Genomic DNA, 56,454 nt, shown 5'->3' on the forward strand with positions numbered 1-56,454 from the left:
GGGTCGCTCCCGTGTGCCGGCTTCACGCCGGTGATGCCCTGGAGCACCGCCCACCGGTTGTAGGCGTACCAGACCACGCCGGGCGGGTGGGTCAGCCCCTTGTGCATGCCCCGCACGTGCGCCCGAATCAGGCCGTCGACGGTGAAGCAGGCGAGTTGGCCCGCGCTCGTCGCCCGCAGTGGCCCGCTCGCCGGTATCGTGCCACCCGTCGCCCCGATGGCGTCACCCAGCATCAGCCCCAGAACGCAGCCCCGAGCGGTCGCCAGTTGCGGCGCAGTCCTGATCATGCCGCCGAGCATAGGGCGAGGCACGGTGGGAGCGCGCGGAGCGGCGGGCCATGGTGTCAGGAGCGCGAGCCGGACGGAGGCCGGCGAGTTGGACGTAGACCTCGCGCTTCGCGGTCGCCTCGCCGCGACGGTTAAGGACGTAGCCGGTCAGCCAGATCCAGCCGTGGTACGTCGGCTGGGCGGAGACCGAGACGACGCGGAAGGTCAGGGCGCGGCTCCCGGCGAACTGCACCGAGGCCCGGCCGTCGATGGTGAGCAGGTCGCCGGGGGATGGCCGCGCGGTCACCAGTGACCGGAGTTGTGGGGGTGGTCCTGCGGCGGCCGGCACTCCCGCGCGTGCACGGTCTGCCAGTTGCGCAACGCCCGCTTGATCCGGTCGTTCTCCTGGCTGAGCAGCCGTACCGCCTCGTTGAGCATGGTCAGCTCGTCGGCCACCCGGGCCTGGAACTCGCGTACCTCATCGGGGTCGACGCCGCGCTGCCGCGCGGCAAACTCGCGGGTCCGCACCTCGTGCGGCGTCAACCGGCCCGGGTGACCGGCCGGGTAGGGCTGGCCACCTCGATACACCTGTGCCACGACGATCCTCTCTGCGGGCAGGCGGGAGCGCGGAAGCTCCCGGCAGGGGGTGTGGAAGGGCGGGCCGTCCGCGCGGGGGCCGCGGGCGACCCGCCCGCTCGGCCGCCGCAGCTCGATTCAGCGGTACGACAGCAGAGCAGTCCGACGGGTCGGGACGGGCACGCACACCCGCCCCGACCGGGGGATGAGCCGAACTCGTTGCCACGCGAGGAGCGGCTCCGACCCAACATAGCTAGATATGTCAGATGAGTCAACGTCGCTTGTTAGGCGCGTCGCGGTGTGATCGAATCGGATCGCCACGCGAGGAGTGCCATGCGAGAAGTGCCGGATTACTGGCGCATCGCCGATGATGTGATCGCCGACGTCAGGTCGAAGAAGTTGAAGCCGGGGGACAAGCTGCCCTCGATCGTTGAGCTGCGCGCTCGTTACGACGTCAGTCACGGAACCGTGCAGATGGCCTACGCCCGGCTAGAGGCGCTGCGGGTGATCCGGCGGCAGCAGGGCAAGGGCGTCTTCGTCACCGACCCGAAGACCTGGATGCGCGAACCGTGACCGAAGTTGCTGTGGCTTAATCCGTCGCAGTAGTTCAAAGTCTCAATCCGTGTGCGATAACGCATCATGGCGGAAGGCCTCAACTGGCAGCATGTCGGTGAGTCGGTCATTGGGCACTGGTCACCGACCTGCCGGGCGACGGGGCGTCGCCCGTGATGGAGGCCTGGCGGGCGAACCGGCTCGCCCAGGCCCGGGCGCTGGAGCTGATGCACGGCCAGGTCGTCGCGGACCTGCCGGTGAACGACGACTTGGAGATGGAGCCGTGTCGGTCGGGTTCGCCGGTGCCGGTGCCGGTCCTGGTCCTGGTCCTGGACACGATGGTGCTCAGCCACTTCACCCTCGCCGACCGGTTGGATGTCCTCCAGAATTTGCTGATCGAGGCGGACTGCTGAACGACGTAGGTCGTCATCAAGGAATTGAGGGCGGGGGGCGATCACCGTCCCCACGGGATGGGGATGGTTGCAAGTGGAGTCATGACCGTTCGGGTGGTGGCGACGAGATCAACTTCGGTGCACTCTGGCCGTTGTGAAGGCCTTCGTGGGAGTGACGGACGAGAAGTGGTACCGCTTTCTGGCGGCCCGCCCCGGCCTGAACGAGGTCAACTTCTGGCGCCCTTCAGGAGGCGGATTTCGTGCACTCACCCCTGGCGAGCCCTTCTTCTTCAAGGCTCACTATCCCCTCAACCGGGTCATCGGTGGCGGCTTCTTCAGTGGCTTCACGCAGTTGCGGATTTCGGAAGCCTGGGAGCTGTTCGGCGAAGCCAACGGCGTCGCCAGCCTCGATGAGATGCGTCGTAGCGTCGGCCGGTACCGCAAGCAGGCGATCGGCCTTGACGAAGATCCGGTCATCGGGTGCATCTTTGTCCGCGATACCACTTTCTTCCCGAACGAGTCCACCGTTGCGGCGCCGCCCGGATTCGCGTCGAACGTCGTACAGGGAAAGACCTATGATCTTGCCGACGGGCTCTCGGCCGATTACTTCAACCTGTTGATCCACCGCCTGATCGGTACGACGGTCGAGCTTGATCTGAGCGAGCCCTGGCACCGTCCGGGGCCGGTGTACGGGGATCCCAGGCTGGTGCCGCAGCGCCTCGGTCAGCAGTCGTTCAAGGCTGTGGTGCTCGGAGCCTATGGTCGGCGCTGCGCCATCACCGGTAACAAGGTCCAGCCGGTGTTGCAGGCTGCCCACATCCGGTCGCTTCCAATGGGCGGCGAGCACCGCCTGGACAACGGTCTGCTCCTCAAGTCGGACGTCCACATCCTCTTCGACAGGGGCTATCTGGGGGTGGATCCGAAGCACCGGCTGATGGTCAGCCCACGGCTGCGCAGCGAGTTCGGCAACGGCGACCAGTTTTACTCCAAGGCCGGAACGCAGATAGCCCTTCCAGAGCGGCGTGGCGACCGGCCGAATGGTGAGTTCCTGGAGTGGCATCTCGATACGGTGTTCAAGGCCGCCTGAGAACCTTCACGGCTCTCGTACCCGGTGACCGCAGCTGCCGGCTCGGGAACCCGTCAGGCTCGCGCTGCTCGACGAGGAGTTGACGGCTGACCGTTGGAGTGCCGGAAACCCGCGGCGTGTACGAGTCCGGCGAGGAGGTGCGGCTGTGGGTGGCGCAAGCACCCATCGACACCCATCGTCCTGGCGATGGACGCGGGCGCGGTGGACCTGGAGGAGTGGGGACGGCGCGGTATCGACGGGCCGGAAGGCCGGACCAACACCCTCGCCGAGGAGAAGCTGTTCCTCACCTGCCTGGACATCGACACGGCGCTGTGGTTGCTCCTTTCGAGGCATGGCCCGGCAAGGGTGCGGGTAGGCGGCAGCCATGACTGGATTGGTTGCGCACCTGCACGGTGGGCCACTCGACGGGGTGGACCGGCAACTGGCTGGCGCCACCGACGAACTCGTGGAGTTCACCCATGAATCCCGTGAAGGCACCTGGTACGTGGAGTACCGCAGGGTTCGCCGCGACGATGACGGATGGCATTACGAGGCGACCGGTGGGATGGAAAAACAGGACGAAGAGTAAGCAGTAGCTGCAGAAGAGCCGCACCCTTCGCCCGGTGATTGTCGGGCGTCGGCGCGGGTAGACGTCAGCGCCAGCCCGGGCAGCGACCACCGCAATCGTGGCCGCGGCTGACCACTGTCTGCTGGCCGCCGCGCTTGGGGGTCGCTGACTGATGTACGACGTGACACCGTCATCCGTGCCACGGCGGTTGTCGGGGGAGATCGTGGAGCTGAGGGTCCACGGGGTGGCAGGCACCGGGGCCGGCCAAATGCTCGGTTGTCAGCACGTCCATCAGGTGGCCGGCGACCGGCGGGCCGGCTTCTACCGCCCCCGGGCGCAATCCCGGCATACCTCTGGTCCGGGCGGGACGGTGCTGGAGGCGTACCAGTGGAGCGAGCTGCCCTCGGGCACCGCGGGGCGGACGCTGTCCCTGGTCTTTCTCCTGCCGTTCATGCTGAGCAACATGACCTTCTGGATGCGTCCAGCAGGCGGGGGCCGGCAGTCCGGCGTCACGGCGCTGTGCCGGCTCCTCGCGCTCACCCTGACGCTGCTGTACGCGCTGACGGCAGCCGGGGTCGTCCTCGATCTCCTCGGGTGGACATGCCTGGGCTCGTCCCGTTGTCTCGCCGGGCGTGGCTGGTTGTCCTGGCTGGCAGGCCGACCGGTCGGCCTGCGCCTGGCGCTGCTGGCCCTGGTGCCGTTCGCCGCGGTGGCACTGGTGTGGTTGCTCAGCGCACGGCAGGTCCGCTCGTACGGATCCTCGCGGTTGCCGACGGCAAATCCGCAGGATGCCCACTTCACGGCGTTGGACCGGTGGGACGTTTCGCCGACGGCAAAGCGGCTTCGCGCGATCCACGTCGCCGCTGCTTTCCTCACGCTGGACCTCGTGCTGCTCGCCGCACGCGCCGCCGCCGGGGCGTCCGTGGCGGTGATCGTGCTGTCCGCGCTCACCGGAGCGCTGCTGGCCACGTGTGTCGTGCTGCTCTGCTTCTCGGGCGCGCTGGAGCCGACTTCGACCGACAGCACCACGGATCGGATGCCGGTGGTGCTGCACGTCGTAGCCGGCGGCCTGACGGTCGCGACGCTCGGGGCCGTCGCCATGGAACCGGTCCGCTGGCCGCGGTCGAACGGGCTGCCCAGGTACGACGCCATCGTCGCCATCGTCTTCGTCGCTCAGACGGCGCTGCTCGTCGCGCTCGCCGTACTGGTGCTGTGGCGTCCTGGCGGCCGGGACCGCCGGCCGGCGCTGCTGCACGGGTTGGGCGCCGTCATCGTCGCCACAGTCGCGGCGGGCCTGGCCGGAGCCCTTTCCGGCGAGTTGGTCTACCGGACGGCGTCCCTGCTCAGCGGGGCGACGTTCGTGCTGCGGCCCAGCGACCCGGCGGTGCCAGCGCCGGCGTACCGGTGGGCGATCCTGGCCTTCTTCCTGACCACGATCGCCGGCGCGGCGACGTGGGCCATCATCATCCTGTCGGCTCGCGCGGACCGTCGGCGGACCGCGGAGGCCATCGTGACCCGGGACTACCCAGCTCCTCCTCCGGAAGCGACCACTCAGGTGCAACGAGTGAGGAAAGTGGTGATCCGGGCTTCCCTCACCGAGCAGCTGGGCTCACTTGGCATCGCCTACGCGTGCCTGACCGTGATCGGGCTCGCGGCCGGCGTGTTGGCTCTTGCGGGCTTGGAGCCCGGCCCGCTGGTGCAGGACCGCCTCGGAGTGCCGAGTGGGGCGGTGAGCGTGGTGATGGCCATCGGCAGTTACATGATCCTCGCGGTCGTCGGCGGGCTTCTGGTGGTCGGGCTGTTCCCGCACGAGACGGCGGGGTTTCGCCGCTACGGCGGAGTGCTGTGGGACATCGGCACCTTCTGGCCCCACGCGGCCCACCCGTTCGCGCCGCCCTGCTATACCGACCGCGCGATCCCCGAGCTGACGGATCGGATCTGCCGGCTGGTGCGGCGCTACGACGGTGTGGTGCTCAGCGGACACAGCCACGGGTCGGTCATTCTGGCCGCAACCGTGCTGCGACTCCCCCCAGAGGTGCGGCGACGAGTCGCGCTGCTCACCTACGCCTCCCCCCTCAAGCGGCTCTACGCCCAGCTCCACCCCGCGTACTTCGGCGAGCCCGTGTTGCACGAGATCGGCGACCGGATCGGGTGGCGCTGGCTGAACCTGTGGAGCGACACCGACCCCATCGGTGGCTGGATCTTTTCCGGGCATCGGCCCGAGGACCCTCCCCTGCGCCCTTCGCCCGCCGCGTTGGTGGATCGCCGCCTACGCGACCCCGAAAACGTGCTGCCTCAGTCAGGGGAGAGCGCCCCGCCACGGGTGAAGGGGCACATGCCAAATGAATCGGACGATCGGTACGCCGCGGCCGTCCGTGAGTTGGCAGACCGGCTGCGAGCAGACCGGGGGCAGCGGGGTAGAGGGCCGGACCATCGGGCAGCGTGACGGCGGAGCGTCAGTGCGTCAACTGGAGTCCGACGGAGACTCCGCCTTTGACGCCGTCACGCCCGACGGCGAGGACGTCTCGTACGCCGGCTTGTCGGCCTCCGGCTCGGGCGTGCCGTTCGCCCGCCCTTGGTCGGGAGCGGCGACATTGTCGAACCAGAGGTGCGGATGGAGCAGGTCGGCATTGACGGGGCCCGCCGTCCGCAGTTTCCTGCTCCACTCCGCGGCGGCCTCGGCGTCCCGCTTGACCTGCTGGACGGCGCTGATCAGGTCGTCCTTGACGTCCTGCCCGAAGGTTTCGGCCGCCGGGCTGTCGACGAACAGCTCCATGACCGTGATCCACTGCCGGCAGATCCGCTCGGCAGACTCAGCCCGTCGCCGGTGTACGTCGTACTCGCGCTCCACCTTGATGAATTGTTCACCGTACGGTCGGAGGAGTTCCCGCACCTGCTCGTCAAGCTCCACCGAGATCTCGGGTTCGCAGGTGACCATGGCGTCCGCTCGCCCGTAAGTCCACCGGCCCTGCCTAGCCAGTTCGTGTTGCAGCGCCACCTCAAGCTTCCCGGCCTGCGTCGCTGGGAGGGTGCGCGAGAGCTTCGCCGCGGCGCGTCTTACCCGCTGGCTCGCCTGCTGTGTCCAGGTCTGGGCGTGCCAGCTGAGCTGGTCCGCGCCCAGCCGATCCGACGACCAGGTGAAGGTGGCGCGGACGATGAAGTGGAAGACGTAATCCCGAGCAGGCACCGTGAGCGGCCCCGACGCGGTTCGTCGTTCGACGAGTTGGCTGGGTCGGGCTGGTGGGACGGTCGGTGCCGCGGCGGGCTCGGCGTCCTGCAGCGCCGCAACAAGCCGCTCCCAGTGCGTCTTCATCCACTGTCCCGCCCGGATGATCGCCTTCCAGGTCAGGTCCAGCTCGTGCAGATCGGGTTGGCGCCGCCGGGCAGGCGGCTTCGTGCTAGAGGTGTCCGTCATGTCGTCCCCCTGTAGCCCGGGGGCGCGAAACCGCGCTCAACAGCGGAAACCCGTCGTCGTTGACGCGTCGGAAGGTGTTCACCGCACGCTACCAAGTAGGCCGTCACCTTCGCGGCGCTCGTGCAGGCTCGGAAGCGTGACACCCAGACAATCTGACAAATGCCGTGATACGAGGAGATATCCCGCTCGCCGCACGTTGACCTGCTCGATCACCAACTTCGTCGCCGGCTGCTCAAACCCCGCGACACCACGGCCCGCGAGGCGATCGGCAGGGCCTTCGACGCCACCACCAAGGTACGCCGAGAGGTCTTCGACGCACTGCTCGGGGAAGTCGTCCGGCAGTCAACTCATGAGGGCCGAGGCTGCAGCTGCTGAGCGCGGGGTCAGTGGGAGTGGGCGGGCCGGTCCAGGATCGCGCTGAACCGCTCTTCGGCCAGGTCGAGCTGACCGAAGATGTGCCGCTTCACGGCCGCCGACAGCGGGGTGTCCGGCCGGGCGATCAGGTCGCGGTACAGCGGGACCAGCGGCCGGTACTTGGTCGCCGAGGAGACCACCTTCGGCCCGACGGTGTGGATCACGCCGACCCCGTTGTCGGTGAAGTCGGACACCTTGATCACCCGGGCCCACGGTTCGTGCTCCAGGCTCACCGCCAGGTGCTCCCGGTACTGCGTGTGCCGATCCCGTCCCGGGTCGTACGCCGGGTTGGTGACCGCGGCGACCAGCCGGGCCACCCGCGACCCGAACCGTTCGGCCAGCGCGGCCAGTGCCGCCCCGGTCGGGTCGGCGCCCCCGTCGGTGCCGGCCAGCTCGGCCGGGTGGTCCTCCACCGCGTCGTGCAGCAGCCCGGCCACGATCACGTCCACGTCGCGGACCTGGTAGTGGTGCATCATCCGGATCGCCACGCGTAGCAGGTGGTTGAGGTAGGGCTCACGTACCCGCCGATCGTCGCGGTGCAGCTCGGCGGTCAGGTCGAGCGCGGCGTTCAGCCGCTCCCGGGCGGGTTCGTCGAATCCCTCGATCTCCAGCCGGAAGCGTTCCAGCAGGCCGGGTTCGCCGTGCATCTCGGTGATGGCGTGCATCGGCATGCTGCCCAGGTACGGCGGGAAGTCCATGCGTCACTTATAGCGGATCTTCACCACGCGGCCGGACCCGTGCGTCGGCGACCCGACCCTCGGTCACCGCCGACCGGTCACGCACTTGACCAGTCGCACGGTGGTGCCGTCGGTGGTGCCGTCGATGCTCGCCTGGTCCATCAACCGGGACATGATCAGTCGCCCCCGGCCCCGGTCGGTGTCGCCGGCGGGTGCCTCCCGCCACCCGCCGGTGTCGCTGACCACCACCTCCAGCCGGTCGGCGCGCAGCCGCCCGCGCACGGTGACGGTGGTGCCGGGGGCGAACCGGTAGCCGTGCTCGATGGCGTTGGCGCACGCCTCGCCGACGGCGATCAGCACCGCGTCCACGTCCGGCTCGCCGATGCCCAGCCCGGTCAGCCAGTCGGTTAGCGCCTCCCGGGCGGGGGCGAGCTGCGCCGGGTCGGCGGACAGCGCGGCGGCGAAGACCGCCGGCTCGCGGTGCCGGTAGACCAGCACCGCCACGTCGTCGTTGCGCGGGCCGGACAGCAGGTCGCGGACCACCCGGTCGGCCAGTTCGCCCTCGGGCAGCTCCCGGCCCTCGGTGAGCGCGGTGACCGCCCGCGAGATTCCCGCGTCGATCAGCTCCCGCCGCCGCTCCACCAGCCCGTCGGTGTAGAGCAGCAGCGTCGAGCCGGGAGCCAGCTGCGCCCCGGCCTCCGGCCGACTGGCCACGGCGATGCTGGCCAGCGGCACCGAACCGGCGTGGTCCAGCAGGTCGCAGCTGCCGTCGGGATGCACCAGGATGCCCGGCGGATGACCGGCCGAGGAGTAGCGCAGCACCCCCAGCGACCGGTCGATGATCGCGCAGAACACGGTGGTGCAGGCGCCGCGGGGGATCATCCGGGCGAAGTCGTCCAGCGCCGACAGCACCTCCGCCGGGCCCTTGGCCTGCAACAGCAGCGCCCGGCAGGCGCTGCGCAGCTGGCCCATCACGGTGGCCGCGGGCAGCCCGCGTCCCACGCAGTCGCCCACCACCACGCCCACCAGGTCGTCGGGGAGCGGCACCACGTCGTACCAGTCGCCGCCGACCTCCAGCGGACGCACCGCCGGCTCGTAGCGGACCGCGAACCCGGTGGGCAGGTCGGTCGGGCCGAGCATCGCCCGCTGCATGGCCAGCGCCACCGTGCGCTGAGTCTCGTAGGCGCGGGCCCGGACCAGCGCCTGGGCCAGCGCCACGCAGAGCTGGCGCAGCAGCGGCTGGTCGATCGCCGACAGCGGCCGCGGCGGGTCCAGCTCCAACCACACCCCGCTGGGTACGCCGCCCGGCTCGATCCGGGCCGCGAGCGCGCGGACCAGACCGGCGTCGTCGTGGACCAGGTGCGGCTGGCCGTCGGCGTCCAACCCGTCCAGCAGCCGCCGCGTCGGCCCGGTCAGCTGCGCTCCGCCGGTAACCACCAGCGGGTTGCCGGCGGCGTCTGCGCAAACCGCCACACCCCGCGCCCCGCCGAGCAGCTCGCGCAGCTCGGCGAGCCCGGCGTGCAGCACCTCGGCGATGTCGGTCGCCGCGGCCAGCCGGGAGGCGAGGGTCGCCAGCCGCGTCTGCCGCGCCGCGGCGTGTACGTCGGCGGTCACGTCGCGCAGCGTCGCCACGTACAGCCGGCGGTCGGTGCCCGGTTCGCGCAGCGTGCTGTACACCGCCTCGGCCCAGACCCGGTGCCCGTCGGCGTGCCGCAGGGGCAGCGTCACCCGGCCGCTGTCGGTGTCGCGGGCGGCCCGCAGCTCGTCGGCGAGGCGGCGCCGATCGGCGGGCTCGGTCCCGGCCTCCGGCCACCACGGGTGCGGGGCGGCCACCGGGGCGTCCAGCCGGGCGACCCCGATCAGCTGGCAGAACGCCTCGTTCGCCTCGACCAGCGTGCCGTCGGCGGCCAGGACCGCGAACGCGTCCTGCATCGAGTCGATCAGCGCGCCCCGCCACGTCGCCTCGGCGTTGCGCAGCCGGGCCATCTCCAGCTGGGCACCGACGCGGGCCAGCAGCTCCTGAGCGGAGAACGGCTTGACCAGGTAGTCGTCGGCGCCGGCGCGCAGCCCTTCGACGGCCGCCTCCTCGCCGGCACGGGCGGAGAGCAGGATGATCGGCAGGGCGGCCGTACGCTGGTCCGCGCGCAGTGCCCGGACCAGCCCGAAGCCGTCCAGCCGGGGCATCATCACGTCGGTCAGCACCAGATCCGGGCGCACCTCGGCGATCCGGTCCAGCGCCTCCCGCCCGTCGGCCGCGGTCACGACCCGGTGCTGCGGCGCCAGCAGCCCGCTGAGGAAGCTGCGCAGGTCGGCGTTGTCGTCGACCACCAGCACCGTCGCCGCGCCGTGCGGGTGGGGCCCGGGCGGCGGTACGTCGGGGCGGTCCGCGACGCTCGGCGCCAGCCACCGGGTCGCCTCGTCGAGGTACGGCCGCCGCCGTGGCTCCGGCCGGTCGGCTCCCGCAGTGGGCTGGCCGTACGGCAGTCGGACGGTGAAGGTCGAGCCCTCGCCCTCGACCGAGCGCACCCGCACCTCACCGTCGTGCAGCCGGACCAGCTCCTGCACCAGGGCGAGCCCGATGCCGGTGCCCTCCTGGGAGCGGCCGGCGTCGCCGCGTACCCGGTGGAAGCGGCGGAACACCAGCGGCAGCTGGTCGGCGGGAATGCCGACCCCGGTGTCGGTGACGGTGAGGGTGATCCGCTCGTCGTGGCCGGTCAGCCCGAGGCGGACGGCGCCGGCCAGGGTGTACTTCAGCGCGTTGGAGAGCAGGTTGACCACGACCTTCTCCCACATCTCGCGGTCCACGTTGGCGCTGCGGGGCAGCGGCTCAACCTCCACCCGGTAGTCCAGGCCGCCCTGGCGCATGGCGTGCGCGAAGGACTCGGCGATGCCTGCGGTGGCGGCGGCCAGGTCGGTGCCGACCCGTTCCGGTCGCAACCGGCCGCCCTCGATCCGAGCGAAGTCGAGCATGTCGTTGACCAGCTTGTGCAGCCGTCCGGTGTTGCGGTGCACCAGCTTTAGCCGCTCACGCTGCCCCGGCGGCAGCGGCTCCCGCCGGTCGTCCAGGCTCTCCCGCACCGGCCCGGCGATCAGCGTCAGCGGGGTGCGCAGCTCGTGGCTCACGTCGGTGAAGAACTCCGTCTTCGCCGCGTCGAGCTGGGCCAGCGTCGTGGCCCGGCGCCGCTGCGTCTCGTACGCCAGCACGTCGGTCAGCGCCGTCGAGACCCGGTTGGCCAGCAGGTGGAAGAAGTTGCGGTACCGCTCGTCGAGTCCGCGGTACGGGCTGACGCCGGCGACCAGGACGCCGACCGGCCGGTCCCGCCCGGTGGCCAGCAGCGGCAGCACCACCGCCTCGTCGACGGGCACCCTGCCGTCCGGTCCGCCGGCCGGCCAGTGCCGGGTCAGGCCGGTCAGCCGCCCGGGCCGGCCGGTGCGCAGCACCCCGGCGATCTCGGTCAGCTCCCCGGGTCGCGGCACCCACCCGTCGGTGGCACCCGGGCCGGCCGGGAGCGGCGCTCCGAAGGAGGCGGCCGGCACCAGGTCGGCGGCCGGCTGGTCACCGGGATCGTCCATGATCGTGGCCTGGTCCCGCAGGTAGATCATGCCCAGCGGCAGGTCGGCCGGGCTGCCGCCGAGGACCCGGGCCGCGGCCCGCGCGGCGTCGACGGGACTGTCGGCCTCGGCGATCGACAGCGAGCCCAACTCGCGCAGCGTCTCCAGCCGGCGGTCGCCCACCACCCGGGCGGTCACGTCGGTCGTCGCCACGAAGATGCCCGCCACCTCGTCCCGCTCGTCGCGCACCGGGCTGTAGGAGAACGTCCAGTACGTCTCCTCCCGGTAGCCGTGCCGGTTGAGGAAGAGCTGCTGGTTCTCCGAGTAGGTGGCGCCGCCTCCGCCGAGCACCTGCTCGGTGAGCGGACCCAGGGTGTCCCACACCTCTGCCCAGCAGTGGGCACCCGGCTCGCCGATCGCGGCCGGGTACTTGTCGCCGAGCACCGGGGTGTACGCGTCGTTGAAGATCTGGACCAGCTCCGGGCCCCACCAGAGCAGCATCGGGATCTTCGACGGCAGGACCGTGCGGACCGCGGCGCGCAACTCAGCGGACCAGCCGGAGATCGGCCCCAGGGGGGTGGCGGACCAGTCGGTCGCGCGGTGCGCCACGCTGGTCGGGTCGCTGCCGGGGAACATCGCCTCGACGGACGGGCGCGTCCCGACGGCACCCTCCCCACCTGCTGCACCCGACACGTCCGGCCTCCGTCCCCCGCGCGCCGCCGGACCCCGGGCCGGCTGTTCCGCGGCGCTGCGTCGCACCATCTTCCCCAACGGGGGTCGGGTTGAATCGTGGCCGGTCCGCAAGGCGACGGGAGTCACCTCGTCGGCACGCTGCGCGACGCCCACCACGACCGACGGGTCACCCGCCCTGGATCGCCTCGCGGTGGAGATGGACCGGCACGGCGCTCACTGGCGCTGATCATGAGGTCAAGTCGCTGTTACCCGGATCGCCTTGACGATCGCCGGGATCGAGCCGATCAGCAGCACCAGACCCCAGATGATGGCGATCACGGCGAAGACCAGCGCGGCCACGTCGTCGAGGATGCTCACCAGGATCACCGGCACCAGATGGTGCAGGCACTCCAGCACGACCGTGCACAGCAGCGTGGTGAGCGTCAGCAGCGCGAGGCCCTTGTTCTGCAGGAAGCGCGGCTGGGCCAGCACCAGCAGCCCGGCCCAGACCAGCTTGAGCAGCAGCACCAGGCCGAGCAACACCGACGCCTCGCCGACCGGGAAGAACCCCCACAGTGCCAGGTACGCCAGCGTGCCGAACGGCGCGGCCAGGAACAGCGACACCATGATGGACAGCTCCACGAACGCGATGACCAGCGCCACCAGCCCGACGATGATCAGGAGGATCGAGAAGATCAGCGTGGCCAGCCCCTGCACCCGACCCTGAATCCGCTCGGGCAGCAGCAGGCCCAGGCAGAACAGCCCGTGGTCCAGACGGCCACCGCGTCGATCAGCGCCAGGTAGCCGGTGCCCCGGCCGGAAGGCTCGCTGACCCCGGACACGTCGTCGAGTTGCACGTCCAGGACGCCGGCGCTGTCCGCCAGCGCCGCGCCGGTGGGCGCAGCACCGGCGGCGCGGTCGGGGTGGGGTGGTCCACCTGCGCCGGCACGTCGATCAGGAGCGCCGGCCGGGGACCGGTGCCGAACGCCGTCCACAGGGGAAATGAGCCCGCCTCCAGCATCACCTGGTACCGGCCGTCGGTGGTGGTGGCGGTGAGCACCCGGTCCAGGACGGGCAGCCCGGCCGGCCCGGTGACGCAGAGCAGGTAGCGGACGGTGAAGCGGTACGGCTCCCGGACCGCGCCGCTGGAACGGGTCTGCTGGGCCGGGCGCAGCTCCAGCGGCCAGAGGGTCAGCCCGGCGGCGTCGCCGTCGGTACGGGGCGGGCCGACCGGGACGGGCTCCCCGGCCGCGGTGGCCAGCCAGGCGGCCAGCTCGGCGGTGGCCGTCTCGATCGGTCCGCGCCCGTCGGTGCTCATCGCGGCGGCGTCCCCTGGATCCGGTACGCGATGGCCTCGTTCCAGACGTGCGGGTAGACGCCGATCTCGAAGTACCGGGTGAAGCGGTTGATCGGCGCGTTGGTGTGGTCGTGGTAGAGCAGCCACACCGGGGCGATGGTGAACAGCACGTAGTTGGCCAGCACCAGCGGGATGTAGAGCGGGCCGAGCAGCCGTGCCTGGAAGATGTGCACGTCCTCGTGCCGCTGGATGCCGGGGCTGGAGCCGGCGCAGACGGTGCCGATCGTGGTGGCGTAGCGGGGTGAGACTCCCTCCACCAGGCTGACCCGGCCGCTGCCCTGCGAGGTGGGCCGGTCCAGTGTGTGCCCGAAGAGCAGGTGTACGGCCAGGTAGATGGCCCCGACGAGCGTGTTGAGCAGGCTCCAGGTGTGGTCGACGACGAAGAGCGCGATGCCGCGGGCGTCGGCCGCGTACACCCCGGCGGAGGCCACCGCCCAGCCGAAGATCGCGCCGACCAGCAGGCCCACGACGGCGCCGATCAGCAGGCCGATCGGGCCACCGGCCCAGAGGCCGAACAGGGCGCCGAGGACGACGTGCACCGCCGCGCTGACGATTCCGAGGATCATGACGTCACCTCTCAGACCCAGGAGCGGAAGACACGGGGCTCGCGACCGTCCGCCACCCGGGTCGGCGTCGCCTGCCGGTTGCCGGGGGGGAACTGGTTGACGCCCAGCGCCGCCGAGAAGATGACCAGCGCGTTGAAGAACGCGATGATCCACTTCTCGGCGCCGACGTCGGTGGCGAACGCGGCGGTCAGGTAGGACAGCGCGAGCGCGATGCCAATGGCGATCCACTTGCGCAGCTTGTCGCCGTCCGGGCCGATCAGCCCGCCGATGACGTTGGTGGCCAGCAGGGTGGCGGCGCTCGCGCCGGCGAGGCTGCCCAGGGCGGCCCAGGTGAAGAGATCGTTCACGGCGATCCCCCTTCGGTTGTGCGTTGGTGCGACCGGGATGTGGTGGTGGTGAGGTTCGGCGCTCCCGGTGGGAGCACCGGTGCCGGTCGCCGTCGTCGTGGGGACGGCCCGGTGCCGGGAGTGGCCAGCGGGGCCGGCCACCGATGGGTCAGCCGGGCCCGGGTGCGCCGGCGGGCGGGCCCGGCGTGGTCGGTCCCGGCGTGGTCGCGGCCGGCGCCGTCGGACGGCGGCGACGTAGCAGGAGTACGCCGACCGCGGCGATCAGCAGCAGCAGGAGCAGCCCGCCGACGATCAGCAGCCAGGGGAACCCACCCTCGTCACCGGCGGCGACCGGCGAGGTGGACGGCCGGGGCGGCGCCTCGGCGACGGCTCGCAGTTCGGTCGGCTTGTCCTGGTTGGGGTCCACCTTCCAGCTGACCGACCGGCCGTTGACCGTGCCGTTGCTGTCGATCACCCGGCCGGGAAATGTCACCGAGATCTCGAATGACATCAACCGCAGGAACGCCTGCTGATTCTGTGGATTCTGTTCGGCCACCTTCCCGCCGTATTTCGTCGGGTCCAGTGGCAGTGTGAAGCGGTAGAAATCGCCGTCCCGGACCAGTTTGACGCTCTCGCTGTCGAACGTTTCCTGTGGCGCTCGGCCATAACTGATCTGGGTACCGAAGAGTTTGCTGTCCTCGTACCCCGTCTCCTCGCCCGGCGGAAGCGCCGGGATGTTCTGCCGCAGTTCCGCGAAGGCCGCCGGAACATTCTTGTTTCGCGAGGTCAGCAGGGACTTCTGGGCGGTCAGCAGCAGTTGGCCGTCGACCGTGTCATCGGCGTTGACGGTGAGTCCCATGTTGAGCTGCATGCAGCCGCTCAGCGCGGCGAGAAAGAGGAGACACACCGCGACGCGGAGTGCCTGACCGCGGTTGAATCTCCTGTTCATGGAGATAGTGTGTGTGATCCATTTCACACGGGAAGTCAGCGATCGGTCACAATGCAGTCGCCGATCTTACCGGCGTGCTGTTCCCGTTCGGCCGAGGCGCATTGTCAACGACGAACACGCAGGCCGGCGGCGATCGCGCCGCGGCCGTCGAGGTCGCTGGCGATGCGTTCCAGCGCCGCGGTGTAGGGGGCACGGCGGCGGTCGCCGGGTGGCAGTCCCCGCAGGGCGGAGGCCAGATCGACGGCGCGGATGTCCGGCTTCAGGGAGAGCCAGATGGGGATGGCCTCGGCGCGGGTGGCGACCCACCGCCCGCCGGGCTGCTCGGTGAAGGTGAACTCGGCCAGGACCCCCTCCCGGTTGTCGTCCCTGGGGAAGTCGTGCCGGGCGAGGGTGTTCCCGACGCCGTACGCGATCCACTTGTCGCCGACGCGCTCGAAGGGCTGGACGACGTGCGCGTGGTGCCCGATGATCAGGTCGATGTTCGGGTCGTCGATGAGTTGCCGGGCCCAGTACGACTGTAGGTCGTTGACCTCGTGACTCATCTCGGTGCCCCAGTGGGCGGAGAGCACGACGATCTGCGCGCCGGCCGCCCGGGTGCGGGCGGCGGCGGCGCGGATCGCGGCCACGTCGATGCGGTTGACGAGCCAGGTCCTGCCGGCCGGCAGTGCGATCTGGTTGAAGTGCGTCGTCCAGGACAGGTGACCGACCTTGACGCCGTTGACCTCGTAGATGGTCGGCGTGGCCTGATCGGCCGCGCTGCGGAAGGTGCCGGTGTGGCGCAGGCCGGCGGCGTCGAGGGCGTCGAGGTTGTCGTGCACGCCCTGCTCGCCCTGGTCGAGGGAGTGGTTGCTGGCGGTGGAGCAGGTGTCGTAGCCGGCGGTCCTGATCGCGGCGGCCAGGTCGGTGGGGGCTCTGAAGCGCGGAAAGTCCTGCGGTTCGCCGGGCCCCATCGGGGCCTCGAGGTGACAGATGGCCAGGTCGGCCGATTCGACGGCGGGGCGGATCGGCGCGAAGATCGGGTTGAAGTCGTAGCCGGTGCCGCCGGCCGCCTCCCGGTCCGCCCGCGCCTGCCGCCACGTCGGCGGGTGCACCAGGATGTCTCCGGAACCGAGGATGCTCACCCGGCGCGGCGGGTCCGGCGTCGGTTGCGCCTGAGCCGCGGGGGGCCGCGGCGACAGGCGCTGAGTGGTGATCCCACCGGGCGACGAGGACCCGCCGGCCGACGCGACGACCAGCGCGGTGACCAGCACGACGCGGACGGCGGATGGGCGCATGGTGAAGCGTCCTTCGGTAAGAGCCGCAGGCGGACCGGCTCATCGATGCCGAGCGGAGCTGACCCCGGTATCGTCGGTCGCGCCCAGGCGACCTCGCAGGTCAACCCGGGAAGTCGTGGCCCCGGGTACGCGAGTGTCGCCCGTGACCCGCGGCTGTCCGATGGCACGCCGCCCCGCTCAGAGTGGGGGCTTCCGGGTCGAGCCGACTTCAGCTCGCCGGGTCGGCGCCCGGCTGCGTCGGGGGTCGCCAGTCGGCGTACCGGGCCATGCCGCGCAACGCGGACCGGGCCGGGGTGAGCCGCAGCGCGGTGTCCCGTGCCGCCACCGCGAGGGGGTTGCGCAGCTGCTGACCGTATCGCCCAGCGCGGTAGGAGGCGCGGGCGATCGCCTGGCTGCGGGGGCGACGCAGCCGGTCGTACGCCGCCAGCGCGGCCGGCAGCCCGTCGGCCCCGCCGGCGCAGACCGCGCCGAGCACCACCGCGTCCTCGATCGCCTGGCCGGCGCCCTGCCCGAGGTTGGGGGTCATCGGGTGGGCCGCGTCGCCGAGCAGGGCCACCCGTCCCCGCACGTACGACGGCAGCCCGGTGGCCAGGTGGTGGATGTCGTTGCGCAGCACCACCCCGGGCGGGGTGGCCGCCAGCAGCGCTGGGATGGGCGCATGCCAGTCGCCGAAGCGCTCCCGGACGGCCGCCAGTTCGTCCCGGGCGTGGCCGCCGGGCGGGGCGGTGAGCGCGGCGAACCAGTAGACCTGGCCGCCGCCGAGCGGCACCATGCCAAACTCGGCCGCCGGGCCCCAGCTGATCGCCGCGGGAACCGGGTCGGGGAACGTGATGGCGGCCCGCCAGGCGGTCGAGCCCGCGTACACCGGGGCGGGATGCTCCGGCCAGAGCTGGGCGCGCAGCCGGCTGCGCAGGCCGTCGGCGCCGACCACCAGGTCGGCGGGGAGCGTCTGCGGGCCGTCCGGCCCGCGGTAGTGCACCTCGGCGCGGTCCGGACCGGACTCCACCCGTTCCACCTCCGCCCCGGTGCGCAGCGACGTGGCCGGCACCGCCGCGCGCAGGATGCGGTGCAGGGTGGCCCGGTGTACGCCGAGCGCCGTGGTGCCCAGTTGCCGGGTCATCTCCGCGCCGTCGATCCGGGACAACCACCGCCCGTGGCGGTCGCGGATCCCGCCGGGCGCCTCGGCGTGTTCGCCCCGCCGCACGTCCTCGCCGAGGCCGAGAGCGTCCAGTGCGCGCAGCGCGTTCGCCATCAGGGTCAGCCCGGCACCCACCTCGCGCAGCTCGGCGGCGCGCTCCAGCACGGTCACCCGCCACCCGTGCCGGTACAGGGCGAGCGCCGCACTCAGCCCGCCGATCCCGGCGCCGACCACCACCGCGTGCGAGTCGCCCATGTCGACCGCCCTTCCGCGTCTACAGAAATTCGCCGGATCAGTCGGTGCCGGCACCGATCCGGTGCTGGCTCGGGCTGATCCCGCGCACCCGACGAAACGCGGTGCTCAGCGCGTACGGGCTGGCGTAGCCGACCCGACGGGCCACCGCGCCCAGCGTGGCGTCCGGCTCGCGCAGCAGGTCCGCGGCCAGGGCCAGGCGCCACCCGGTCAGGTAGGCCATCGGTGGCTCGCCGACCAGGTCGGTGAAGCGCCGGGCGAGCACGGCCCGGGAGGCACCCACCTCGGCGGCGAGCGCGGCGACCGTCCACGGCCGGGCCGGGTCGTTCTGCACCAGCCGCAGGGCCGGGCCGACCACCGGGTCGCCGGCCGCCCGGTACCAGCCCGGCGCCGTGCCCGGGCGACCGAACCAGGTGCGCAGCGCGCCGATCAGCAGCAGGTCCAGCAGCCGGTCCAGCACCGCGGCCTGCCCGGGCGCGTCCCGGGTCACCTCCTCGGCCAGCAGCCCGACCAGTGGGCTGCGCCACTCGTCGGCGGGCACCACCAGCAGCGGCGGCAGCGCGCCCAGCAGTCGCCGGCTCACCTCGCCGGGCAGCTGGTACGTGCCGGTCAGCAGCACCGTCGACCCCCCGGTGCCCCAGGTGCGTACGCCCAGCGCCATCGACTCCGCCAGTGGCTCACCGCGCAGCGTGGTGCAGCGCTGCCCCGGGTGGATCACCACCTGAGGCGGGGTTCCCGGATCGTCCGCGACCAGGTAGCCGTCCGGCCCACGCAGCACCGCCACGTCACCGGGGCGCAGCATCGCCGGTGCGGCGGCGTCCGGGACCAGCCAGGCGGTGCCGCCGACCAGGGCCACCACGGTGAGCGGCGCGCGGTCCTCGATCCGCAGCGCGTACGGCGGCTCGAACACCGACCGCAGCAGAAAGGCACCCCGAGCCCGGGGGCCGTCGAGCAGCCCGGTGAGCGGGTCCATCGCGCGATGGTAGACGATCGCCGGGGAGGTGGGCGATGGTGCGGTTCAGCGGCCTGGCGGTGGCCGGCGGACGACTGCGGCGCGACTGGCGGCCGGTGGTCGAGGCGACCCTCGCGGCGACCGTCGCCTGGCTGCTGGCCACTCGGCTGGTGGGGCACCCGGAACCCTTCTTCGCCCCGGCCGCCGCGCTGATCGTCCTCGGTCAGGCCCGGGGTCAACGGGTACGCCGGGCCGTCGAGGTCGTGCTCGGGGTGGCCGCCGGGGTGCTGGTGGCCGACCTGGTGGTGCAGGCCCTCGGCCGGGGCAGCACCTGGACGGTCTTCACCGTCATCCTGCTGACCGTGCTGCTCGCGGTGGCCTTCGGCGCCACCGGCGTGACCCTGGTGCAGGCCGCGGTCTCCGCGCTCTACCTGGTCGTGGTCGCGCCGCCGGACGGCACGCTGGTGCCGTTCCGCTTCGTCGACGCGCTGATCGGCGGCGCGGTCGCCCTGCTGATCAGCCTGCTGGTCGACGCCCGGCACCCACTGGCCCCGCTGATCAGCGAGGTGCGGCACACCTTCGACGACCTGGCCGAGCTGCTGGGCGGGATCGCCGACGCGCTGGACCGCCGGGACGAGACCGCGGCGCTCGCCGCGCTCGCCCGGGCCCGGGGCATGGACGCCCGGGTCGACGGGCTGCGCGAGGGCGTGCTCGCCGCCGGTGAGGCGCTGCGGCTGCACGTCCGCCGGCGCCGCCACATCGGGCGGCTGCGGTCGGTGGACGGCTCGATCCGGCAGCTCGACTACGCGGTACGCAACGTGCGGGTGCTGGCCCGCGCCGGCGTGACGCTCGTGCGGCTGCCCACCCCGGCGCCGTCCGACCTCTGTGCCGCGCTGCGTTCACTGGCCGAGGCGGTCCGGGCGGCCGGCGCGGCGCTCGCCGCCGACCTGGACGGGCAGGAGGAGGCCGCCGACCGGCACGCGGCCCGGGCGGACGAAGCGGCCCTGGCCGCTGTGCACACCGCCGGAGCGCTGTTCGGACCGGCCCAGACCCTCCCGCTCGCCATGATCATCGGCCAGGTCCGCGCCACCGCCATCGACCTGTTGCGCGGCGTCAACCCCGACGACGACGTCGCCGTCCTCACCCGCGTGGACGAGGCCCTCGGTCTCCCGCCACTCTGACCCCCGGCCGCCTCAGGCGGTCGTGAGCCAGGTGGTGGCCTTGTCGCGGACCGGGATGGGGACCTCGTGGGCGCCGGGAAACTCCTCGTAGGTGACGTCGTAACCCAGGCTGTGCAGGCGGGGGACGAGTCGGCGGCTGCACACGTCGATCGGCAGCACCCGGTCGTCCACCCCGTGCGAGACGAAGACCCGCGGCTTGCCGTGGGTGACCAGCGGAGCGGCGAAGCCGGGGGAGAAGGCCAGCACCGTGTCGACCAGGTCGCCGTTGGTCAGGCCGAGCGACAGCGCGTACGAGGCGCCGTCGGAGAAGCCGCCGACCGTCACGTCGCGCACCGGGTAGCCGTCGAAGACGTTGGCCAGCAGCCCGTCGATGCGGCGCACGTCCACCCCGAACCCCTCGGCGATCAGGTCCCAGGTGCTCGCCGCCGCCTGCGGGGCGACCAGCAGCAGGTGGTGCGCGTCGGCGACCGGCAGCAGCAGGTCCAGGCCCTGCCGGGCGGAGCCGCCCGCGCCGTGCAGGAGCAGCACCAGCCGGTACGGCGCGCCGTCGGCGGCGGGCTCCGGGGCGTACACCATGGCCAGCGGGTCGCCGTCGGCGTCGGTCAGCGGTACGAGCCCGGCGGGCGCCGGCGCCACCGGGGTACGCGGGCGGGCGGTCAACCGGCCGTGCCGGGGGTTCTCCGCCGGCTGCCGGTGCGGGGGCGCGGGTTCGGACACGGTTCACCGCTCCTCGCTGTCGGCGGATTGTGCGGGGCGGTTACCCGGAACGCACCCGGTTAACCACCCGCCGCCGGTCGGTCAAGCGCTGTCCCGGGCCACCAGGGCGGACGGGAAGAGGGTCGCCGGCGGGGCCGGGCGCCGGTCCAGCACGGCGGTGGCCGCGGCGGCGGCGATCCGGCCCACCGGGTGGCTGGCGGTGGTCAGCGCGGGGGCGGTCATGCCGGCCAGCGGGATGTCGTCGAAGCCGGCAACCGCGACGTCGCCGGGCACCCGCACGCCCCCGTCGCGCAGCGCGGCGATCACACCGAGGGCGGTCTCGTCGCTGATCGCGTAGATCGCATCCAGGTCCGGCCACCGGCGCAGCGCCTCCCGGGCCGCCGCCCGGCCCCGCGCCGCGCTGAAGTCCCCCGGCACCAGGCGCACCGGCAGGCCGGTCTCCCGCATCAACCGCCCGTACGCCTGCACCGGACGCTGCGCGCACGGCAGCCACCGGGGGCCGGTCACCATGGCGATCCGGCGACGGCCGGTGTCGTACAGGTGCCGCAGCACCGCCGCCGCGCCGGCGCCGTTGTCGACGTCGAACGACGGCACGGTGGCCGAGCCGATCCCGATCGAGGCGACCCGGCCGTGCAGCGCGCGTGGCACCGCGTCGAGCAGGTCGCCCGTGGTGTTGACCAGCACCACGCCGCACACGCTGCGGTCCGTGGCCAGCCCGCGCAGCCCGGCCGGCTCGCCCAGCGGCAGCCAGTGCAGCGCCACCCCGACGCCGGCCGGCGCGCAGACCCGGGCCGCCGCGCCGACGACCCGGTCGACGTACGGGTCCTCCAGCACCTCGGCGCCGGTGCCGGCGACGGCCACCACCAGCCGTACGCCGCCTCCGCTGACCAGGGCCCGCGCGGCCGGATTGGGGACGTAGCCGAGCTCATCGACGGCCGCGGCGACGCGTTCCCGGGCGACCGGCGAGGCGAAGCCGGTCCCGGCGATCACCCGCGAGGCCGTAGACCGGGACACCCCGGCGGCCCGCGCGACGTCCTCCAGGGTGGCCGGCCGCTGTGCCGCTGTCGTCATCGTCCCCTCCCTCCGGCGCCGTCGCGTCCGACGGGAGCCGGCCCGAATCATGCCCCGGCGCGGCGGGCGGCGGTAAGGGGCGACCCCGCCTTGTGGTGGTAGCGCTCTCAGGTGTGCGATCGTGCCAGGAGACCAGCCGAGGAAGAGGAACCGCCCCCGTGAGCGCCGCCATCAGTCCGACCGTCCCACCGACCACCGTCCTGTCGCCACCGCGAGCCGTGCTGACCGCGCGCAACGGCGTCGCCGTGGTGTTCACCCTCAACGGGCTCGCCGTCGGCAGCTGGTTCTCCCGTGTGCCGGCGGTCCGCGAGGCGCTGAACCTCACCGCCGGCCGGCTCGGGCTGCTGCTGCTGGCGATGAGCATCGGCGCGCTGCTCGCGATGCCCACCTCCGGTCTGCTCGCCCAGCGCATCGGCGCGGCCCGCACCGTGGTGCTGTCCACCGCGCTGGTCGCCGTCGGCCTGACCGTGGCCGGGCTCGGCGCCACCGTGGCCGGCTCGATGATCGGCGTCGGGGTGGGGCTGGCCGCGCTCGGCTACGGCTCCGGCACCTGTGACGTGGCGATGAACGTCGAGGGCGCCGCGGTGGAACGGCGGCTCGGGCGTACCGTCATGCCCCGCTTCCACGCGGCATGGAGTCTCGGCTCGGTGGCCGGCGCGGCGCTCGGCGCCGGTGCGGCCCGGCTGGAGGTGTCGGTCGGCGCGCACCTGGCCGTCGTGGCGGCGGTGGTGCTGGCCGGTACCGTCCTCGGCGCGCGGGCGTTCCTGCCCCGACCGGTCGTCGACGCGACCGGCGAGGCGGGGGCAGACGCCGCCCCGGGCGCCCGCCGCCGGGCCCAGCTCGCCGCCTGGCGGGAGCCGCGCACGCTGCTGATCGGCCTGCTGGTGCTGGTGATGGCGTTCACCGAGGGCAGCGCCAACGACTGGCTGGCCGTCGCCTTCGTGGACGGGTACGACCTCAGTGAGGCAGCCGGCGCGGCGGTCTTCGGCGTCTTCGTCGTCGGCATGACCCTCGGGCGCACCGCCGGCACCATCGCCCTGGACCGGTGGGGTCGGGTGCGCGTGCTCACCGCCACCATCCTGCTCGCCGCGTTCGGCGCGGCCCTGGCCGTGCTCGCGGGCTCCGGCCCGGTGGCCGTGGTCGGCGTCGCCCTCTGGGGGATCGGCGCGTCGCTGGGCTTCCCGGTGGGGATGAGCGCGGCGGCCGACGAAGAGGCGCACGCACCGGTGCGGGTCAGCGTGGTCGCCGTGATCGGCTACACCGCGTTCCTGGGCGGGCCGCCGCTGCTGGGGATGCTCGGCGACCGGGTCGGCACCCTGCAGGCGCTGCTGGTGGTGCCGCTGCTGCTGGTGCCGACGCTGGCGCTGGTGCCGAAGCTGCGCCCGCCGCGCGCCGGCTGACCGGCTCCTCCAGCACGATAAAACTAACCCGGACCGGCTCCGGGCGGTATCGGGTGCGCGGCCGACTGCGCCGCGCGCCCGAGCTGGCTACGGTCGCCAAATGCCAACCGACGAGATCACCGCCGCCGCGGCGGGCAGCTGGACGCTGGGCGACCGCACCGTGCACCGGATGGGCTTCGGCTCCATGCGGATCACCGCCCACCCGGACCGGGACCGGGCGGTGGCGCTGCTGCGCCGGGCCGTGGAGCTGGGCGTCAACCACATCGACACCGCCGCCTTCTACGTCTCGCCCGGCGGCACCCTGGGCGTCGGCACCGGCCCCGCGCGCTACGCCACCGAGCTGATCCGGGCGGCGCTCGCCCCGTACCCCGAGGATCTGGTGATCGTCACCAAGGTCGGCTTCGGGTACGACCCGGTGTCCGGCTTCACCGAAGCGCTCACCCCGGCCCAGTTGCGGGCCCAGGTGGAGGAGAACCTGCGTCGGCTCGGCCTGGACTGTCTGGACGTGGTGAACCTGCGGCACGGCCGGGGGTCGGGCCCGGTCCCGCTCGCCGAGCGGTTCGGCGCCCTGGCCGAGCTGCGCGCCGCCGGGCTGATCCGGCACCTCGGGCTCTCCAACGTCCGGCCCGAACGGCTGGCGGAGGTGGCGGACATCGCCCCGGTGGTCTGCGTGCAGAACAACTACGGGGTGGACGCCTACCGGGAGCAGGACGAGTTCGTCCGGGTCTGCGGCGAGCGGGGCATCGCGTACGTGCCGTTCTTCGCGCTGGCCGGCACCGGCCGGGAGGCGGGCGCGAGCGCCGAGCAGAGCGAGGCCGTGGAGGCGGTCGCCCGGGCCCACGGCGTCACCGCGCACCAGGTACGCCTGGCGTGGACGCTGCACCAGGGCCCGCACGTGCTGGCCATCCCCGGCACCGGCGACCCCGCGCACCTGGAGGCGAACGTCGCCGCCGCCGCCCTCCACCTGACCCCCGAAGACCTGACCCGCCTGACCTGACCCGCGCCCCGCCCCCTCGCTGATCATGCGGTTGACCGCTTCGATGCCGACGTGTCGCGACGCCAACCTCGAGATCGACCGCCGGAGGGCGGGGCCGGCGGGTCAGTCGTGGAGCCAGACCCGCAGGGGGCCCAGTGGGGTGAAGCCCGCCGCCCGGGCGGTGTCGAGGTCGGGGCCGGACTCGTAGCCGACCAGTGGCACCCCGGGCAGCGACGCGCACACGCCGTGCCAGATGCCCAGGGGATCGGCGGTGCGGGCGAACACGTTGGAGACGCCGCGTGCGCCGTGACCGCTGACCACCGCCCCGCCAACCACCTCGCCGCGCTCGTCGTAGCGGGCCAGCACCCGCACCCGCGGGTCGGTCAGCAGGGCCGGGCGGAACAGCTCGCCACCGCCGTGCGCCGCCGCCCAGGTGCCCAGGGCGGTCGCCGTGGTCACCGGGCTCAGCGGTACGCCGCCCGGCTGATCCGCCGCCGCCCGGTGGATCCACTGGGCGTCGAAGAGGAGCCGGAAGCCGTACCGGGTGAGGTCCAGGTCGGCGAAGCTGTCCTTCACCGACGCCCCGGGGCCGGCGTCGATCCGGGCCAGCACGGCGGCCGGGTCGACGCCGGGGCGCAGGGTGACCGCGTCGGGGTACCAGGGCGGAGAGCGGCGCGGCACCCACCAGGCGTCCTCGTCGTTGCGGCCAACCAGCCCGTGGCTGGCGCAGACGATGTCGCACCACTCGGCGTTGTCCCGGGCCGCCACCACCTGAAGATCCGCCACCACCGCCCGAGCCTAACCACGCCCGCCCGCGCACCTACCGGGGCGAACGTCCGGAGACTGCAGATCTTGGTACGAAAACGCCCCCGGAGGGGCACTTTCCTTCCAAGATCTCGACACCGCCCTGCCGCGCTGGCCAACCTCAGTTCTCTCTCATCCGGCGTGCAGGGGATTCGCAGGAAACGGTGGTGCACTTCAGGGACGTCGAGGAGAGGAGCGGGCATGGGCTGGTTCAACCGGCGGCCACGGGCCGCCGACGCGACCCCGACGAAACTGGACCGGGAAGGGAACCGGGACGACCTCGCCGCGCTGGAGGCGTTCATCGCCAGCCGGCAGGGGGTGGAGTTCTACCTGGAACCGGAGACCACCGCGACCGACACCACGGTGGTGGCGATCGCCCACGACGGTGAGTGGATCCGCCGCCGGACCGGAACGCCACGGGCGGCGGGCGCCATCGCCCGCAAGCACGCGGTGCCGCTGTACGAGGCGGCCCGCACCGGCTACCCGGAGCGCATGCGCGCCTGGAACCGGGCCCACCCGGAACGCCACGCCCGCTGACCGCCGCGCGCTGACCGGGGCTTGCTGGCCCGCCGCGCGCTGACCGGGGCTCGCTGGCCGTCCGCGGGTGGCTCTGGTCGGCGTCGATCATCACACAGTCGCGCCCGCCGGCGACCACGGCGACCCCGCCCCGGACCGGCCTCCGGGTCGGGGCCGGCCGCGCGGGGCAGAACCGGCCGCAGCAGCGGGCACCGCACTGGCGACGCTGGCGCTCCACCTGCCCGCATTGATCGTGGACGCTGACCCGTTGCTCGCCAGCCGGGCCGCGACGAGTCGCCCCGGCTCGGTGTTCGTGCTGGTCGTAACCCCTGCGAGCCCTTTGCTCTGCTCACCCGGACGCAACAGGATGTGGCCGCCACCGGTGCGTCGGGTGAAGCAGAGCAAAGGACGCGCACGATTCACCCAGGGCAATGCGCCGACGGGCGGGATCACCCGCATCTGATCGCTGGGCGTCGATGACCGTGGCTCGGCCGCCAGCGGTGGAGGTGGCGTTGACCGGTGGCCGAGGGGTGTGGCAGCATTCGCGGCCTGACGGCAGTGAAGGAAGCCGGTGTGATTCCGGCGCGGTCCCGCCACTGTCACCGGGGAGCGATCCCCCCTCGTGAGTCACGGCCGTGTGTCTGCGGTTGGAAGGCCGGGGGTGAGCGTCGATCCGGGAGCCAGGATACTTCGGCCGTCGGGATGTGCCCCAGGGCGTGGACACCCGAGGAGGACCCGATGACGCACGGCGTCTCTTGCATCGACGATCATCGTCATGATCCGCGCGGCGGCCGCTTCGCCGCACCCACCGCCGGCCGCCCCGGCGGATCCACCGGCAGCGACCCCGGCGCATCCGTGCCCGGCCGCCCCGGCGCGCACCGGACCGGTCGAGCCGCCGGCCGCGCCAGCGCGCTCGCGACCGGTCGCGCCGGCAACGTCCTGCGCTGACCCGCGCCCCCGACGCTGACCGGTCCCCGACCTTCACGTCGGTGAGCCGCGCGCCGAGCCGTCGCACCCGCTGACGTCGCACCCACCCGCTTCGCCCCGGTCGCCTCCGCGCCGACCCGGGCGTCACTCTCCGGAGCCTCTCGTGCGCATCCTGCTGCTGTCCACCGCCGACACCGACCTGCTGGCCGCCCGGGCCAGTGGCGCCGACTACCGACTGGCGAACCCCGCCCGCGTCGCCGCCGACGCGGTACCCGCCCTGCTCGACGGGGTGGACCTCGCCGTCGTACGCCTGCTCGGTGGCCGGCAGGCGTGGCCGGACGGCCTGGCCGAGGTGCTCGCCAGCGGCGTACCCACGGTGGTGCTCGGTGGTGAGGCGGTGCCCGACGCGGAGTTGATGGCGGTCTCCACCGTGCCGTCCGGGGTGGTCACCGAGGCGCTGTCCTACCTGGTCGAGGGCGGGCCGGAGAACCTGGGGCAGCTCGCCCGGTTCCTCTCCGACACGGTGCTGCTCACCGGCGAGGGCTTCGCCCCGCCCGCACCCACTTCCGCGTACGGCGTGCACGGCGACCCGGCGGCCGATCCGGAGCGGCCCACCGTGGGGATCGTCTTCTACCGGGCGCACGCGCTTGCCGGAAACACCGGCTTCGTCGACGTGCTGGCCGACGCGGTACGCGCCGCCGGGGGCAACCCGCTGCCGATCTTCTGCGGCTCGCTGCGCGGGCTGACCGTCGGCGCGGGTCCGCTGGGACTCTTCGCGCGCTGCGACGCGCTGCTGGTCACGGTGCTCGCCGCCGGTGGCGCGGTGGCCGCGGACGCCTCCGGCGGTGGCGACGAGGACGCCTGGGACGTCGGCGCGCTGGCCGCGCTGGACGTGCCGGTCATCCAGGCGCTCTGCCTGACCAGCACCCGCGAGCAGTGGGCCGGCAGTGACGCGGGACTGTCCCCGTTGGACGCCGCCATGCAGGTGGCCATTCCCGAGTTCGACGGCCGGATCGTCACCGTGCCGTTCTCGTTCAAGCGGATCGACGCCGACGGGCTCTCGGTCTACGCCGCCGATGCGGAGCGCGCCGCCCGGGTGGCCGGCATCGCGGTGCGCCACGCGCGGCTGCGGCACGTGCCCAACGCCGACAAGCGCGTCGCCGTGGTGCTCAGCTCCTACCCGACCAAGCACTCCCGGGTCGGCAACGCGGTCGGCCTGGACACCCCGGCCTCGGCGGTCCGGCTGTTCGCCGCGCTGGCCGACGCCGGCTACCACCTGGGTGACGGCCCGGTCCCGGACGACGGCGACGCGCTGATCCACGCGCTGATCGCCGCGGGCGGGCACGACGTGGAGTGGCTCACCCCGGAGCAGCTCGCCGCCGCCGAGGCCCGGGTGCCGGGGGAGACGTACCGGCGCTGGTTCGACCAGGTGCCCGCCGAGCTGCGCGAGCGGATGCGGGAGCACTGGGGTGAGCCGCCCGGTGAGCTCTACACCGACGGCGGGGACATCGTGCTCGCCGGGCTGCGCTTCGGCAACGTGGTGCTGCTGATCCAGCCGCCGCGCGGCTTCGGGGAGAACCCGATCGCCATCTACCACGACCCGGACCTGCCGCCCAGCCACCACTACCTGGCCGCGTACCGCTGGCTGGCCGCGCCGGTCGCGGACGGCGGCTTCGGCGCCGACGCCGTGGTCCACCTGGGCAAGCACGGCACCCTGGAGTGGCTGCCCGGCAAGGGGCTCGGCCTGGCCGCCGACTGCGCCCCCGACGCGGTCCTCGGCGACCTCCCGCTGGTCTACCCGTTCATCGTCAACGACCCCGGCGAGGGCACCCAGGCCAAGCGGCGCGCGCACGCCGTCGTGGTCGACCACCTGGTGCCGCCCATGGCCCGCGCCGAAACCTACGGCGACCTGGCCAAACTGGAACAACTGCTCGACGAGTACGCCACCGTGCAGGCCCTCGACCCGGCAAAGGTGCCCACCGTGCGGGCGCAGATCTGGGACCTGGTACGCGCCGCCGAGCTGCACCACGACCTGCACGCCGAGGCGATGCCCGACGCCGACGACTTCGACGACTTCGTGCTGCACCTGGACGGCTACCTGTGCGAGATCAAGGACGTGCAGATCCGCGACGGCCTGCACATCCTCGCCGAGGCGCCCACCGGCGAACCGCGGATCAACCTGGTCCTCGCGGTGCTGCGCGCCCCGCAGGTCTGGGGCGGCACCCGCGCCCTGCCCGGCCTGCGGCAGGCGCTCGCCGGCGCGTACGGGCTCGACGAGCAGGAACTGCTCGCCTCGCCGGGACAGCGGCTGAGCCTGCCGGCGGCGCTGACCGACATCGTCGACGGGCCGTCCGGCACCGCCGCCGACGCCGTCGACCTGATCGAGGCGGTCGCCCGTCGGCTGGTCGTGGGCATGGAGACCCTGGACTGGGACGCCGAGGCGGTCGACGCCGTTGTCGCGGAGGTGACCGGGCGACCCATCCCGGACGCCGCCGCCGTTCTGCGCTTCGCCGCCACCGAACTGGTGCCCCGGCTGGCGCGGACCACCGACGAGATGGCCCACACCCTCGGCGCGCTGGACGGTCGGTTCGTGCCACCCGGCCCGTCCGGCTCACCGACCCGCGGCCTGGTCAACGTGCTGCCCACCGGCCGCAACTTCTACTCCGTCGACCCGAAGGCCATCCCCAGCCGCAACGCCTGGGACGTGGGCGTGGCCCTGGCCGACTCGCTGCTGGCCCGGCACCTCGCCGACACCGGCGCGTACCCCCGCTCGGTGGGGTTGACCGTGTGGGGCACCAGCGCCATGCGCACCCAGGGCGACGACATCGCCGAGGTGCTCGCCCTGCTCGGCTGCCGCCCGGTGTGGGACGACCGGTCCCGACGGGTCACCGGCGTCGAGGTGGTGCCGCTGGCGGAGCTGGGCCGGCCCCGCGTCGACGTCACCGTGCGCATCTCCGGGTTCTTCCGCGACGCGTTCCCGCACGTCGTGGCGCTGCTCGACGACGCCGTACGGCGGGTCGCCGCGCTGGACGAGCCGGACGCGGAGAACTACGTCCGGGCGCACGTCGCCGCCGACCTCGCCGAGCACGGCGACGAGCGGCGGGCCACCGCCCGGATCTTCGGCTCCAAGCCCGGGGCGTACGGCGCGGGTCTGCTGCCGCTGATCGACGCCCGCACCTGGCGCAGCGACGCCGACCTCGCCGAGGTGTACGCGGTGTGGGGCGGCTACGCCTACGGCCGGGGCCTGGACGGGCGTGAGGCGCGGGCCGACATGGAACGCTCGTTCGCCCGGATCGCGGTGGCCGTGAAGAACCAGGACACCCGCGAGCACGACATCGTCGACTCCGACGACTACTTCCAGTACCACGGCGGGATGGTGGCGATGGTCCGCCACCTCACCGGCGCCTCGCCCGAGGCGTACGTCGGTGACTCGGCGATGCCGCACGACGTGCGTACCCGCACGCTGGGCGAGGAGACCCGGAGGGTGTTCCGGGCCCGGGTGGTCAACCCGAAGTGGATCGCCGCGATGCGCCGGCACGGTTACAAGGGCGCCTTCGAGCTGGCCGCCACCGTGGACTACCTGTTCGGCTACGACGCCACCGCCGGCGTGGTCGACGACTGGATGTACGAGCACCTGACCGCCGCGTACGTCTTCGACGACACCACCCGCGAATTCCTGGAGCGGTCCAACCCGTGGGCACTGCGCGGCATCACCGAGCGGCTGCTGGAGGCCGCCGACCGGGGCCTGTGGGCCAAACCCGAGCCGGCGACCCTGGACCGGCTCCGCGACACGTACCTGGCCAGCGAGGGCGACCTGGAGGAGCACGCATGACCACCTACCCGTTCAGTGCCGTGCTCGGCATGGCCGACATGCGGCTGGCGCTGCTGCTCAACGCCGTCTCCCCGGCGATCGGCGGGGTCCTCGTCCGTGGTGAGAAGGGCACCGCCAAGTCCACCGCCGTGCGTGCGCTCGCCGCGCTGCTGCCGCCGGTGCGGCGGGTGGCGGGCTGCCGGTTCGGCTGCGACCCGGCCGACCCCGATCCGGCCTGCCCGGACGGCCCGCACCCGGCCGGCACCGCCGCCGAGACCGGGCCGGCCCGGCTGGTCGAGCTGCCGGTCGGCGCCGCCGAGGACCGGGTGGTCGGCTCGCTGGACCTGGAGAAGGCCCTCGGCGAGGGGGTACGCGCCTTCGAGCCGGGCCTGCTGGCCGCCGCGCACCGCGGCGTGCTCTACGTCGACGAGGTCAACCTGCTGCACGACCACCTGGTCGACCTGCTGCTCGACGCCGCGGCGATGGGCCGCAGCCACGTCGAGCGGGAGGGCGTATCGGTCAGCCACGCCGCCCGGTTCCTCCTGGTCGGCACCATGAACCCGGAGGAGGGGGAGCTGCGCCCGCAGCTGCTCGACCGGTTCGGGCTCACCGTCGAGGTCGGCGCCAGCCGAGACCCGGAGGTCCGGGTCGAGGTGGTCCGCCGCCGGCTCGCCGCCGACGCCGATCCGGCCGGCTTCGCCGCCCGTTGGGCCGACGCCGACGCGCGGATCGCCCGTCAGGTGGCCGCCGCCCGGCACCGGCTCGCCCGGGTACGGCTGCCGGACTCCTCGCTGCGCCAGATCGCCGAGGTATGCGCCGCGTTCGACGTGGACGGCATGCGCGCCGACATCGTCACCGCCCGTACCGCGATGGCGCACGCCGCCTGGCACGGCCGGGACCGGGTGACCATCGACGACGTCCGGGTGGCCGCCCGGCTGGCCCTGCCGCACCGCCGCCGCCGCGACCCGTTCGACACCCCCGGCCTGGACGACAAGCGCCTCGACGAGGCGTTGCAGCGCGCCCAGGACGAACACCCCGACGACGACCCGGACGACGGCGGCCCCGACGGCCACGACCCGGACGGCGGCAGCCCGCAGGACGGCGGCCCAGGTGGCCCAGGTGGCCCAGGTGGCCCTGGCGGTCCGGGTGGCCCTGGCGGTCCGGGTGGCCCTGGCGGTCCGGGTGGTCCCGGTGGCTCGGATGGGACCCCTGAGGACGGTCGTGGCTTCGGCGGGGGCGACCCGGACGGGCGTGGCACCGACGGCACCGACCGACGTGAACCCGGTGGGGGTCCGACCGCCGGGGACAGCGGGCCGCACAGCCCCGCCGGGTGGCCGGAGGACGGCTGGGACGGGCGAGCTGACGGTGGTCGGCCGGGCGACGGCGACGACCAGCGCAGTGGCCAACCCCGTCCGGGCGACGCCGGCGCCGGTGGTCAGTCGGTGGCCGTACCCCGGGGTGGGCTGAAGGCGCGGCTGCTCACCGCGCCCGGGGTCGGCGACGGGGTGCCCGGTCGGCGGTCCCGCGCCCGCACCGGGCGAGGGCGCACCACCGGCGCCCGGGTGCCGGTCGGTCGGGTGGCCGCGCTGCACCTGCCGGCCACGGTCCGCGCGGCCGCGCCGCATCAGGCGGCCCGGGGCCGGCGCACCGGCCCGCTGCGGCTGCGCCCGGACGACGTGCGCGAGGCGGTCCGGGAGGGGCGCGAGGGCAACCTGGTGCTGTTCGTGGTGGACGCCAGCGGGTCGATGGGGGCCCGCGAGCGGATGACGGCGGTCAAGGATGCGGTGCTCGCCCTGCTCACCGACGCGTACCAGCGGCGGGACAAGGTGGCGGTGATCGCCTTCCGGGGTAGCGGGGCACGCACCCTGCTGCCGGCCACCTCGTCGGTGCTGGCCGCCTCGATCCGGCTGGCCGAGCTGCCCACCGGCGGGCGTACCCCGCTGGCCGAGGGACTGCTCGCCGCGGCCGACCTGCTGCGGGTGGAGCGGCTGCGCGACCCGAAGCGCCGTCCCCTGGTCCTGGTCGTCACCGACGGCCGGGCCACGGCGGGCGAGCGCCCGCTGGACCGGGCAGCCGCGGCGGCGGCGGTCCTCGCCGCCACCGGCGCACCCTGCGTCGTCGTCGACTGCGAATCCGGCCCGGTCCGCCTGAACCTGGGCCGCCGCCTGGCCACCCAACTCAAGGCTCCCCACCACCCCCTGGACGCCGTCACCACCGCGCCGCTCGCCGAGATCGCGACCGGCGCCGCCACCACCGACAGGAGAGATCGCTGATGCCGCAGGGGAAGCCTTCCACCGTGCCCGCCGACGGGTTGACCACCCGGCAGCGGCGGCACCGACCGCTGCTCGTCGTCCACACCGGACAGATGAAGGGGAAGTCCACCGCCGCCTTCGGGCTGGCGCTGCGGGCCTGGACCGCCGGCCTGCCGATCGGGGTGTTCCAGTTCGTCAAGAGCGCCAAGTGGCGGGTGGGGGAGGAGAACGCCTTCCGCGCGCTGGGTGAGGTGCACGAGCGCACCGGTCAGGGCGCACCGGTGGCCTGGCACAAGATGGGCGAGGGCTGGTCCTGGATCCAGCGCGGCGGCGAGGCCGACCACGCGGCCGACGCCCTGGAGGGCTGGCGGCAGGTCCAGCGCGACCTGGCCGCCCAGCGGTACGGGCTGTACGTGCTGGACGAGTTCACCTACCCGATGAAATGGGGCTGGGTGGACGTCGACGAGGTGGTCGCCACCCTGGCCGACCGGCCCGGCTTCCAGCACGTGGTGATCACCGGTCGGGACGCCGATCCCCGCCTGGTCGACGCGGCCGACCTGGTCGCCGAGCTGACCAAGGTGAAGCACCCGATGGACGCGGGCCAGAAGGGCCAGAAGGGCATCGAATGGTGACCGGCCCGGCGACGCCGTCGGTGCTCACCGGGCTGCGGCCGACCGACCCGGCGACGCCCTGGGCGCTGCCCCGGGTGGTGGTGGCCGCACCGGCCAGCGGGCACGGCAAGACCACCGTGGCCACCGGGCTGCTCGCTGCGCTGCGCCGTCGCGGCCTGACCGTCAGCCCGCACAAGGTCGGCCCGGACTACATCGACCCCGGCTACCACGCGCTCGCCGCCGGCCGGTCCGGCCGCAACCTCGACCCCTTCCTGGTCGGCGCGGAGCGGATCGCCCCGCTGCTGCGGCACGGCGCGAGCGTCCCCACGCCCGCCGACGTCGCGGTGGTGGAGGGCGTGATGGGCCTGCACGACGGCGCGGTCGGCCGGCGGAGCTTCGCCTCCACGGCGCACGTCGCCCGGCTCATCGACGCACCGGTGCTGCTGGTGCTCGACACCACCGCACAGGGCCGCTCGGCCGCCGCGCTCACCCTCGGCATGGCCGCCTTCGACCCGGCGGTGCGCATCGGCGGGGTGATCCTCAACCGGGTCGGCTCGCCCCGGCACGAGATGCTGCTGCGCGACGCGCTGGCGGAGGTGGGCGTACCGGTGCTCGGGGCGGTCACCCGGGCCGCCGAGGTGGCCGCCCCGGCCCGGCACCTCGGCCTCGTCCCGGTCGCCGAGCGGGCACCCGAGTCCCTCGCGATCGTCGCCGCCCTCGCCGAGCTGATCGAGTCCACGGTGGACCTGGATGCCGTGCTCGACCTGGCCCGGACCGCCCCGCCGCTCACCGCGCCCGCCTGGGACCCGGTCGCCGCCGTCGGCGGCCCGGCCGGCGGGGACCGTCCGCTGGTCGCGGTCGCCGGTGGCCCGGCGTTCACCTTCTCGTACGCGGAGACCACCGAACTGCTCACCGCGGCCGGCGCCGACGTGGTCACCGTCGACCCGCTGCGCGACCCGGCGCTGCCCACCGGCACCCGCGCGGTGGTCGTCGGCGGCGGCTTCCCCGAGGCGTACGCCCAGGAGCTGGCCGGCAACACGGCACTCCGCGCCGAGCTGGCCGCCTTCGACGGGCCGATCGTGGCCGAGTGCGCCGGGCTGCTCTACCTCGGCCGGTCCCTGGACGACGCGCCCATGTGCGGGCGGCTCGACCTGACCGCCCGGATGACCGGCCGGCTGACCCTCGGCTACCGGGAGGCGGTCGCGGCCACCGACTCCCCGGTCGCCCCGGCCGGCGAGCCGGTACGCGGCCACGAGTTCCACCGCACCACCACCGACCCGGGGCACGGCGAGCGGCCGGCGTGGCGCTGGGACGGCGCGGCGCACGGCTTCGTCGCCGGCGGGGTGCACGCCTCCTACCTGCACACCCACTGGGCCGGCTACCCGGCCGCCGCCCGCCGCCTGGTCGAGGCGTGCCGATGACCGCCGACCACGTTGCCGGCCGATCCGGGTCGGCGGAGACGACCCTGACCGGGGTCGGTGTCGGGCCCGGCGACCCGGAACTGCTCACCGTCAAGGCGGTGCGGGTGCTGCGCGCGGCCGACCTGGTCTTCGTACCCGTGATGGCGGATCGGGACGATTCGACCGCGACGGCCGGTGCGCCGGACGTCGGGCGGGCCGAGCGGACCGTGCTGGCTCACGTCGCGGCGCACCGGCTGCGCCGGCTGCCGTTCGCGCTGGACGACCGGGGCGGCGTGACGCCGCGGCGGGCCGCCGCGTGGGACGCCGCCGCCCAGATCGTGGCCGAGGCGGTCGACGCGGGCGCCCGGTCGCTCGCCTTCGCCACCATCGGCGACCCGAACATCTACTCGACCTTCGGCTACCTCGCGCAGAGCCTGCGGGCGCTGCGCCCGGCGGTGCGGGTGGCCACCGTGCCCGGCATCACCGCCATGCAGGAGCTGGCCGCCCGCAGCGGCACCCCGCTCTGCGAGGGACGCGAGCCGCTGACCCTGCTGCCGGCCACCGCCGGGCTGGCGCTCTTCGCCGACGCGCTGGCCGGCCCGGGCACCGTCGTCGCCTACAAGGGCTGGCGGCGGCACCCGGAGCTGGTCGGCGAGCTGCGCCGGCAGGGCCGGCTCACCGACGCCGTGCTCGGTCGCGGCCTCGGGCTGCCCGGCGAGTGGATCGGCCCGGTCGACGAGGCCGAGCACGACCTGCCGTACCTGTCGACGCTGCTGGTCCCGGCCCGCCGGGACGGGCGAGGAGGAAAACTGTGACCAACACCGGCAAGGTGTGGTTCGTCGGGGCCGGTCCCGGCGCGGCGGACCTGCTGACCCTGCGGGCGGCCCGGGTGATCGCCGAGGCCGACGTGGTGATCTGGGCGGCCAGCCTGGTGCACGCCGACGTGCTCGGCCACGCCCGCCCGGACGCGGAGATCGTCGACTCCTCGCAACTGCCCATCGAGGGGGTGCTGCCGCTGTACGAGCGGGCCGCCGAGCGGGGGCTCACGGTGGCCCGGATCCACTCCGGCGACCCGGCGCTCTGGGGCGCGGTGCAGGAGCAACTGGACCTGTGCCGGGCGCTCGGCCTGGCCGTCGAGATCGTGCCCGGGGTCTCGTCGTTCACCGCCGTCGCGGCGATCGTCGGGCGGGAGCTGACCGTCCCCGAGGTCGCCCAGTCGGTGATCCTCACCCGACTCGAGGGTGGCAAGACCCCGATGCCGCAGGGGGAGCGGGTCCGCGACTTCGCCCGCCACGGCACCACCATGGCGCTGTTCCTCTCCGCCGCCCGCTCCGGGCAGGTGCAGGCCGAGCTGCTCGCCGGCGGTTACCCGGCGGACACCCCGGCGGTGGTCGCGTACCAGGCGACCTGGCCGGACGAGCTGGTGGTGCGCTGCACGGTGGGCACGCTGGAGGCGACGGTCAAGGAGCATCGGCTCTGGAAGCACACCCTCTTCCTGGTCGGGCCGGCGCTGGCCGCCACCGGCACCCGCTCGCACCTGTACCACCCCGGGCACTTCCACACCTACCGCCGGGCCGAGCCGGCCGCCCGCGCCGAGCTGCGCCGCCGCGGCGCGTCCCGCCCCGCCGCCGAAACCACCGCCCGCCTGGCCGACACGGTGGGCGGTTCCGAGTGACGTACCCGGAACCGCCGCTGCGGGAGCCGGATCTGCCGCGGACCGCGAAGGTCCGGCCCACCGCGCTGCGCACCGGCTGGACCACCGGCGCCTGCGCGACGGCGGCGGCCAAGGCGGCGGTGACCGCGCTGGTCACCGGTGCGCCGCAGCCCGAGGTGGAGATTGGGCTGCCGGCCGGGCAGCGGGTCCGCTTTCCGGTCGCCCGCTGCGAGCTGACCGGCGTCCCGCCGGAGCGCGCCGAGGCGGTCGTGGTCAAGGACGCCGGCGACGACCCGGACGTCACCCACGGCGCGGAGTTGACCGCCACCGTCGACTGGGCCGAGGCCCCCGGGCTGCGTCTGGCCGGCGGGCCGGGCGTCGGCACGGTCACCAAGCCGGGTCTGGGGCTCGCCGTCGGCGGTCCGGCGATCAACGACACCCCGCGCCGCATGATCAACCAGGCGGTGGCCGAGGTGGTCGACCTGGCCGAGGTCGGCGTCCAGGTGGTGATCAGCGTCCCCGGGGGCGAGATCATGGCACGGAAGACCACCAACCGGCGCCTCGGCATTCTCGGCGGCATCTCGATCCTCGGCACCACCGGGATCGTCCGTCCCTTCTCCACCGCCTCCTGGCGGGCCAGCGTCGTGCAGGCGGTGCACGTCATGGCCGCGCAGGGCGAGCGGACCGTGGTGCTCTGCACCGGCGGACGCACCGAGCGGGCCGCCCGCGCGCTGCTGCCGGAGCTGCCCGAGGTCTGCTTCGTCGAGGTGGGTGACTTCACCGGCGCGGCGGTCACCGCCGCCGTCGCCGACGGCATGACCGGCGTGGTGTTCGTCGGCATGGCCGGCAAGCTGGCGAAGCTTGCCGCCGGCATCCTGATGACCCACTACACCCGCTCCAAGGTGGACCTCTCCCTGCTCGGTGCCGTCACCGCCGAGGCCGGGGGCGACCCGGCGCTTGTCGCCGCGGTGACCGGGGCGAACACCGGTCGGCACGCGTACGAGCTGTGGGAGGCCGCCGGGCTGCTCGGCCCGGCCGGGGACCTGCTCTGCCAGCGGGTCCGCCAGGTGCTGCTGCGCTTCGCCGGGCACGCCGTCACGGTGGACGTGGCGATGGTCGACTTCGCCGGCAGTCGCACGGTCGCCTCCACCGGCCGGTGGTTGCGATGAGCACGGTGACCGTGGTCGGCCTGGATGCGGCCGGCGCGCCGGCGCACCCCGCCCTGGCACCGGCCCTCGCCGCCGCCGGGCTGGTGGTCGGCGCCGCCCGGCACCTGGCCGCGGTGCCCGTACCGCCCGGCGCCGCCACCGTCACCCTCGGGCCGCTCGCCCCCGCCGTGGACCGGCTGGCCACCGCCGTCGCCGCCGGCGTACCCGCCGTGGTGCTGGCCAGCGGCGATCCCGGCCTGTTCGGCATCGTCCGGCGGCTGCGCGCGGCCGGGCTGCCGCTGCGGGTGGTGCCGGCGGTGTCCAGCGTAGCCGCCGTCTTCGCCCGCGCCGGGCTGCCCTGGGACGGCGCCGCCGTGGTCACCGCGCACGGCCGGGACCCGCGGCCGGCGCTGAACGCCTGTCGGGCGCTGCCGCTGGTGGCGGTGCTCACCGCCCCGGGCACCGGGGCCGCCGAGGTGGGCGCCGGGCTGGCCGGCTGGGCCCGCCGGCTGCTGGTCGCCGAGCACCTGGGCACCGACGCCGAACGGATCCGCGAGGTCACTCCCGAGCAGGCCGCCGCCGAGACGTGGGCCGACCCGCACGTGCTGCTCAGCCTCGCCACACCCGATCCCGGCGGGATGCGGTGGGACAACCAGCCGGCCGCCGCGCCGGTCGGTGGCTGGGCGCTGCCGGAGAGCGCCTACGCCCACCGCGACTCCATGATCACAAAGTCGGAGGTGCGCGCCCTCGTCGTTGCCCGGCTGCGGCCCCGGCTGGGCCGGCTGGTGTGGGACGTCGGCGCGGGCAGCGGATCGGTAGGCATCGAGTGCGCCCTGCTCGGCGCGGCGGTGCTCGCCGTCGAGCAGGACGTCGAGGCCGCCGACGCGATCCGGGCCAACGCCGCCGCGCACGCCGTCGACGTCCGGCTGGTCACCGGCCGGGCCCCGGCGGCGCTGGCCGGGCTGCCCGAACCGGACGCGGTCTTCGTCGGCGGGGGCGGCACCGATGTCCTCGCCGCCGTGGTGGCCCGCCGCCCCGGCCGGGTGGTGCTCACCCTCGCTGCCCTGGACCGGGTCGCGCCGGCCGTGGCGCTGCTGCGCGCCGCCGGCTACACGGTCGAGGGCAGCCAGCTCTCCGCCGCCCGCCTCGCCGACCTGCCGGGCGGGTCGATCCGCCTCGCGGCCACCAACCCGGTGGTCGTCCTCACCGGGGAGCGCCCGTGCACGACCTGACCTCGCACGCCCGGATCGGCCTGGTCGCGGCGACCGCAGCCGGCCGGAGACACGCCCGTACCGTCGCCGCCGCCTGGCCGCACGCCCGGCTGGTCGAGGGGGATGGCGTCACCGACGCGCTGCGGACCGCCTGGGCCGGGTGTGACGCGGTGGTCGCGTTCCTGGCCACCGGCGCGGTGGTGCGGATCCTCGCGCCGTTGCTCGGCGACAAGCGCACCGACCCGGCCGTGGTGGTCGTCGACGAGGCGGCTCGGCACGCCGTGGCCCTGCTCGGTGGGCACGCCGGCGGCGGCAACGCCCTCGCCGAGGCCGTCGGCGCGCTGCTCGACGCGCGGCCGGTGATCACCACCGCCACCGACGCGGTCGACCTGCCCGGCCTGGACACCCTGGGCTGGCCGGTGGAGGGCGCCGTCGCCGCGGTCTCCCGGGCCATCCTGGACGGCGAACCGGTCCGCCTGGTCGCCGACGCCGACTGGCCGCTGCCCGCCCTGCCGTCGAACGTCCAGCCCCGGGCCAGCGCCGCATCCGCCGGCACCGGGAGCGTCGCCACCGGCGGCGACGGTGCGGTGCCGTCCGGCGGGTACCGGCTGCTGGTCACCGACCGGCTGGTGCCGCTCGACGACCGGACCGCCGTGCTGCGACCCCCGTCGCTGGTCGCCGGGATCGGGGCCAGCCGCAGCGTGCCCGCCGACGAGGTGCGCGACCTGCTGCACCGGGTGCTGGCCGAGGCCGGCCTCAGCCCGGCTAGCCTGCGCTGCCTGGCCAGCGCCGACGTCAAGGCCGACGAGGTGGGCATCGTGAGCACCGCCGACCTGCTCGGCGTACCCCTGGTGACCTGGCCCGCGACGCGGCTGGCGGCGGTGGACGTGCCGCACCCCAGCGAGGTGGTGCGCGCGGCGGTCGGCACGCCGAGCGTCGCCGAGGCCGCCGCGCTGCTCGGCGCCGACGGACGGCCGGGCGCCGCCGAGCTGCTGGTGCCGAAGACCGCCACGGCGATGGCGACCGTGGCGGTGGCGCGGCACGCGCCGCGCGGCCGGCTCGCCGTGGTCGGGCTCGGGCCGGGCGCGGCCGACCTGCGCACCCCGCGCGCGGTCGCCGAGCTGCGTCGGGCCGCCGTGGTGGTCGGCCTGGACCAGTACGTCGACCAGGTGCGCGACCTGCTGCGCCCGGGCACGCGGGTGCTGGCCAGCGGACTGGGCGCGGAGGAGGCGCGGGCCCGGGCCGCCGTCGCCGAGGCCGCCGCCGGCCGGGCGGTCGCGCTGGTCGGGTCCGGCGACGCGGGGGTGTACGCGATGGCCAGCCCCGCCCTGGAGTACGCCGACGAGCGGATCGACGTGGTCGGCGTGCCCGGGGTGACCGCCGCGCTGGCCGCCGGCGCGCTGCTCGGCGCTCCGCTCGGCCACGACCACGCGTACCTGAGCCTGTCCGACCTGCACACCCCGTGGGAGGTCATCGAGCGCCGGGTGACCGCCGCCGCCGAGGGCGACTTCGTGGCGTTGTTCTACAACCCGCGCAGCCGGGCCCGGGACTGGCAGCTCGGCCGGGCCCTGGCGATCCTCGCCGCGCACCGACCGCCGGACACCCCGGTCGGCGTGGTGCGCAACGCCAGCCGCGACGGCGAGCGGGTGCATCTGGCCACCCTGGCGACCCTCGACCCCGCGGCGGTCGACATGTACAGCGTGGTGGTGGTGGGCAGCAGCGACACCCGGCTGGTCGCCGGTCGGATGGTCACGCCCCGGGGGTACCGGTGGCGCTCGTGACCATCGGCGCCTGCCAGGGCTGCGGCGCCTGCCTGCTCACCTGTCCCACGCACGCGATCCGGCCGGTCGCCGGCGGCCTGACCGTCCGCGCCGACCGCTGCACCGGCTGCCTGGAGTGCCTGGAGATCTGCCCGGTGGACGCGATCCGCGTCGCCGACCCCGAAGAACGTGGAGGAATCCGATGAGTACGACCGCCGTCAGCACCGCACCCCCGGTTGGCCGGTGGAGCCGCGCCGAACGGGCCCGCCTGGGCGGCATCGTGCTCGCCGTCGCGGTGCTGCACATCGCCGGCTGGAGCCTCTACCTGTACTGGAACGACCAGCCCGCGGCGGCCGGCGGGCTGGCCGGCGCCGGCACCCTGGCGTACGTGCTGGGCGTGCGGCACGCCTTCGATGCCGACCACATCGCCGCGATCGACGACACCACCCGGCTGATGCTGCTGCGCGGCCGGCGACCGGTGGGCGTCGGCTTCTTCTTTGCCCTCGGGCACAGCGCGGTGGTGCTGCTGCTGGCCCTGGTCGTCGGCCTGGCCTCGACGAACCTCAGCGGGGCGGGACTGGTGCAGGCCCGCGAGCTGGGCGCCACCGTCGCCATGGCGACCGCCACCGTGTTCCTGGCGCTGGTCGCGGTGCTCAACGCGGTGGTGCTGGGCGGGCTGGCCCGACTGTGGCGCCGGTTGCGCCACGGCGCCCTCGACGAGCGGGAGCTGGACCTGCAACTGCTCAACCGCGGGCTGATGCAGCGGGTGCTCGGCGGTCGGGCCCGGTCGCTGGTGCGCTCCTCGTGGCACATGGCGCCGGTCGGCTTCCTCTTCGGCCTCGGCCTGGAGACCGCCAGCGAGGTGACCCTGCTGGCGCTGTCGGCGAGCACCGCCTCGGCAGGCGGCCTGCCGGTGCTGGCCCTGCTCACCCTGCCGCTGCTCTTCGCCGCCGGAATGTCCGCCATGGACACCGCGGACAGCCTGCTGATGAGCCGTGCATACTCCTGGGCGTACCGGCAGCCGGCCCGGCGGCTCTACTACAACCTGGCCACCACCGCGATGACGGTGCTGGTCGGTGCCGTGGTGGCCAGCGTCTACCTGTCCGGCCTGCTGGTCGACCACCTCGGGATGACCGCGCTGGCCGGGTACGCCGCCGTCGCCGACCACTTCGAGCAGCTCGGGTACGTGGTGGTGGGGCTCTTCGTCGCCTCCTGGCTGGGCGCGGTCGCGCTGTGGAAGCTGCGCGGCTACGACCGCCGCTACGGTAACGCGCTGCCCGCCGTGGAGGGGGAGCAGCCGTGAGTCGGGTGGTGCACCCGATCGAGGTGGAGTCGTACCGGATCCTGCGCGAGCGGGTCGATCTCACGCACCTGCCGCCGCTGACCCGGGCGGTGACCGAGCGGGTGGTGCATGCCAGCGCCGACCTCGCGTACGTCGACGAGCTGGTCTGCGACGAGGCGGCGCTGGAGTCGGGGCTGGCCGCGTTGCGCGCCGGCGCGCCCGTGGTCACCGACGTGGCGATGGTCGCCGCCGGGATCACCCGCGCCGGCCGGGAGCTGGTCTGCCCGGTCGCCGAGCCGGCCGCCGCCGAGCTGGGCCGCGCCGCCGGGATCACCCGGTCGGCGGCGGCCGTGCGGATCGCCCTGGACCGGGTCGGTCCGGGCGCGGTCTGGGTGGTCGGCTGCGCGCCGACCGCGCTTGTCGAACTGCTCACCCTGGACGCCGTGCCGGCGCTGGTCGTCGGCCTGCCGGTCGGCTTCGTCGGCGCGGCCGAGTCCAAGGCGGCGCTGCGGGCCAGCGGCCTGCCCGGGGTGTCCAACGTGGGGGAGAAGGGTGGCTCGGCGGTCGCCGCCGCCGCCCTCAACGCCCTGCTCTACGTCGAGGAGAAGCCATGACCGGCCTGGTCATCGTCGGGCACGGCACGCGCAGCGCGGCCGGGGTCGACCAGTTCGCGGCGCTCGTCGAGCGGGTCCGCCGGCGCGGCGTCGTCGCCGACGTCGAGGGTGGCTTCATCGAGCTGTCCCGTCCGCCGCTGACCGACGCCGTCACGGCGCTGGTCGAGCGGGGCCACCGGGCGCTGGTGGCGCTGCCGCTGGTGCTCACCGCGGCCGGGCACGGCAAGGGCGACATCCCCGCCGCGATGGCCCGCGAACAGCAGCGCCACCCCGGGCTGACCTACCGTTACGGCCGTCCGCTGGGACCGCACCCGCTGCTGCACGCCGCCCTCGAGGAGCGGATCGACGCGGCGCTCGCTGGTGCGGATCGGGCCGGCACGGCGCTTGCTGGTGCCGACCGGGCCGGCACGGCGTTTGCTGGTGCCGACCGGGCCGGCACGTGGATCGCGCTGATCGGCCGGGGCTCCACCGACCCGGACGCCAACGCCGAGGTGGCCAAGGTGGCGCGGCTGCTCTGGGAGGGGCGTGGCTACGCCGGTGTCGAGCCGGGGTTCATCTCCCTCGCCGAGCCGTCGGTGCCGCAGGTGCTGGACCGGCTGCGCCGGCTCGGCGCGCGGCGGATCGTGGTGGCGCCGTACTTCCTCTTCGCCGGGGTGCTGCCGGACCGGATCGTGGCCCGTGCAGCGGAGTTCGCCGCCGCCCACCCGGAGCTGGACGTGCGGGTGGCCGACGTCATCGGCGACTGCGACGCGCTGGCCGACCTGGTGCTCGAGCGGCACGCCGAGGCGCTGGGCGGGGACATCCGGATGAACTGCGACACCTGCGCGTACCGGGTGCTGATGCCCGGCTTCGCCGACAAGGTGGGCCGGCCGCAGCGCCCGCACGACCACCCGGACGATCCGGTCGACGGCCACCATCACCACGACGGGCACTCCCATCACCACCACCACGCCGAGCCCGGCTCGGTGGCCGTGGTGGGCGGCGGGCCGGGGCCCGACGACCTGATCACCGTACGCGGCAAGGCGCTGCTGGACGCGGCGGACGTGGTGGTGGTCGACCGGCTGGCCCCGCAGGGCCTGCTGGCCGGGCTGCGCCCCGACGTGCTGGTCGTCGACGCGGCCAAGGTGCCCCGCGGTCCGTCCATGGCGCAGGACGCGATCAACGCGGCGCTGGTGACGCACGCCCGCGCGGGCCGGCGGGTGGTCCGACTCAAGGGCGGCGATCCGTACCTGTTCGGTCGCGGCCACGAGGAGGTGCGCGCCTGCGCGGCGGCCGGGGTGCCGGTGACCGTCGTCCCCGGAGTGAGCAGCGCGTTCGCCGCGCCGGCGCTGGCCGGCGTGCCGGTGACCCACCGCGGCGTCGCGCACGACGTCACCGTGGTCTCCGGGCACCTGCCGCCGGGTGACCCCGATTCGCTTGTCGACTGGGCGGCGCTCGGCCGGGCCCGGGGCACGCTGGTGCTGCTGATGGCGGTGGACACCATCGCCGTGATCGCGGCCGCGCTGGTCGAGCACGGCCGCGCCCCGGAGACCCCGGTGCTGGCCGTGCAGGACGCCGGCCACCCCGGGCAGCGCGCGGTGCCGGCCCGGCTGGACGACATCGGCGCTGTCGCCGCGCGAGAGGACATCCGTCCGCCGGCGGTCTTCGTGGTGGGCCCGGTGGTGGCCCTCAGCTGACCCGCTCCGCGGCGGCCCGCCCGGCTCAGACGTCCGGCTCTCCAGGAACTGGTGGCCTCGCGACCGCGAGGCCACCACTTCGCTGTGCGGGCCGGCAATAACCTCAGGGTATATACGCGAGGTATACACTCGGGTTAGTCTGTCGGCATGAGCGTTCCGCTGACCCTTCTGGGCCTCCTCGAACGGGAGCCCAGCCACGGGTACGACCTGAAGCGCGACTACGACACCTACTTCGGGCGGGGCAAGCCCCTGCCGTTCGGCCAGGTCTACTCCACCCTCAGCCGTCTCGCGCGGGACGGAAAGGTGGTCATCAGCGACGTCGCACCCGGCGCCGGCCCCGACCGCAAGCGCTACATCATCACCGACCTGGGCGCCACCGAGGTCGAGCAGTGGCTCACCCAGCCGGTCGATCCGGAGCCGCACCTGCAGACGGTGCTCTTCGCCAAGGTCGTGCTCGCGCTGATGCTCGACCGACCCGCTGGCGAATACCTCGACACCCAGCGCAGCGCCCACCTGCGGCGGATGCGCGAGCTCACCGAGGTCAAGCGCAACGGCACCCTGGTCGACGCGCTGCTCGCCGACCACGGCCTGTATCACCTGGAGGCGGACCTCCGGTGGATCGAGATGACCGGCGCCCGACTGGACGCCCTGAGGAGAACGGTGCGGCCATGACCGTCGTGATCGAAGCACGCAACGTGGAGTTCTCGTTCGACCAGACCCCCGCGCTGCGCGGCGCGAGCGTCGCCGTGGACGCGGGCGAGATCCTCGCCGTCATGGGCCCCAGCGGCTCGGGCAAGTCGACCCTGCTGCACTGCCTGGCCGGCATCCTGGTGCCGGACTCCGGCGAGATCCTCTTCGACGGGGCCCGGGTCGACGCCCTGACCGAGGCAGAGCGCAGCAGCCTGCGCCGGGACCGCTTCGGGTTCGTGTTCCAGTTCGGCCAGCTCGTCCCCGAACTCACCGCCGTGGAGAACGTCGCCCTACCGCTGCTGCTCAGCGGGGTCCGCCGGGCCGAGGCGCTGCGCAGGGCGTCCGCCTGGTTCGCCCGCCTCGGCCTGGACGGCCTGGAACAGCGCCGCTCCGGGGAGCTGTCCGGCGGGCAGGCGCAACGCGTCGCGCTGGCCCGCGGTCTGGTCGCCGAGCCGCAGGTGCTCTTCGCCGACGAGCCGACCGGCGCGCTCGACTCGCTCACCGGCGAGCAGGTCATGGACCTGCTGGTCACCGCCGCCCGCGAGCAGGGCACCACGGTCATCCTGGTCACCCACGAGCCACGGGTCGCCGCGTACGCCGACCGCGAGGTCATGGTCCGCGACGGACGCGTCAACGCGCCGGACCGGATCGCCTCATGATCGGCTTCGGGCTCCGCCTCGCCCTCGCCGGCGGCCGTGAGGCGCTCACCCGCCTCGCCATCATCGCCGCCGCCGTCGCGGTGGGCACCGGGCTGCTGCTGACCACCCTCGCCGGGGTCAACGCCGTCAACGCGCAGCTCACCCGGTACGCGTCGATATATCCCAGCGCCTCGACCGGCGGCGACGCCGATCCGCTGTGGTGGTCGACCCGGGACGAGTACTTCCACGGCCGGCAGATCATCCGGATCGACGTCGCCGCGACCGGAGCGAGCGCGCCCACCCCGACCGGCATCCCGACCACCCCGCGGCCGGGGGAGTACTACGCCTCGCCCGCGCTGCGGCAGCTGCTGGCCGCCCACCCCGCCGACCAGCTGCGCGACCGCTACCCGGGGCGTGACCTGGGCGCCGTCGGCCCGGCGGCACTGCCCTCACCGGACGCCCTGGTCGCCATCGTCGGCGGCACCCCCGAGAAGGTTGCCGAGCTGCCCCACGCCCGGCAGCTCACCAGCATCGGCGACAGGACTTTCGCGCTCCCCGAGACCACCGTCGACCTCATCCTGGGCGTGGTCGCCGGCGGACTGCTGTTCCCGGTACTCATCTTCATCGGCACGGCCACCCGGCTCAGCGCCGCCCGCCGGGAGCAGCGCTTCGCCGCGATGCGCCTGGTCGGCGCGACGCCGAGGCAGATCTCGGTGGTCGCGGCCGTGGAGGCGACCAGTGCGGCCGTCGTCGGCACCGCGCTGGGCTTCCTCGCCTTCTTCGCGTTCCGCGGCCAGCTCGCCGGCATCCCGTTCACCGGCATGCCGTTCTTCCCCAGCGACATGTCGCTGGGCGTGCTGGACGTCCTGCTCGTCGCGATCGGCGTCCCGGCCGCAGCGGCGGTGGCAGCGCAGGTCTCGCTGCGCCGCGTACGGATCTCGCCGCTGGGCGTCACCCGGCGGGTCACCCCGCGCGCGCCGCGCGCGTACCGCCTGATCCCGATCCTGCTCGGCGTCGCCGTGCTGGTGTTCGCGCTCGGCTACCGGCCCGAGACGTCCGACGGCCAGACCGCCCTGTTCCTGCCCGCTCTGCTGCTCATCATGGCCGGCCTCGTCCTCGCCGGCCCGTGGTTCACGATGGTCGGTGCCCGGATCATGGCCCGGTACGCCAACCGCCCCGCCACGCTCATCGCCGCGCGACGCCTCGCCGACAACCCGAAGGCCGGCTTCCGGGCGATCAGCGGCATCATGCTGGCGCTCTTCGTCACCAGCGTTGCCGTCGGCGTGATCACGACGATCGTCGCGAACCGCGGTCCCGCGCCGATCGGCTCGACCGACGCGGGCACCGTGACCACAGTCTTCACCGAGAAGGCGCCGACGGTGCCCGACACGCTCTTCGCCGAACTGCACGCGATCCCAGGCGTCCGGTCCGCGACCGCCATCCGCGAGAACCCGCACCTGACCAGCTCCGGCGAGGTCGGGGTGGTCGCCTGCACGGACCTCCCGAGCGCGTACGGCCGGTGCGCCGCCGGCGCGACCGTCGCCGAGGTGCCGATGGGCCTCAGCCTCTGGCGGGAGTCGGCGTCGTCCACCAAGGTCTGGCACGCCGCGTCGGTCACGCCCGACGAACTCCACCGGCTACCGGTGTTGTCGATCGTCGTCGGCACGGACGGTTCGGCCGCCGCCGTCGAGCGCACCCGCACCCTGCTCGAGGCCGCCTACCCGACCTTCTGGGTGGGGCCGAACGTGCCCGGCGACTTCGAGTCGGACTTCGCCGCCACGCTGCGCGGCTGGCAGCAACTGGCCAACGTCGTCATCATCGGCAGCCTCGCCCTCGCCGGGTGCAGCCTCGCGGTCAGCGTCATCGGCGGCCTCACCGAGCGCAAGCGACCGTTCAGCCTGCTCCGCCTCAGCGGCGCGCCGGTGCGGGTGCTGCGCCGGGTGGTCGCGTTGGAGAGCGCTGTACCGATGCTCGCCGTCGCCGCGGTGGCCATCGGGATGGGCCTGCTCGCCGCGCACCTGTTCCTCCGGGCGCAGATGGACTACACGCTTGTCGCGCCTGGATCGGGCTTCTATGTGATCGTCATCGCCGGGCTGGCGGCCTGCCTGGGCATCATCGCCTCCACCCTGCCGCTGCTGGAACGCATCACCGGACCGGAGACTGCCCGCAGCGAATAGTCCGCTCGGTGGGGCGGGTAGCTCTCCGGCATGGCTGCCCGCCCCGGGTCCACCTGCTCTCGCTGGGCAACGCGCACGTGAACTGGCACGTCGCGCCGCTTCCGCCGGGTGTGCCGTACCCCGAGCAGCAGTACCACGCGCTGATGGCCGAGAACGGCATCGTGGCGCAGACGCCGGAACAGGTCGCGGATCTCGGCGGGCGGATCCGGGCCGCCCTGGCGCGGCTCGGCTGAGCCGCCGGGTCAGAGTTGCCGGTGGTAGTGGTGCCCACCCGGGTTCGCCCGGGCGGCGGCACCGAGCAGCACGGTCACCCGGCACTCCGGGTCGCCGACGGCGATCCGCTCGTCGAGCAGGACGACCGCATCCTCGCCGGCCCGGGCGGCGATGCCGCCGAAGACGCTGGACGTCATCCGGCACAGCGACGGCGCCTGCCGGACCGTGTCCCCGAAGGGGCAGCGACGGTTGCCGAGCACGATCCGGTCGTCGTCGACCGAGATCACGTAGAAGTCGCCGCCGATGGCCGCCTTCAGCCGCAGGTAGCAGTCGCTGGCCTGCTCGGCGGTGAGCCGGTCCACCAGGCCGCGGGCCCGGCGGTACTCCTCCTCCATCTGGCCGCCGACGGTCGCACCGACCTGGGCGACCATCTGCTCGGCGGAGGCCGGGCCGTTGGCGTTCTCCGCGGTGCGGGCTAGTTCCACCACCAGGGCGCGCAGGAACGCTTCCCGGCCGAACCCGTCCGGGCCGGCCTCGTCGACGCCGGGCAGCGGGTTGACCTGCCGGCGGGGTGGGTCGAAGGACGGCTCCATCCGGCGGGTCACCGGCAGCATCGCCTGCACGCGCTTGCCGGCGTCGCGCTTCGCGACCACCCGCAGGTCCAGGCCGAGCTGGGAGACCAGCCACAGGCCGCGTCCCCGGGTGCTGTCCACCGAGGGCAGGGCGATCCGGTCCAGGGCGAAGGTCGGGCCGAGGTCGTGCACCACGAGCAGTGGCCGCTCGGCCGACCAGTCCACCGACACCCAGACCGGCCCACCCGCGTGTTCCACCGCGTTGCCGACCAGTTCGGAGACGATGAGCGCGGCGTCGTCGACGGTGTCCCCGTCCTGCGCGTGCCGGACCAGGAAAGCGGTGAGTTCGGTGCGCAGCGCACCGGCCGCCGCCGGCGTCGCCGGAGCGAGCAACCATTCCACCTGCGGCACCTCAGCTTCCCCGGTCGGCTCCGGCTGTTCCCCGCCGGCACCCCGCGCCGAGCGGGCGGTCAGGAGGGGCCCGCGGAGCCCGGGTTCGTCGCTTGCGGCAACCATACGCCGACCTGTCCGCAGCCGGTCGCCGGGCCGGATCGCCGGTCGGCGCGGAGGTTCAACCGGTCAGCAGTCGGACCAGGGCGGCGCCGGCCGTCGCGGCGGCCAGCCCGGCGGCGACGCTGCCCAGCGCGTTGGCCAGCGCCGGCCACCGGTGCCCGGTGCGGGCCAGCCGTACCGTCTCGTAGCCGAAGGTGGAGTACGTGGTCAGCGCCCCGCAGAACCCGGTGCCGACCAGCGCGGTGACCGTCGGCCCGGCCGGTAGCCCGAGCACCGCGCCGAGCAGCAGCGAGCCCACCACGTTGACGGTGAGGGTTCCCCACGGAAAGGTCGAGCGGTGCCGGGACTGCACGGCCCGATCCGTCAGGTAGCGCAGCGGCGCGCCGACGGCCGCGCCGAGCGCGATCAGCAGCACGGTCACCGGGGTGCCCGTTTCAGCGCCGCCGCGGCGAGCGCGTCGCCGATCCACACGGCCGCGAGCGCGCCCAGCAGTGTCGCGGCCAGGTACGCCAGTGCCGTCTGCGCGGCGCCGGCCGCCACCGCCCGCTGGACGTCCACCGCGTAGGTGGAGAAGGTGGTGAACCCGCCCAGCACGCCCACACCGAGGAACGGGCGGGCCAGCGGCGGTCCGCCGTCGAGGTGGCCGAGCAGCGCCATCAGCGCGCCGATCAGCAGGCAGCCGCCGACGTTGATGCCGAAGGTCGCCCACGGGAAAGCGGCCGGGTGGTGCGGGAAGGCCGCCTGCAGACCTGCCCGGGCCAGCGCGCCGAGCACCCCACCGGCGGCGATGGCTCCGAGCACCGCCGCCGCGTGCGCGGGCAGCTCCGCCCGGTCGGCGGGTACCCGCAGGTCGACGTCGGGATCGGTGCGCGGCTCGGTCGGTTCTGACAACGAGGCCTCCACCCGGTACACGTGCCCGGTCAAATAGATCTTGGAAGCAGGATGCCCCTACCGGAGCGGATTGGTTCCAAGATCCGAGTATCGCTCGATCCGCACTGGATCGAGTGGAACACCACGGCTGCCCAACGGGCCCGCAGACGTGCGTGGTGTTCCACCGACCGGCGACACCCCGCGTGGTCTCCGAGCGCGAGACCGTGCCGTACCGCCGGGTCGGCCGGAGCTGCGGGGGTCAGGGTCATCGAGCGGCCCTCGGTCAGACGGCGGCCGGGCTGGCCGCCGGCCGCGAGGCGTCCGCCGGCCGCGAGGCGTCCGCCGGCCGCGAGGCGTCCGCCGGCCGCGAGGCGTCCGCCGGCCGCGAGGCGTCCGCCGGCCGCGAGGCGTCCGGCCGGGAGGTCGCATCGGCCCGGCGCTGCGCGGTCAGCAGGACGGCCAGCCCGGCCACGGTGAGTGCGGCGCCGGCCCAGATGGGCGCCCGGAAGCCCCAGCCGGCGGCGATGGTCACCCCACCGACCCAGGCGCCGGAGGCGTTGCCCAGATTGAAGGCCGCGATGTTCGCCCCGGACGCGAGCGTCGGCGCCTGGTGCGCGTACCGCATGATCCGCATCTGCAGCGGCGGGACGGTGGCGAAGCCGAAGCCGCCCATCAGCAGCAGCGCGACGATGGTCAGCGGCCGGCTGCCGGCGGTGAGCGCGAAGCCGGCGAGTACCACGGTGAGCGCGGCCAGCACGGTGACCAGGGTGCGCGACAGGGACCGGTCGGCCGCCCGGCCGCCGAGCAGGTTGCCGGCGAACAGGCCGACCCCGAAGAGCACCAGCAGCCACGGCACGGTCCCGGCGGCGAAGCCGCTGACCTCGGTCAGGGTGTACGCGATGTAGGTGAACGCGCCGAACATGCCGCCGAAGCCGAGGACGGTGACGGCGAGGGAGTACCAGACCTGCGGGTGGGTGAACGCGCGCAGTTCGCCGCGCAGCCCACCGGCCGGGCGGTCCGCGGTGTCGCCGACGCGGGCGGGGACCAGCGCGGCCAGGCCGAGCAGGGCCACCACCCCGACACCGGTGATCGCCCAGAACGTGGACCGCCAGCCGAACTGCTGGCCGAGGAAGGTGCCGAACGGCACGCCGAGCACGTTGGCCGCGGTCAGGCCGGCGAACATCAGCGCGATCGCCCCCGCCCGGCGGGCCGGTGGAACCAGCCCGGCGGCCACCACGGCGCCGATGCCGAAGAACGCCCCGTGGCAGAGCGCGGCGACGATCCGGCCCGCCAGCATGGCGGAGTAGCTGTCGGCGATCGCGGAGAGCAGGTTGCCGAGGATGAACAGGACCATCAGGCCGAGCAGTACGGGCTTGCGGGGCAGCCGGGTGACCGCAGCGGTCAGGGCCACCCCGCCGACGGCCACGCTGAGCGCGTAGCCGGAGATCAACCAGCCGGCGACCGGCTCGGACACGGCGAAGTCGGCCGCCACCTCGGGCAGCAGCCCCATGATCACGAACTCGGTGAGGCCGATGCCGAAGGCGCCGATGGCCAGGGCGAGCAGCGCGGCCCGCGGGGACCGGAAACGGTTGGACATGGTCGTCCCATCGGGGAGGGGTCAGATAGGCGGCGCGTGCAACTACGCGCGTCGACAACCGAATAGTTGCACGCGCTTGATACCGGCGCAAGCGTGGTAGCCTGGCGGTGGTCGGGACCACGTGAGGAGGCCGGCATGGGCATCGGTGACGACGCCGTCGAGATCCGCGCGCAGGGCTGGCGGACCCTCGCCGCGCTGCACGGGCTGATCGAGACGGCTCTGGAACGGGCGCTGCAGGCCGACCACGACCTATCCGTCGTCGAGTACACCGTGCTCGACGCGCTCTCCCGGCAGGACGGCTGGCACATGCGGATGAGCCAGCTCGCCCGGGCCGCCGCGCTCTCCGGCAGCGCCACCACCCGGCTGGTCACCCGCCTGGAGCAGCGCAACCTGCTGACCCGCATCCTCTGCGCCGACGACCGGCGCGGCATCTACACCGAGCTGACCCCGGCCGGCTCCGAGCTGTTGGCCGCCGCCCGGCCCACCCACGACCAGGTGCTCACCCGGGCGCTCGCCGAGGCGGAGGCCACCCCGGAGCTCGCCCCGCTGGTGGGCGCCCTGCACCGCCTGCCCGCCGCCGGCTGACCCGTTGCCGCTGCTAGGGGCCGTTTGGACGCGGCCGGCCCGGGGCACCTGATCGGCGAATGGATCGTCGAGAGGGGGTTCGTGATGGCTGAGACCACCACGTCGAACGGCCGGCACTCGTCCGGCACCCAACGCCGTTCCCGTCGGGGGGACGGGCCGCCGTTCCGCAAGCCGCGCTGGCCGAAGGCGTACGCCTTCGCGCTGGTCACCGGGGCGCTGTTCCTGGTCTCCTGGCTCGGCCAGTTCGTGTTCCAGATGGTGGTGGAGAGCAACGAGGCGACCCAGCACGGGCAGTCCTTCGCCTGGAGCGAGTTCCTGCCCCAGTTCTTCGCCTCCACCTTCGAGAACTGGCAGTCGGAGTTCCTCCAGCTCGTCTGGCAGGCCGCCGGTCTGGCGCTGTTCTACTACTGGGGCTCCTCGCAGTCCCGCGAGTCCGACGAGCGGATCGAGGCCAAGCTCGACGCCCTGCTGCGGGAGCGCAACCTGGACCCCGAGCACCCCTGACCGGCGCGGGCGTACCGTACCCGGGTCGGTCGGCACGGACCGGCCCGCTGGACAGGAGGCACCCCCGATGCAGGACCGCACCCCTCGGCGGGAGGAACTGGAACCGATCGAGCGGGCCGGCGTCGACGAACTGCGCGCCCTGCAGTACGAGCGGCTGCGCTGGTCGTTGCGGCACGCGTACGACAACGTGCCGCACTACCGGCGGGTCTTCGACGCCGCCGGGGCGCACCCCGACGACGTCCGGGACCTCGCCGACCTGGCCCGGTTTCCGTTCACCGGCAAGGCCGAGCTGCGGGAGAACTACCCGTTCGGCATGTTCGCCGTGCCCCGGGAGCGCATCGCCCGGCTGCACGCCTCCTCGGGCACCACCGGTCGGCCCACCGTGGTCGGCTACACCCGCGACGACCTGACCACTTGGGCGCGGCTGATGGCCCGCTCGATCCGGGCCGCCGGCGGCCGGCCCGGCGAGCGGGTGCACGTCGCGTACGGCTACGGGCTGTTCACCGGCGGCCTGGGCGCGCACTACGGCGCCGAGGAGCTGGGCTGCACGGTCATCCCGGTCTCCGGCGGGATGACCGAGCGGCAGGTACTGCTGATCCGCGACCTCGAACCCGAGATCATCATGGTCACCCCGAGCTACCTGCTGGCGATCGTCGACGAGATGGAGCGCCAGGGCGTCGACCCGCGCGGAACCTCGTTGCAGGTGGGCATCTTCGGCGCCGAGCCGTGGACCGAGGACATGCGCCGCGAGATCGAGCAGCGCCTCGACCTGCACGCGGTGGACATCTACGGGCTCTCCGAGCTGATGGGCCCCGGGGTGGCCACCGAGTGCGTGGAGACCAAGGACGGCCTGCACCTGTGGGAGGACCACTTCTACCCGGAGATCATCGACCCGGTCACCGGGGAGGTGCTGCCCGACGGGGAGCGTGGCGAGCTGGTGCTCACCTCGCTGACCCGGGAGGCGATGCCGGTGGTGCGCTACCGCACCCGCGACCTGACCCGGCTGCTGCCCGGCACCGCCCGGCCGATGCGCCGGCTCGAGAAGATCACCGGCCGGACCGACGACATGATGATCGTCCGTGGGGTCAACGTCTTCCCGACCCAGATCGAGGAGCTGATCCTGCGTACGCCGCAGCTGTCCCCGCACTTCCAGTGCGTGCTCGACCGGCAGGGCCGACTAGACACCCTGACGGTGAAGGTCGAGCGGCGGGCCGGGGTGGCCGTCGACGCGGCCGAGCGGGCCGGCGCCGCGCTGGTCGAGCTGGTGAAGAACACCGTCGGAGTGAGCGTGGCGGTCGAGGTGATCGCCCCCGACGGGGTGGAGCGGTCGCTGGGCAAGGCGCGCCGGATCGTCGACCAGCGGCGGGCCGGCTGACGTGCCGGGCACACCCAACCCGGCGTACGACATGTTCGCCGCCGACGCGGCCTCCCGCGGCCTCGGCATCGAGCTGGTCGAGGCCGGCGATGGCGCGGCGGTGGCCCGGATGGCGGTGACCGGGCGGATGCTCAACGGCCACGCCATCGCCCACGGCGGCTTCGTCTTCCTGCTCGCCGACACCGCCTTCGCGCTGGCCTGCAACAGTCACGGCCCGGTCACCGTGGCCGCCGGCGGTGAGATCACGTTCGTCCGGCCGGCCCGGGCCGGTGACCTGCTCACCGCCCGCGCCACCGAGCGCACCCGCTACGGTCGCAGCGGCATCTATGACGTCACCGTGACCCGTGACGACGGCGAGGTGGTCGCCGAGTTCCGCGGCCGCAGCCGGACCGCCGCGGCACCGCCGGCGACATAGGATCGACTGCCATGCGCGTCCTGGTGGTCTCCGCGCCCCTGGTCGGTCACGTCTTCCCGCTGGTGCCGCTGGCCGTCGCGCTGCGCGACGCCGGTCACGAGGTCCTGCTCGCCACGGGCGGCGGCGGCCTGGCCGCCGAACGCGCCGGCCTTCCGGTACGCGACGTCGCGCCGGGCTTCGACTTCGGCCGGATCGCCCTGCGGGTGCTTCCCCGCCATCCGCTGATCGCCCGGGCCGAGCTGCGCGGCACCGCCGGCACCCGGGGCGCCGGCCTGCTCTTCGGTGCGCTCAACGACCAGCTCACCGACCCGGTCGTCGCGCTGGCCACCGAGTGGCGGCCCGACCTGGTGCTGCACGAACCGTTCGCGGTCGCCGGCGCGGTTGCCGCCGCCCGCCTGGGCGTGCCCGCCGTACGCCAGGAGAACTCCCTCTTCGACGGCCGGTACCTGGTCCGCGCCACCACCGAGCGGCTCCGCGCCGCACTGCGCCGGCACGGCCTGACCGAGCTGCCGCCGCCCGCCGCCGCGCTCGCCGTCGCGCCGCCCAGCGTGACCGGCCAGGACGGCTGGCCGATGCGGTACGACTCCTACGTCGGCGGCGGTGACCTGCCGGACTGGTTGCGCGAGCCCGGCACCCGGCCCCGGATCCTGGTCAGCCGCAGCACCCTGACCGGCCCCGGCGACCGGGGGCCCATGCCCGCCGTGGTGGCCGCCGCCGCCCGGGTGGACGCCGAGTTCGTGCTGGTCCGGCCGGATCCCCGCTCGATCCGTACGCTGCCCGACAACGTCCGGGTGGTCGACTGGATCCCGCTCGACGCGGCGCTGTCGGCGAGCGCGGCCCTGGTCCACCACGGCGGAGCGGGCAGCGTCTTCGGTGCCTTCGCCGCAGGCCTGCCGCAGCTGGCCACCGTGGGGCCGGGGGACCGGCGGCACAACGCCGAGCTGGTGGCCCGCCGCGGCGCCGGTCTGGCGCTGCTGCCCCGGGACATCACCGCGCAGACGCTGACCCGGCTGCTCACCGACGACGCTCTGCGGACCGCCGCCGGCGAGGTCAGCCGCGAGATCGCCGCGATGCCGGCGCCGGCGGAGCTGGTGCCCCGGCTGGCGGCGCTCGTCTGACCGCAGGTCGCCGCCTGGCCGGCGTGATCCGAGCCGCGAGGACCGGGCGGGCGGGACGGCCCGGGCGTGGCCCCGCCGCAGGGCCGCCCGCCTGGGGCAGGATGGTCGGATGCGACACGTCGTGCTCTTCCACTCCGTGTTCGGGCTGCGGCCCGCCGTCCGGGCCGCCGCCGACAGGCTGCGCGCAGTAGGGCACCGGGTCGTCACCCCCGACCTGTACGGCGTCCCGGCCACCGACACCGTGGAGGAGGGCTTCGCGCTGCTCGACAAGATCGGCCAGGAGGTGGTGCTGGACCGGGCCCGCGCGGCGCTGCGCGATCTGCCACCGGAGACGGTGCTGGCCGGCTTCTCGATGGGGGCCGGCGTGGCCGGTGCGCTGCTGGCCGAGCGTCCCGACACCGCCGGCCTGCTCCTGCTGCACGGCACCGGTGGCGCCCCGGACGACGTCCGGCCCGGGCTGCCGGTGCAGCTGCACCTCGCCGACCCCGACCCGTACGACCAGCCGGACGAGGTCGACGAGTGGCAGCGGGCGATGACCGACGCCGGCGCCGACCTGACGGTGTTCCGCTATCCGGGCGTCGGGCACCTCTTCACCGACCCGGACCTCGCCGAACACGACCCGGACGCCGTCGCGGCGACCTGGCCGCGCGTGCTGGCCTTCCTCGACGCCCGCTGAGCCGCTGGACCCGCTGCCGCGACCCCACCGCCGTGTCGGGTCGGCACCGTACGGCCCAGGGGCGACGGGAGGGTCGCCCTTGCCGAGCCGATCGGTCGGAGTGCCGACCCGGCGTCAGCGGCCGGGCAGCGCCTGGGCGACCTGCGTCGCCCCGGCGAGGAGGACCTCGTGCGCGTTGGCGCTGATCTTTCCGTCGCGGAGCAGGCTGGCCAGCTTCTCGGCGAACTCGCGCAGCTTCTCCCGCGCCCGCTCCGTCTCGCCGTCGGCGATCTCCTCCGCGACCTGGCGTAACCGCTTCCGCAGTTCCTTGCCGTCGCCGGGGCGTAGTTGCCGTTGCTGCGCGAGCCCGTCCACGGTCGCCTGCAGCCCCGCAACGAGTTCCCCGGGGTTGGCCGCCCGCCGGGGGGTGGACGAGGACGGGGACAGGGACGGAGACGGCGTGGGCGTGGGCGGGGGCGTCACGTCCCCGGTGGGGGCCTCGGTGGGTTCCGCGGGGGCGGACGTGCCGACCGCCACGGTGGAAGCGGCGGCGGGGC

General features: G+C 74.2%; 52 protein-coding genes, 2 pseudogenes and 1 riboswitch (2 of these 55 running past the window's edge). Of the genes and pseudogenes, 33 read left to right on the forward strand and 21 right to left on the reverse strand.

Features of this window, described 5'->3' with window-relative positions:
- Window positions 1-287 carry the 5' end (the start) of an ADP-ribosylglycohydrolase family protein gene (locus ACFOW4_RS18870; RefSeq protein ID WP_377529453.1) on the reverse strand. It extends 745 nt beyond the left edge of the window, so 287 of the gene's 1,032 nt are visible here — the first part of the coding sequence; it begins with the start codon at window positions 285-287; the stop codon falls past the left edge of the window.
- Window positions 288-569: 282 nt separating this feature from the next.
- Complete coding sequence (locus ACFOW4_RS18875) at window positions 570-863, reverse strand: DivIVA domain-containing protein (protein WP_377529455.1); 294 nt, start codon at window positions 861-863, stop codon at window positions 570-572.
- 312 nt (window positions 864-1,175) lie between these two features.
- Here ACFOW4_RS18875 and ACFOW4_RS18880 point away from each other — a divergent pair, with 312 nt between their 5' ends.
- The 5 genes from ACFOW4_RS18880 to ACFOW4_RS18900 all read left to right on the forward strand — a co-directional run bounded on the left by ACFOW4_RS18880 (window position 1,176) and on the right by ACFOW4_RS18900 (window position 5,866).
- A complete protein-coding gene (locus tag ACFOW4_RS18880; protein WP_089020718.1) occupies window positions 1,176-1,415 on the forward strand; it encodes a winged helix-turn-helix domain-containing protein in 240 nt (79 codons plus the stop codon).
- A gap of 152 nt (window positions 1,416-1,567) precedes the next feature.
- Entirely contained in the window at window positions 1,568-1,807 is a 240-nt protein-coding gene (locus ACFOW4_RS18885; RefSeq protein ID WP_377529456.1) for a hypothetical protein, read from the forward strand.
- Between the two features lie 133 nt (window positions 1,808-1,940).
- The gene (locus tag ACFOW4_RS18890) at window positions 1,941-2,873 is read left to right on the forward strand and encodes an HNH endonuclease (protein ID WP_377529458.1); all 933 of its coding nucleotides are present in this window, start codon (window positions 1,941-1,943) and stop codon (window positions 2,871-2,873) included.
- 364 nt (window positions 2,874-3,237) lie between these two features.
- Window positions 3,238-3,441 (forward strand): hypothetical protein, encoded by a 204-nt coding sequence (locus tag ACFOW4_RS18895; protein WP_377529459.1) that lies wholly within the window; start codon window positions 3,238-3,240, stop codon window positions 3,439-3,441.
- 247 nt (window positions 3,442-3,688) lie between these two features.
- Window positions 3,689-5,866 (forward strand): hypothetical protein, encoded by a 2,178-nt coding sequence (locus tag ACFOW4_RS18900; protein ID WP_377529460.1) that lies wholly within the window; start codon window positions 3,689-3,691, stop codon window positions 5,864-5,866.
- Window positions 5,867-5,884: 18 nt separating this feature from the next.
- On the opposite strand, the gene ACFOW4_RS18905 is transcribed toward ACFOW4_RS18900, so the two are convergent.
- The 11 genes from ACFOW4_RS18905 to ACFOW4_RS18955 form a co-directional block, all read right to left on the reverse strand.
- Window positions 5,885-6,835, reverse strand: a complete 951-nt coding sequence (locus ACFOW4_RS18905; RefSeq protein WP_377529462.1) for a hypothetical protein — start codon at window positions 6,833-6,835, stop codon at window positions 5,885-5,887.
- Between the two features lie 383 nt (window positions 6,836-7,218).
- Window positions 7,219-7,947, reverse strand: coding sequence for an HD domain-containing protein (locus ACFOW4_RS18910; protein ID WP_377529463.1), 729 nt, complete (start codon window positions 7,945-7,947; stop codon window positions 7,219-7,221).
- Between the two features lie 63 nt (window positions 7,948-8,010).
- Complete coding sequence (locus ACFOW4_RS18915; protein WP_377529464.1) at window positions 8,011-12,171, reverse strand: SpoIIE family protein phosphatase; 4,161 nt, start codon at window positions 12,169-12,171, stop codon at window positions 8,011-8,013.
- A gap of 234 nt (window positions 12,172-12,405) precedes the next feature.
- Complete coding sequence (locus ACFOW4_RS18920; protein WP_377529467.1) at window positions 12,406-12,867, reverse strand: hypothetical protein; 462 nt, start codon at window positions 12,865-12,867, stop codon at window positions 12,406-12,408.
- Window positions 12,868-12,940: 73 nt separating this feature from the next.
- Window positions 12,941-13,468 carry a hypothetical protein gene (locus ACFOW4_RS18925; RefSeq protein ID WP_377529469.1) on the reverse strand — a complete coding sequence of 176 codons (528 nt, stop codon included), beginning with the start codon at window positions 13,466-13,468 and terminating at the stop codon, window positions 12,941-12,943.
- The gene (locus tag ACFOW4_RS18930) at window positions 13,465-14,073 is read right to left on the reverse strand and encodes a glycine zipper family protein (RefSeq protein WP_377529472.1); all 609 of its coding nucleotides are present in this window, start codon (window positions 14,071-14,073) and stop codon (window positions 13,465-13,467) included. Before ACFOW4_RS18930 ends, ACFOW4_RS18925 begins: the two co-directional genes overlap by 4 nt.
- An 11-nt stretch (window positions 14,074-14,084) precedes the next feature.
- Entirely contained in the window at window positions 14,085-14,420 is a 336-nt protein-coding gene (locus tag ACFOW4_RS18935; protein ID WP_377529474.1) for a hypothetical protein, read from the reverse strand.
- 148 nt (window positions 14,421-14,568) lie between these two features.
- Window positions 14,569-15,348: an LppM family (lipo)protein gene (locus ACFOW4_RS18940; protein ID WP_377529476.1), complete on the reverse strand. Its 780-nt coding sequence runs from the start codon at window positions 15,346-15,348 to the stop codon at window positions 14,569-14,571.
- Between the two features lie 104 nt (window positions 15,349-15,452).
- A complete protein-coding gene (locus tag ACFOW4_RS18945; RefSeq protein ID WP_377529479.1) occupies window positions 15,453-16,622 on the reverse strand; it encodes a CapA family protein in 1,170 nt (389 codons plus the stop codon).
- Between the two features lie 208 nt (window positions 16,623-16,830).
- The gene (locus ACFOW4_RS18950; RefSeq protein ID WP_377529480.1) at window positions 16,831-18,015 is read right to left on the reverse strand and encodes an FAD-dependent oxidoreductase; all 1,185 of its coding nucleotides are present in this window, start codon (window positions 18,013-18,015) and stop codon (window positions 16,831-16,833) included.
- A gap of 37 nt (window positions 18,016-18,052) precedes the next feature.
- On the reverse strand, window positions 18,053-18,985 hold the full coding sequence (locus ACFOW4_RS18955) for an AraC family transcriptional regulator (RefSeq protein ID WP_377529483.1): 933 nt from the start codon (window positions 18,983-18,985) through the stop codon (window positions 18,053-18,055).
- 35 nt (window positions 18,986-19,020) lie between these two features.
- On the opposite strand from ACFOW4_RS18955, the gene ACFOW4_RS18960 reads away from it, so the two are divergent.
- On the forward strand, window positions 19,021-20,145 hold the full coding sequence (locus tag ACFOW4_RS18960) for an aromatic acid exporter family protein (RefSeq protein WP_377529485.1): 1,125 nt from the start codon (window positions 19,021-19,023) through the stop codon (window positions 20,143-20,145).
- Between the two features lie 12 nt (window positions 20,146-20,157).
- Here ACFOW4_RS18960 and ACFOW4_RS18965 read toward each other — a convergent pair whose 3' ends face one another.
- Window positions 20,158-20,862, reverse strand: coding sequence for an alpha/beta hydrolase (locus ACFOW4_RS18965; protein ID WP_377529487.1), 705 nt, complete (start codon window positions 20,860-20,862; stop codon window positions 20,158-20,160).
- 81 nt (window positions 20,863-20,943) lie between these two features.
- Window positions 20,944-21,933: a LacI family DNA-binding transcriptional regulator gene (locus ACFOW4_RS18970; protein ID WP_377529490.1), complete on the reverse strand. Its 990-nt coding sequence runs from the start codon at window positions 21,931-21,933 to the stop codon at window positions 20,944-20,946.
- Between the two features lie 170 nt (window positions 21,934-22,103).
- On the opposite strand from ACFOW4_RS18970, the gene ACFOW4_RS18975 reads away from it, so the two are divergent.
- Both ACFOW4_RS18975 and ACFOW4_RS18980 read left to right on the forward strand, forming a co-directional pair.
- A complete protein-coding gene (locus ACFOW4_RS18975; RefSeq protein WP_377529730.1) occupies window positions 22,104-23,333 on the forward strand; it encodes an MFS transporter in 1,230 nt (409 codons plus the stop codon).
- 100 nt (window positions 23,334-23,433) lie between these two features.
- On the forward strand, window positions 23,434-24,330 hold the full coding sequence (locus tag ACFOW4_RS18980; protein WP_377529493.1) for an aldo/keto reductase: 897 nt from the start codon (window positions 23,434-23,436) through the stop codon (window positions 24,328-24,330).
- Window positions 24,331-24,432: 102 nt separating this feature from the next.
- Here ACFOW4_RS18980 and ACFOW4_RS18985 read toward each other — a convergent pair whose 3' ends face one another.
- The gene (locus ACFOW4_RS18985) at window positions 24,433-25,098 is read right to left on the reverse strand and encodes a hypothetical protein (RefSeq protein ID WP_377529495.1); all 666 of its coding nucleotides are present in this window, start codon (window positions 25,096-25,098) and stop codon (window positions 24,433-24,435) included.
- A 216-nt stretch (window positions 25,099-25,314) separates the two neighbouring features.
- Here ACFOW4_RS18985 and ACFOW4_RS18990 point away from each other — a divergent pair, with 216 nt between their 5' ends.
- From ACFOW4_RS18990 to ACFOW4_RS19080, 19 genes and pseudogenes are all read left to right on the forward strand, one after another.
- Window positions 25,315-25,650, forward strand: a complete 336-nt coding sequence (locus tag ACFOW4_RS18990) for a hypothetical protein (protein WP_377529498.1) — start codon at window positions 25,315-25,317, stop codon at window positions 25,648-25,650.
- 540 nt (window positions 25,651-26,190) lie between these two features.
- Window positions 26,191-26,320: riboswitch (cobalamin riboswitch) on the forward strand.
- A gap of 47 nt (window positions 26,321-26,367) precedes the next feature.
- Window positions 26,368-26,577, forward strand: coding sequence for a hypothetical protein (locus ACFOW4_RS18995; protein ID WP_377529499.1), 210 nt, complete (start codon window positions 26,368-26,370; stop codon window positions 26,575-26,577).
- A gap of 142 nt (window positions 26,578-26,719) precedes the next feature.
- The gene (cobN, locus tag ACFOW4_RS19000) at window positions 26,720-30,388 is read left to right on the forward strand and encodes a cobaltochelatase subunit CobN (RefSeq protein WP_377529501.1); all 3,669 of its coding nucleotides are present in this window, start codon (window positions 26,720-26,722) and stop codon (window positions 30,386-30,388) included.
- Window positions 30,385-32,640, forward strand: a complete 2,256-nt coding sequence (locus tag ACFOW4_RS19005) for a VWA domain-containing protein (protein ID WP_377529502.1) — start codon at window positions 30,385-30,387, stop codon at window positions 32,638-32,640. The genes cobN and ACFOW4_RS19005 overlap by 4 nt, the downstream gene beginning before the upstream one ends.
- Window positions 32,640-33,251 carry a cob(I)yrinic acid a,c-diamide adenosyltransferase gene (gene cobO / locus ACFOW4_RS19010; protein WP_377529505.1) on the forward strand — a complete coding sequence of 204 codons (612 nt, stop codon included), beginning with the start codon at window positions 32,640-32,642 and terminating at the stop codon, window positions 33,249-33,251. The genes ACFOW4_RS19005 and cobO overlap by 1 nt, the downstream gene beginning before the upstream one ends.
- Window positions 33,245-34,651 (forward strand): cobyrinate a,c-diamide synthase, encoded by a 1,407-nt coding sequence (locus ACFOW4_RS19015; RefSeq protein WP_377529507.1) that lies wholly within the window; start codon window positions 33,245-33,247, stop codon window positions 34,649-34,651. The genes cobO and ACFOW4_RS19015 overlap by 7 nt, the downstream gene beginning before the upstream one ends.
- Window positions 34,648-35,445 (forward strand): precorrin-2 C(20)-methyltransferase, encoded by a 798-nt coding sequence (cobI, locus tag ACFOW4_RS19020; protein ID WP_377529509.1) that lies wholly within the window; start codon window positions 34,648-34,650, stop codon window positions 35,443-35,445. The genes ACFOW4_RS19015 and cobI overlap by 4 nt, the downstream gene beginning before the upstream one ends.
- Complete coding sequence (cobM, locus tag ACFOW4_RS19025) at window positions 35,442-36,305, forward strand: precorrin-4 C(11)-methyltransferase (protein WP_377529510.1); 864 nt, start codon at window positions 35,442-35,444, stop codon at window positions 36,303-36,305. The genes cobI and cobM overlap by 4 nt, the downstream gene beginning before the upstream one ends.
- Window positions 36,302-37,369, forward strand: a pseudogene (locus ACFOW4_RS19030) (cobalt-precorrin-5B (C(1))-methyltransferase); the annotation flags it as partial. The gene cobM and the pseudogene ACFOW4_RS19030, both read left to right, overlap by 4 nt.
- Window positions 37,333-38,664 (forward strand): precorrin-6y C5,15-methyltransferase (decarboxylating) subunit CbiE, encoded by a 1,332-nt coding sequence (cbiE, locus tag ACFOW4_RS19035; protein ID WP_377529731.1) that lies wholly within the window; start codon window positions 37,333-37,335, stop codon window positions 38,662-38,664. The pseudogene ACFOW4_RS19030 and the gene cbiE, both read left to right, overlap by 37 nt.
- On the forward strand, window positions 38,652-40,424 hold the full coding sequence (gene cobJ, locus ACFOW4_RS19040) for a precorrin-3B C(17)-methyltransferase (RefSeq protein WP_377529512.1): 1,773 nt from the start codon (window positions 38,652-38,654) through the stop codon (window positions 40,422-40,424). Before cbiE ends, cobJ begins: the two co-directional genes overlap by 13 nt.
- Window positions 40,412-40,635, forward strand: a pseudogene (locus ACFOW4_RS19045) (4Fe-4S binding protein); the annotation flags it as partial. The gene cobJ and the pseudogene ACFOW4_RS19045, both read left to right, overlap by 13 nt.
- Window positions 40,636-40,698: 63 nt before the next feature.
- Window positions 40,699-41,706 carry a HoxN/HupN/NixA family nickel/cobalt transporter gene (locus ACFOW4_RS19050; RefSeq protein WP_377529733.1) on the forward strand — a complete coding sequence of 336 codons (1,008 nt, stop codon included), beginning with the start codon at window positions 40,699-40,701 and terminating at the stop codon, window positions 41,704-41,706.
- Window positions 41,703-42,299 carry a precorrin-8X methylmutase gene (locus ACFOW4_RS19055; RefSeq protein ID WP_377529514.1) on the forward strand — a complete coding sequence of 199 codons (597 nt, stop codon included), beginning with the start codon at window positions 41,703-41,705 and terminating at the stop codon, window positions 42,297-42,299. The genes ACFOW4_RS19050 and ACFOW4_RS19055 overlap by 4 nt, the downstream gene beginning before the upstream one ends.
- A complete protein-coding gene (gene cobA / locus ACFOW4_RS19060; RefSeq protein WP_377529517.1) occupies window positions 42,296-43,975 on the forward strand; it encodes a uroporphyrinogen-III C-methyltransferase in 1,680 nt (559 codons plus the stop codon). The genes ACFOW4_RS19055 and cobA overlap by 4 nt, the downstream gene beginning before the upstream one ends.
- 147 nt (window positions 43,976-44,122) lie before the next feature.
- The gene (locus ACFOW4_RS19065) at window positions 44,123-44,647 is read left to right on the forward strand and encodes a PadR family transcriptional regulator (RefSeq protein ID WP_377529519.1); all 525 of its coding nucleotides are present in this window, start codon (window positions 44,123-44,125) and stop codon (window positions 44,645-44,647) included.
- Window positions 44,644-45,324: an ABC transporter ATP-binding protein gene (locus ACFOW4_RS19070; RefSeq protein WP_377529522.1), complete on the forward strand. Its 681-nt coding sequence runs from the start codon at window positions 44,644-44,646 to the stop codon at window positions 45,322-45,324. The genes ACFOW4_RS19065 and ACFOW4_RS19070 overlap by 4 nt, the downstream gene beginning before the upstream one ends.
- The gene (locus tag ACFOW4_RS19075) at window positions 45,321-47,480 is read left to right on the forward strand and encodes an FtsX-like permease family protein (protein ID WP_377529523.1); all 2,160 of its coding nucleotides are present in this window, start codon (window positions 45,321-45,323) and stop codon (window positions 47,478-47,480) included. Before ACFOW4_RS19070 ends, ACFOW4_RS19075 begins: the two co-directional genes overlap by 4 nt.
- Before the next feature lie 8 nt (window positions 47,481-47,488).
- Window positions 47,489-47,713 (forward strand): hypothetical protein, encoded by a 225-nt coding sequence (locus ACFOW4_RS19080; RefSeq protein ID WP_377529525.1) that lies wholly within the window; start codon window positions 47,489-47,491, stop codon window positions 47,711-47,713.
- A gap of 9 nt (window positions 47,714-47,722) precedes the next feature.
- On the opposite strand, the gene ACFOW4_RS19085 is transcribed toward ACFOW4_RS19080, so the two are convergent.
- The 4 genes from ACFOW4_RS19085 to ACFOW4_RS19100 form a co-directional block, all read right to left on the reverse strand.
- Window positions 47,723-48,667: a methanogen output domain 1-containing protein gene (locus ACFOW4_RS19085; RefSeq protein ID WP_377529526.1), complete on the reverse strand. Its 945-nt coding sequence runs from the start codon at window positions 48,665-48,667 to the stop codon at window positions 47,723-47,725.
- Between the two features lie 169 nt (window positions 48,668-48,836).
- A complete protein-coding gene (gene crcB, locus ACFOW4_RS19090) occupies window positions 48,837-49,199 on the reverse strand; it encodes a fluoride efflux transporter CrcB (protein WP_377529529.1) in 363 nt (120 codons plus the stop codon).
- A complete protein-coding gene (locus ACFOW4_RS19095; protein WP_377529530.1) occupies window positions 49,196-49,669 on the reverse strand; it encodes a CrcB family protein in 474 nt (157 codons plus the stop codon). The genes crcB and ACFOW4_RS19095 overlap by 4 nt, the downstream gene beginning before the upstream one ends.
- A 262-nt stretch (window positions 49,670-49,931) precedes the next feature.
- The gene (locus ACFOW4_RS19100; RefSeq protein ID WP_377529533.1) at window positions 49,932-51,245 is read right to left on the reverse strand and encodes an MFS transporter; all 1,314 of its coding nucleotides are present in this window, start codon (window positions 51,243-51,245) and stop codon (window positions 49,932-49,934) included.
- A gap of 135 nt (window positions 51,246-51,380) precedes the next feature.
- Between ACFOW4_RS19100 and ACFOW4_RS19105 the strand changes: the two genes are divergently transcribed.
- The 6 genes from ACFOW4_RS19105 to ACFOW4_RS19130 all read left to right on the forward strand — a co-directional run bounded on the left by ACFOW4_RS19105 (window position 51,381) and on the right by ACFOW4_RS19130 (window position 55,918).
- On the forward strand, window positions 51,381-51,830 hold the full coding sequence (locus ACFOW4_RS19105) for a MarR family winged helix-turn-helix transcriptional regulator (protein WP_377529534.1): 450 nt from the start codon (window positions 51,381-51,383) through the stop codon (window positions 51,828-51,830).
- A gap of 84 nt (window positions 51,831-51,914) precedes the next feature.
- The gene (locus ACFOW4_RS19110) at window positions 51,915-52,334 is read left to right on the forward strand and encodes a DUF6766 family protein (RefSeq protein ID WP_377529536.1); all 420 of its coding nucleotides are present in this window, start codon (window positions 51,915-51,917) and stop codon (window positions 52,332-52,334) included.
- Between the two features lie 67 nt (window positions 52,335-52,401).
- Complete coding sequence (gene paaK / locus ACFOW4_RS19115; RefSeq protein ID WP_377529539.1) at window positions 52,402-53,709, forward strand: phenylacetate--CoA ligase PaaK; 1,308 nt, start codon at window positions 52,402-52,404, stop codon at window positions 53,707-53,709.
- Window positions 53,710-53,740: 31 nt separating this feature from the next.
- A complete protein-coding gene (paaI, locus tag ACFOW4_RS19120; RefSeq protein WP_377529735.1) occupies window positions 53,741-54,124 on the forward strand; it encodes a hydroxyphenylacetyl-CoA thioesterase PaaI in 384 nt (127 codons plus the stop codon).
- 11 nt (window positions 54,125-54,135) lie between these two features.
- Entirely contained in the window at window positions 54,136-55,242 is a 1,107-nt protein-coding gene (locus tag ACFOW4_RS19125) for a nucleotide disphospho-sugar-binding domain-containing protein (RefSeq protein WP_377529540.1), read from the forward strand.
- Between the two features lie 109 nt (window positions 55,243-55,351).
- Window positions 55,352-55,918, forward strand: a complete 567-nt coding sequence (locus ACFOW4_RS19130; RefSeq protein WP_377529542.1) for a dienelactone hydrolase family protein — start codon at window positions 55,352-55,354, stop codon at window positions 55,916-55,918.
- 114 nt (window positions 55,919-56,032) lie between these two features.
- Here the strand turns inward: ACFOW4_RS19130 and ACFOW4_RS19135 are convergent, their stop codons facing one another.
- Window positions 56,033-56,454: the 3' portion of an FIMAH domain-containing protein gene (locus tag ACFOW4_RS19135; protein ID WP_377529544.1), read on the reverse strand. The gene runs 196 nt beyond the window's last position; only the last 422 of its 618 coding nucleotides appear in the window; its start codon lies off the right edge, out of view; the stop codon is at window positions 56,033-56,035.

This window comes from Micromonospora sp. GCM10011542 (assembly GCF_042650685.1).
In the GTDB taxonomy this organism is placed as follows: Bacteria; Actinomycetota; Actinomycetes; order Mycobacteriales; family Micromonosporaceae; genus Micromonospora.

What these genes read in the sequence shown, in the direction of transcription:
- ACFOW4_RS19075 (WP_377529523.1), top strand. Translation starts at nt 45,321, where the DNA reads ATGATCGGCTTCGGGCTCCGCCTCGCCCTCGCCGGCGGCCGTGAGGCG.
- ACFOW4_RS19015 (WP_377529507.1), top strand. Translation starts at nt 33,245, where the DNA reads ATGGTGACCGGCCCGGCGACGCCGTCGGTGCTCACCGGGCTGCGGCCG.
- ACFOW4_RS19065 (WP_377529519.1), top strand. Translation starts at nt 44,123, where the DNA reads ATGAGCGTTCCGCTGACCCTTCTGGGCCTCCTCGAACGGGAGCCCAGC.
- ACFOW4_RS19105 (WP_377529534.1), top strand. Translation starts at nt 51,381, where the DNA reads ATGGGCATCGGTGACGACGCCGTCGAGATCCGCGCGCAGGGCTGGCGG.
- ACFOW4_RS18900 (WP_377529460.1), top strand. Translation starts at nt 3,689, where the DNA reads ATGCTCGGTTGTCAGCACGTCCATCAGGTGGCCGGCGACCGGCGGGCC.
- ACFOW4_RS18905 (WP_377529462.1), bottom strand. Translation starts at nt 6,835, where the DNA reads ATGACGGACACCTCTAGCACGAAGCCGCCTGCCCGGCGGCGCCAACCC.
- ACFOW4_RS19110 (WP_377529536.1), top strand. Translation starts at nt 51,915, where the DNA reads ATGGCTGAGACCACCACGTCGAACGGCCGGCACTCGTCCGGCACCCAA.
- ACFOW4_RS18995 (WP_377529499.1), top strand. Translation starts at nt 26,368, where the DNA reads ATGACGCACGGCGTCTCTTGCATCGACGATCATCGTCATGATCCGCGC.
- ACFOW4_RS19070 (WP_377529522.1), top strand. Translation starts at nt 44,644, where the DNA reads ATGACCGTCGTGATCGAAGCACGCAACGTGGAGTTCTCGTTCGACCAG.
- ACFOW4_RS19130 (WP_377529542.1), top strand. Translation starts at nt 55,352, where the DNA reads ATGCGACACGTCGTGCTCTTCCACTCCGTGTTCGGGCTGCGGCCCGCC.
- ACFOW4_RS19100 (WP_377529533.1), bottom strand. Translation starts at nt 51,245, where the DNA reads ATGTCCAACCGTTTCCGGTCCCCGCGGGCCGCGCTGCTCGCCCTGGCC.
- ACFOW4_RS18950 (WP_377529480.1), bottom strand. Translation starts at nt 18,015, where the DNA reads ATGGGCGACTCGCACGCGGTGGTGGTCGGCGCCGGGATCGGCGGGCTG.
- cobI (WP_377529509.1), top strand. Translation starts at nt 34,648, where the DNA reads ATGACCGCCGACCACGTTGCCGGCCGATCCGGGTCGGCGGAGACGACC.
- paaI (WP_377529735.1), top strand. Translation starts at nt 53,741, where the DNA reads ATGTTCGCCGCCGACGCGGCCTCCCGCGGCCTCGGCATCGAGCTGGTC.
- ACFOW4_RS18895 (WP_377529459.1), top strand. Translation starts at nt 3,238, where the DNA reads ATGACTGGATTGGTTGCGCACCTGCACGGTGGGCCACTCGACGGGGTG.
- ACFOW4_RS19005 (WP_377529502.1), top strand. Translation starts at nt 30,385, where the DNA reads ATGACCACCTACCCGTTCAGTGCCGTGCTCGGCATGGCCGACATGCGG.
- ACFOW4_RS18980 (WP_377529493.1), top strand. Translation starts at nt 23,434, where the DNA reads ATGCCAACCGACGAGATCACCGCCGCCGCGGCGGGCAGCTGGACGCTG.
- ACFOW4_RS18925 (WP_377529469.1), bottom strand. Translation starts at nt 13,468, where the DNA reads ATGAGCACCGACGGGCGCGGACCGATCGAGACGGCCACCGCCGAGCTG.
- ACFOW4_RS18945 (WP_377529479.1), bottom strand. Translation starts at nt 16,622, where the DNA reads ATGCGCCCATCCGCCGTCCGCGTCGTGCTGGTCACCGCGCTGGTCGTC.
- paaK (WP_377529539.1), top strand. Translation starts at nt 52,402, where the DNA reads ATGCAGGACCGCACCCCTCGGCGGGAGGAACTGGAACCGATCGAGCGG.
- ACFOW4_RS18970 (WP_377529490.1), bottom strand. Translation starts at nt 21,933, where the DNA reads ATGACGACAGCGGCACAGCGGCCGGCCACCCTGGAGGACGTCGCGCGG.
- ACFOW4_RS18880 (WP_089020718.1), top strand. Translation starts at nt 1,176, where the DNA reads ATGCGAGAAGTGCCGGATTACTGGCGCATCGCCGATGATGTGATCGCC.
- ACFOW4_RS18930 (WP_377529472.1), bottom strand. Translation starts at nt 14,073, where the DNA reads ATGATCCTCGGAATCGTCAGCGCGGCGGTGCACGTCGTCCTCGGCGCC.
- ACFOW4_RS19125 (WP_377529540.1), top strand. Translation starts at nt 54,136, where the DNA reads ATGCGCGTCCTGGTGGTCTCCGCGCCCCTGGTCGGTCACGTCTTCCCG.
- ACFOW4_RS18910 (WP_377529463.1), bottom strand. Translation starts at nt 7,947, where the DNA reads ATGGACTTCCCGCCGTACCTGGGCAGCATGCCGATGCACGCCATCACC.
- ACFOW4_RS18940 (WP_377529476.1), bottom strand. Translation starts at nt 15,348, where the DNA reads ATGAACAGGAGATTCAACCGCGGTCAGGCACTCCGCGTCGCGGTGTGT.
- ACFOW4_RS18990 (WP_377529498.1), top strand. Translation starts at nt 25,315, where the DNA reads ATGGGCTGGTTCAACCGGCGGCCACGGGCCGCCGACGCGACCCCGACG.
- cobO (WP_377529505.1), top strand. Translation starts at nt 32,640, where the DNA reads ATGCCGCAGGGGAAGCCTTCCACCGTGCCCGCCGACGGGTTGACCACC.
- ACFOW4_RS18955 (WP_377529483.1), bottom strand. Translation starts at nt 18,985, where the DNA reads ATGGACCCGCTCACCGGGCTGCTCGACGGCCCCCGGGCTCGGGGTGCC.
- cobA (WP_377529517.1), top strand. Translation starts at nt 42,296, where the DNA reads ATGACCGGCCTGGTCATCGTCGGGCACGGCACGCGCAGCGCGGCCGGG.
- ACFOW4_RS18960 (WP_377529485.1), top strand. Translation starts at nt 19,021, where the DNA reads ATGGTGCGGTTCAGCGGCCTGGCGGTGGCCGGCGGACGACTGCGGCGC.